The organism is Bradyrhizobium diversitatis, assembly GCF_016031635.1.
In the GTDB taxonomy this organism is placed as follows: domain Bacteria; phylum Pseudomonadota; class Alphaproteobacteria; order Rhizobiales; family Xanthobacteraceae; genus Bradyrhizobium; species Bradyrhizobium diversitatis.
This window is the reverse complement of record NZ_JACEGD010000006.1, coordinates 113,660-171,330: the sequence shown is the minus strand read 5'-3', so window position 1 is coordinate 171,330 and position 57,671 is coordinate 113,660. Positions and strand designations below refer to the sequence as shown.

At 61.5% G+C, this 57,671-nt stretch carries 47 protein-coding genes and 1 pseudogene (2 of these 48 running past the window's edge); 30 read left to right on the top strand and 18 right to left on the bottom strand.

Annotated features, from left to right (window positions below):
* Both H1B27_RS07515 and H1B27_RS07510 read right to left on the bottom strand, forming a co-directional pair.
* Window positions 1-733 (bottom strand): annotated as a pseudogene (locus tag H1B27_RS07515) (ABC transporter substrate-binding protein); it reaches 617 nt to the left of the window's first position.
* A gap of 159 nt (window positions 734-892) precedes the next feature.
* A complete protein-coding gene (locus H1B27_RS07510) occupies window positions 893-1,123 on the bottom strand; it encodes a hypothetical protein (RefSeq protein WP_197965543.1) in 231 nt (76 codons plus the stop codon).
* A 930-nt stretch (window positions 1,124-2,053) separates the two neighbouring features.
* Between H1B27_RS07510 and H1B27_RS07505 the strand changes: the two genes are divergently transcribed.
* On the top strand, window positions 2,054-2,281 hold the full coding sequence (locus tag H1B27_RS07505; protein ID WP_197965542.1) for a cold-shock protein: 228 nt from the start codon (window positions 2,054-2,056) through the stop codon (window positions 2,279-2,281).
* A gap of 39 nt (window positions 2,282-2,320) precedes the next feature.
* On the opposite strand, the gene H1B27_RS07500 is transcribed toward H1B27_RS07505, so the two are convergent.
* The 4 genes from H1B27_RS07500 to H1B27_RS07485 all read right to left on the bottom strand — a co-directional run bounded on the left by H1B27_RS07500 (window position 2,321) and on the right by H1B27_RS07485 (window position 7,196).
* Window positions 2,321-3,088 (bottom strand): hypothetical protein, encoded by a 768-nt coding sequence (locus tag H1B27_RS07500; RefSeq protein ID WP_197965541.1) that lies wholly within the window; start codon window positions 3,086-3,088, stop codon window positions 2,321-2,323.
* A gap of 391 nt (window positions 3,089-3,479) precedes the next feature.
* Window positions 3,480-4,688, bottom strand: coding sequence for a glycosyltransferase family 4 protein (locus H1B27_RS07495; RefSeq protein WP_197965540.1), 1,209 nt, complete (start codon window positions 4,686-4,688; stop codon window positions 3,480-3,482).
* 17 nt (window positions 4,689-4,705) lie between these two features.
* The gene (locus tag H1B27_RS07490; RefSeq protein WP_061882159.1) at window positions 4,706-5,839 is read right to left on the bottom strand and encodes a radical SAM protein; all 1,134 of its coding nucleotides are present in this window, start codon (window positions 5,837-5,839) and stop codon (window positions 4,706-4,708) included.
* A 1-nt stretch (window position 5,840) separates the two neighbouring features.
* A complete protein-coding gene (locus H1B27_RS07485; RefSeq protein WP_197965539.1) occupies window positions 5,841-7,196 on the bottom strand; it encodes a glycosyltransferase family 4 protein in 1,356 nt (451 codons plus the stop codon).
* A 346-nt stretch (window positions 7,197-7,542) separates the two neighbouring features.
* Between H1B27_RS07485 and H1B27_RS07480 the strand changes: the two genes are divergently transcribed.
* Window positions 7,543-9,684 (top strand): type I secretion system permease/ATPase, encoded by a 2,142-nt coding sequence (locus H1B27_RS07480; protein WP_061882157.1) that lies wholly within the window; start codon window positions 7,543-7,545, stop codon window positions 9,682-9,684.
* A gap of 69 nt (window positions 9,685-9,753) precedes the next feature.
* Window positions 9,754-11,787, top strand: a complete 2,034-nt coding sequence (locus H1B27_RS07475; protein ID WP_197965538.1) for an HlyD family type I secretion periplasmic adaptor subunit — start codon at window positions 9,754-9,756, stop codon at window positions 11,785-11,787.
* Between the two features lie 418 nt (window positions 11,788-12,205).
* Here H1B27_RS07475 and H1B27_RS07470 read toward each other — a convergent pair whose 3' ends face one another.
* The 4 genes from H1B27_RS07470 to H1B27_RS07455 form a co-directional block, all read right to left on the bottom strand.
* Window positions 12,206-13,576: a DUF4910 domain-containing protein gene (locus H1B27_RS07470; RefSeq protein ID WP_197965537.1), complete on the bottom strand. Its 1,371-nt coding sequence runs from the start codon at window positions 13,574-13,576 to the stop codon at window positions 12,206-12,208.
* A gap of 27 nt (window positions 13,577-13,603) precedes the next feature.
* Window positions 13,604-14,893: a class I SAM-dependent methyltransferase gene (locus H1B27_RS07465; protein ID WP_061882156.1), complete on the bottom strand. Its 1,290-nt coding sequence runs from the start codon at window positions 14,891-14,893 to the stop codon at window positions 13,604-13,606.
* Window positions 14,894-15,009: 116 nt separating this feature from the next.
* Window positions 15,010-15,591 carry a dTDP-4-dehydrorhamnose 3,5-epimerase gene (rfbC, locus tag H1B27_RS07460; protein WP_061882155.1) on the bottom strand — a complete coding sequence of 194 codons (582 nt, stop codon included), beginning with the start codon at window positions 15,589-15,591 and terminating at the stop codon, window positions 15,010-15,012.
* A gap of 24 nt (window positions 15,592-15,615) precedes the next feature.
* Complete coding sequence (locus H1B27_RS07455; protein ID WP_061882154.1) at window positions 15,616-15,798, bottom strand: hypothetical protein; 183 nt, start codon at window positions 15,796-15,798, stop codon at window positions 15,616-15,618.
* Window positions 15,799-16,158: 360 nt separating this feature from the next.
* Here H1B27_RS07455 and H1B27_RS07450 point away from each other — a divergent pair, with 360 nt between their 5' ends.
* On the top strand, window positions 16,159-17,568 hold the full coding sequence (locus H1B27_RS07450; protein ID WP_082822195.1) for a glutamate-1-semialdehyde 2,1-aminomutase: 1,410 nt from the start codon (window positions 16,159-16,161) through the stop codon (window positions 17,566-17,568).
* Window positions 17,569-17,811: 243 nt separating this feature from the next.
* Here the strand turns inward: H1B27_RS07450 and H1B27_RS07445 are convergent, their stop codons facing one another.
* From H1B27_RS07445 to rfbF, 4 genes are all read right to left on the bottom strand, one after another.
* Window positions 17,812-18,477 carry a Crp/Fnr family transcriptional regulator gene (locus H1B27_RS07445; RefSeq protein WP_197965536.1) on the bottom strand — a complete coding sequence of 222 codons (666 nt, stop codon included), beginning with the start codon at window positions 18,475-18,477 and terminating at the stop codon, window positions 17,812-17,814.
* A 735-nt stretch (window positions 18,478-19,212) separates the two neighbouring features.
* Window positions 19,213-19,983 (bottom strand): LuxR C-terminal-related transcriptional regulator, encoded by a 771-nt coding sequence (locus H1B27_RS07440; protein WP_197965535.1) that lies wholly within the window; start codon window positions 19,981-19,983, stop codon window positions 19,213-19,215.
* 253 nt (window positions 19,984-20,236) lie between these two features.
* On the bottom strand, window positions 20,237-21,349 hold the full coding sequence (locus H1B27_RS07435) for an NAD-dependent epimerase/dehydratase family protein (protein ID WP_246515244.1): 1,113 nt from the start codon (window positions 21,347-21,349) through the stop codon (window positions 20,237-20,239).
* A complete protein-coding gene (gene rfbF / locus H1B27_RS07430; RefSeq protein WP_197965534.1) occupies window positions 21,309-22,151 on the bottom strand; it encodes a glucose-1-phosphate cytidylyltransferase in 843 nt (280 codons plus the stop codon). The genes H1B27_RS07435 and rfbF overlap by 41 nt, the downstream gene beginning before the upstream one ends.
* Before the next feature lie 462 nt (window positions 22,152-22,613).
* Between rfbF and H1B27_RS07425 the strand changes: the two genes are divergently transcribed.
* The 4 genes from H1B27_RS07425 (at window position 22,614) to H1B27_RS07410 (ending at window position 29,040) form a co-directional block, all read left to right on the top strand.
* Window positions 22,614-22,934 carry a hypothetical protein gene (locus H1B27_RS07425; protein ID WP_197965533.1) on the top strand — a complete coding sequence of 107 codons (321 nt, stop codon included), beginning with the start codon at window positions 22,614-22,616 and terminating at the stop codon, window positions 22,932-22,934.
* 698 nt (window positions 22,935-23,632) lie between these two features.
* Window positions 23,633-26,122 carry an Ig-like domain-containing protein gene (locus H1B27_RS07420; RefSeq protein ID WP_197965532.1) on the top strand — a complete coding sequence of 830 codons (2,490 nt, stop codon included), beginning with the start codon at window positions 23,633-23,635 and terminating at the stop codon, window positions 26,120-26,122.
* A gap of 399 nt (window positions 26,123-26,521) precedes the next feature.
* Window positions 26,522-27,541 (top strand): glycosyltransferase family 2 protein, encoded by a 1,020-nt coding sequence (locus tag H1B27_RS07415; RefSeq protein WP_376708971.1) that lies wholly within the window; start codon window positions 26,522-26,524, stop codon window positions 27,539-27,541.
* Between the two features lie 212 nt (window positions 27,542-27,753).
* Window positions 27,754-29,040 (top strand): lipopolysaccharide biosynthesis protein, encoded by a 1,287-nt coding sequence (locus H1B27_RS07410; RefSeq protein ID WP_197965531.1) that lies wholly within the window; start codon window positions 27,754-27,756, stop codon window positions 29,038-29,040.
* A 45-nt stretch (window positions 29,041-29,085) separates the two neighbouring features.
* Here H1B27_RS07410 and H1B27_RS07405 read toward each other — a convergent pair whose 3' ends face one another.
* The 3 genes from H1B27_RS07405 to H1B27_RS07395 form a co-directional block, all read right to left on the bottom strand.
* Window positions 29,086-29,805, bottom strand: coding sequence for an FkbM family methyltransferase (locus H1B27_RS07405; RefSeq protein ID WP_061882145.1), 720 nt, complete (start codon window positions 29,803-29,805; stop codon window positions 29,086-29,088).
* Between the two features lie 77 nt (window positions 29,806-29,882).
* Complete coding sequence (locus H1B27_RS07400) at window positions 29,883-30,800, bottom strand: glycosyltransferase family 2 protein (protein WP_061882144.1); 918 nt, start codon at window positions 30,798-30,800, stop codon at window positions 29,883-29,885.
* Window positions 30,801-30,878: 78 nt separating this feature from the next.
* Window positions 30,879-32,507: a GumC domain-containing protein gene (locus H1B27_RS07395; protein WP_197965530.1), complete on the bottom strand. Its 1,629-nt coding sequence runs from the start codon at window positions 32,505-32,507 to the stop codon at window positions 30,879-30,881.
* Window positions 32,508-32,625: 118 nt separating this feature from the next.
* On the opposite strand from H1B27_RS07395, the gene H1B27_RS07390 reads away from it, so the two are divergent.
* From H1B27_RS07390 to H1B27_RS07375, 4 genes are all read left to right on the top strand, one after another.
* The gene (locus H1B27_RS07390; protein WP_197965529.1) at window positions 32,626-33,867 is read left to right on the top strand and encodes an O-antigen ligase family protein; all 1,242 of its coding nucleotides are present in this window, start codon (window positions 32,626-32,628) and stop codon (window positions 33,865-33,867) included.
* Window positions 33,868-34,887, top strand: coding sequence for a hypothetical protein (locus H1B27_RS07385; protein WP_156505376.1), 1,020 nt, complete (start codon window positions 33,868-33,870; stop codon window positions 34,885-34,887).
* Window positions 34,888-35,079: 192 nt separating this feature from the next.
* Window positions 35,080-35,967 (top strand): hypothetical protein, encoded by an 888-nt coding sequence (locus H1B27_RS07380; RefSeq protein ID WP_197965528.1) that lies wholly within the window; start codon window positions 35,080-35,082, stop codon window positions 35,965-35,967.
* 161 nt (window positions 35,968-36,128) lie between these two features.
* Window positions 36,129-37,568, top strand: coding sequence for an undecaprenyl-phosphate glucose phosphotransferase (locus H1B27_RS07375; RefSeq protein ID WP_197965527.1), 1,440 nt, complete (start codon window positions 36,129-36,131; stop codon window positions 37,566-37,568).
* A gap of 214 nt (window positions 37,569-37,782) precedes the next feature.
* On the opposite strand, the gene H1B27_RS07370 is transcribed toward H1B27_RS07375, so the two are convergent.
* Window positions 37,783-38,067, bottom strand: coding sequence for a hypothetical protein (locus H1B27_RS07370; protein ID WP_197965526.1), 285 nt, complete (start codon window positions 38,065-38,067; stop codon window positions 37,783-37,785).
* 47 nt (window positions 38,068-38,114) lie between these two features.
* Here H1B27_RS07370 and H1B27_RS07365 point away from each other — a divergent pair, with 47 nt between their 5' ends.
* The 18 genes from H1B27_RS07365 to H1B27_RS07280 form a co-directional block, all read left to right on the top strand.
* Window positions 38,115-39,365, top strand: a complete 1,251-nt coding sequence (locus H1B27_RS07365; protein ID WP_061882139.1) for an ABC transporter substrate-binding protein — start codon at window positions 38,115-38,117, stop codon at window positions 39,363-39,365.
* Window positions 39,366-39,489: 124 nt separating this feature from the next.
* Window positions 39,490-40,317 carry an AraC family transcriptional regulator gene (locus H1B27_RS07360; RefSeq protein WP_197965525.1) on the top strand — a complete coding sequence of 276 codons (828 nt, stop codon included), beginning with the start codon at window positions 39,490-39,492 and terminating at the stop codon, window positions 40,315-40,317.
* 457 nt (window positions 40,318-40,774) lie between these two features.
* On the top strand, window positions 40,775-41,785 hold the full coding sequence (locus H1B27_RS07355) for a branched-chain amino acid ABC transporter permease (protein WP_061882137.1): 1,011 nt from the start codon (window positions 40,775-40,777) through the stop codon (window positions 41,783-41,785).
* Between the two features lies 1 nt (window position 41,786).
* Window positions 41,787-42,869 carry a branched-chain amino acid ABC transporter permease gene (locus H1B27_RS07350; protein WP_197965524.1) on the top strand — a complete coding sequence of 361 codons (1,083 nt, stop codon included), beginning with the start codon at window positions 41,787-41,789 and terminating at the stop codon, window positions 42,867-42,869.
* The gene (locus H1B27_RS07345; RefSeq protein ID WP_061882135.1) at window positions 42,862-43,644 is read left to right on the top strand and encodes an ABC transporter ATP-binding protein; all 783 of its coding nucleotides are present in this window, start codon (window positions 42,862-42,864) and stop codon (window positions 43,642-43,644) included. Before H1B27_RS07350 ends, H1B27_RS07345 begins: the two co-directional genes overlap by 8 nt.
* The gene (locus H1B27_RS07340; protein WP_197965523.1) at window positions 43,637-45,847 is read left to right on the top strand and encodes an ABC transporter permease; all 2,211 of its coding nucleotides are present in this window, start codon (window positions 43,637-43,639) and stop codon (window positions 45,845-45,847) included. Before H1B27_RS07345 ends, H1B27_RS07340 begins: the two co-directional genes overlap by 8 nt.
* A gap of 3 nt (window positions 45,848-45,850) precedes the next feature.
* On the top strand, window positions 45,851-46,684 hold the full coding sequence (locus H1B27_RS07335) for a phosphoenolpyruvate hydrolase family protein (RefSeq protein WP_061882133.1): 834 nt from the start codon (window positions 45,851-45,853) through the stop codon (window positions 46,682-46,684).
* A 25-nt stretch (window positions 46,685-46,709) separates the two neighbouring features.
* Window positions 46,710-49,622, top strand: coding sequence for a flotillin family protein (locus H1B27_RS07330; protein ID WP_197965522.1), 2,913 nt, complete (start codon window positions 46,710-46,712; stop codon window positions 49,620-49,622).
* Window positions 49,623-49,632: 10 nt separating this feature from the next.
* A complete protein-coding gene (locus H1B27_RS07325; RefSeq protein WP_061882131.1) occupies window positions 49,633-50,070 on the top strand; it encodes an SRPBCC family protein in 438 nt (145 codons plus the stop codon).
* Between the two features lie 204 nt (window positions 50,071-50,274).
* Window positions 50,275-50,718 carry an SRPBCC family protein gene (locus H1B27_RS07320; RefSeq protein ID WP_061882130.1) on the top strand — a complete coding sequence of 148 codons (444 nt, stop codon included), beginning with the start codon at window positions 50,275-50,277 and terminating at the stop codon, window positions 50,716-50,718.
* A 1-nt stretch (window position 50,719) separates the two neighbouring features.
* Window positions 50,720-51,538 carry an FAD binding domain-containing protein gene (locus H1B27_RS07315; protein WP_197965521.1) on the top strand — a complete coding sequence of 273 codons (819 nt, stop codon included), beginning with the start codon at window positions 50,720-50,722 and terminating at the stop codon, window positions 51,536-51,538.
* 6 nt (window positions 51,539-51,544) lie between these two features.
* Window positions 51,545-52,021, top strand: coding sequence for a (2Fe-2S)-binding protein (locus H1B27_RS07310; RefSeq protein WP_197965520.1), 477 nt, complete (start codon window positions 51,545-51,547; stop codon window positions 52,019-52,021).
* A gap of 11 nt (window positions 52,022-52,032) precedes the next feature.
* Window positions 52,033-53,625, top strand: a complete 1,593-nt coding sequence (locus H1B27_RS07305) for a xanthine dehydrogenase family protein molybdopterin-binding subunit (RefSeq protein WP_197965519.1) — start codon at window positions 52,033-52,035, stop codon at window positions 53,623-53,625.
* Window positions 53,626-54,648, top strand: a complete 1,023-nt coding sequence (locus H1B27_RS07300) for a xanthine dehydrogenase family protein molybdopterin-binding subunit (RefSeq protein WP_197965518.1) — start codon at window positions 53,626-53,628, stop codon at window positions 54,646-54,648.
* Between the two features lie 11 nt (window positions 54,649-54,659).
* On the top strand, window positions 54,660-55,541 hold the full coding sequence (locus tag H1B27_RS07295; protein WP_172784497.1) for an AAA family ATPase: 882 nt from the start codon (window positions 54,660-54,662) through the stop codon (window positions 55,539-55,541).
* Window positions 55,538-56,656 carry a vWA domain-containing protein gene (locus tag H1B27_RS07290; RefSeq protein ID WP_197965517.1) on the top strand — a complete coding sequence of 373 codons (1,119 nt, stop codon included), beginning with the start codon at window positions 55,538-55,540 and terminating at the stop codon, window positions 56,654-56,656. The genes H1B27_RS07295 and H1B27_RS07290 overlap by 4 nt, the downstream gene beginning before the upstream one ends.
* Window positions 56,653-57,537, top strand: coding sequence for an amidohydrolase family protein (locus H1B27_RS07285; protein WP_197965516.1), 885 nt, complete (start codon window positions 56,653-56,655; stop codon window positions 57,535-57,537). The genes H1B27_RS07290 and H1B27_RS07285 overlap by 4 nt, the downstream gene beginning before the upstream one ends.
* Window positions 57,538-57,567: 30 nt before the next feature.
* On the top strand, window positions 57,568-57,671 hold the 5' end (the start) of the coding sequence (locus H1B27_RS07280) for an MBL fold metallo-hydrolase (protein ID WP_197965515.1). Its footprint extends 745 nt past the window's final position; only the first 104 of its 849 coding nucleotides appear in the window; it begins with the start codon at window positions 57,568-57,570; its stop codon lies beyond the right edge, outside the window.

Here is a 57,671-nt window from a genome sequence, read left to right as displayed (position 1 = left end):
TCAGGCCGGCACTTTCGAAGCAGAGCGCGGCGTCCATGATGCCGATCGCGGGCACGTCGAGGATCGCGGCCTTGCCCTTGAACTTGGGATCGATCAGATCCTTCCACTCGGTCACCTCGTGGCCGACGAGGTCGGGACGATAGCCGATGGAATCGGCGTTGTAGACTTGCGGCAGGAAGGTCGCCCACTCGGTGACGCCGTCGTGCAGATCGGTGGAATCGGGCTTGGCGATGTACATGGCCTCATAGGGCGAGATGCCCTGGCGCGGGATCTTGTGGCCGTCGATCTCGCCCTTGGTGAAGATCGGCAGGATGCTGTCGAACTCCTTGATCTTCTTGACCTGAATGCCCTGGATCACGCCGCGCTTGGCGGCGAGCTTGGCCTGCCAGCCTTCGAGGTCGGCGATGTCGACCGTATTGGGCTGGCTAATGAAGCGGTTGATGGCGGCGGAGGTATCGAGGTTCTGCATCGTCACCTTGAAGCCGAGATCCTTGGCGGCCTGGTCGCCGATCGCCTTCACCACCGAATAGGAGACGCCGACGTGGCGGAGCTCGATGTCCTTGATCTCCTGCGCCCAGATGGTCGGGAAGCCGCGGATCGCGTCCGAACCGACGGCCGCGCCTGCGACCCCGGCGGCACTCTTCAACAGCCTGCGGCGGCTCAGTTTTCTTGCTTCCGCCGGCTCCGATCCGGCCTGGCTGGCACCAACATTCCCCTTGTCCCTGTCAAGCATTGCAACCCTCGTTGGTTACGATGAGCGGCCGCAACGATCTTCAGCGATCCCTGCGGATGTGATCAATTGCGCTTGAGGCTATTGACGGGATTTCGCGAAGTAAAATTGGAAGTAAATATTCGCGACATAAGCGCGCCTAATGGCTCAACTCTCTGCATTTCATTCCGGCACGCAGCTTACGAAGGCGGCAGGCAGGTAAACCGCGTCGAGCCCGGTTCGGCTGTCATCTCGCGGACTATCCAGGTCCTTCAGCGCGCGAGTGATCGTCGCCACCACCGGATTCATCTGCTTGAACGCGAGCGCACTCGCGGCGAGCCGCGCAAGATGCGTCGATACGAATTCGTCTGCACCGTCGACGCCTGCCGCTCTCGCCCATCGTGAAGTCGACATTGCCCTCGCAGCGCCATCATCGCACGTGGAACAAGGTGGGGAGGCCATCGACGCCGGCGGTCATCCTGCAACTTGACGGTGATCAGATTCCGCACTGCCTTGTTCCGATAGCTTCCTTCGTGCAAGGCAGTCCGGGAGCATCGGGGATCGTGCGAGAGCACGTCCTGGGCAGCCGGAGCAAACAGCAAAGACGCAGCCGCGAGGAGTTGCGCAACCTAGATCTGCTGCGCTGCCCCTTCGGCAGACGCCCTCTCAACCGCCTGAAAAGGAGCGAGACAGTGTCGTCCCTGCAGACCAACAAGCAGAAGCTTGCTCCGCCATGGAGCCATCACGAGATCGAGCAGGTACGGTTGCTCATTTTGGAAGGGAAGAGCTTGCACGCTGTTTCGCGACGACTTGGACGAACGCCACAAGCCGTGAGAAAAATTGCCAGCAGGCTGAAGCTCCCGCTCCGATCCCTTCATCTCATGAGCTGATTTCTGTCTCAATGTTCGCCGCTGACTGACGTCTTCCCTCGCGCGCACGATTGCAGACCGCCGTCGCCCCGCCGGTTGCCCCGGTGAGGTGTGCTGAGAGGCCCTCCATATTCTCTTTTGAATCTACCTGACCCATTGGAACACAATCAATTTTCAATGAGTTGCATCCGAGCGAGATGCGGGATAGCCCTCTGGGTTCATCGGCCGACGCAATGTATTGAGGCGCTTGCGCCTACAGCGTAGGCAAGCCAGAGGGCGCGCTGCGCATCAACGCGGGATATTCGCACGGCAGGACTCCGCATATTGAGAATGTGAGGAAACGAGATTTCAATGCAGAGTTCCGGTTGTGCGCGGCATTTTGCAGCACCGGCTCAATCTGGATGAACGAAGCTCAGCCCCTCCCCCGACCAAGGCGTAGCAGCGGTTGACGCAAGCAGAGGTCTAGGCTCGACGTATGGCTAACGGATTCGTAGTCTGGTTCAACAAGTTCAAGGGCTACGGCTTCATAAGGCCCGACGGCGGGGGCAAGGACATATTCGTTCATATGTCCGCCGTCGAAGACGCTGGGCTGCCAACGCTCATCGAAGGGCAAAGAGTGAGCTACGAACTCGTTTCCATCGCGGACAGGGTAACTGCCAGTCGCCTGCGGGTCGGAGCCCATGAAGCCAAATCTGACGGATGAATGGAGCTTTCGTACTATCTCAAGTTCGAGCTCTTCGTGTCACTTTCGGGGCTGGATGTTCTCGATCATGTCGTTGTAACGATCAATGAGGTCTACCAGCTCGGCCCCGTGGCGCGACAAGAAACAAGCAATGCTGGAACCAACGATTCGTATGGTCGCGTCGATCTGTTCCAAGAGATCGCGCCGCGCAGCGTCGCAATACTCCGCAACGACTACGTCAGTCGACAACTCGCTTGCAATCCTCATGGTCGCCGACGCTGACGCTCCAGGTTGCGGCATGACTTCGAACCAGCGATCTGCCCGCGCGCTCCGCTCAACCGCTTGAGGCGAGCCATCAGCAACGTCCCTTTCGACGTCGATAGAAAGCAACTCTAACGTTTCGTTGTGAAGGCGATCAAGCTCGGTCCAGGAACGATCGAACATGCTGCTCAGCTGCGTGAGCTGAAGCCACGCGAGCCTCAAATGTTGATACGGCGACAACTGGTTGTGGATCCAGGGATAGTCGCCGGCAACAACGCGACAAACGATCAGATCGCCATATACGGTCCGCAGATTGAGGAGCGCTGCAAGCTCCGCTTTCAGGCGCTGATGAACGGTCAATATCCCCCCTCTCATCCGCTCGGGCACGAATTCGAACGACGGATCGGACTGGCGCATCAGCTCTTCACCGGCCAGTTCGATGATCGAAACGATCCGTTCGTCAATCTCACCGGGCGTTAGCCCATCCACCCTGTTCATTTTCACATATTCCAGCAACGCCCGGCGCTTCGACACCTGGCCAGCATCATCGGGCCTGCGAATCCCCAACGCGGAGCCTCTCAGGGTCCAACGGCTTTCGGAAGCCCCAATCTATGTCTATTATTTGGGCAATGGAAGAAATCCAGCGCGTGCCGGAGGCCGGTCGAACGATCGGATCCGGTCGCAGACCTGGTGGCTCGCCAGGATTTCGATCGCGGGCAGCGGACTTTGGACGCCGGCCCATCGATCGTGACCGGCGCTATCGCCAAAAGTTGGGGACGACAACAAAAAGCCGGGATCTCAGCAATGAGAACGAGGCCGCCCGGCCTGAAATCAGGCTCCGAGCAGCCGCCACGATCCTCGGCGCCGCCAGCCCCGCCGCGGCGTCACGTCAGCCGGATCACGCAAGGCGCGCACCAGTATGCTGCCAGACTTTGCCGGAGAGGCCGCTGGCGGGAGCTCAATTGTTGGCGGGCCTGCCGTAGACCGATTGTCGCGACCTTGCGCTGCTGCTGGCCCAGCCTGCGCGCGACAGATTGCCCTGCTGCCGCTTGCGGCCGAGCAGGTCATCGTAGATCTCCAGCGTGCGCAATGCGATATCGGACCAATCGTACCGCACGGCGCTCTCGCGGCGTACGATTTCGCGCTCGGTTGCGCTCGGACGCGTCTTCGTCAGCGCCTGCAGCTTCGCACCCAATTCCTCGCAATCACCGACATGGAAGATGTGCTCGGGATCAGCGACCACCTCCAGGTTGGGTGCGATATCACTTACCAGCACTGGCAATCCATAGCTGAGCGCTTCGAGCAGCACGATCGGCAGCCCCTCATGCGACGACGGCAGGACGAACAGCGCGGCGTGGGCGTAGAGCTGTCGCAAGCCGTCGCCGGTCTGGAATCCGGCCATGACGACGTTCTGATGGCCGGCCGCTTCTCTAGCCAGCTGATCCGCGTACTCGTTCCGGTGGTCGATCTTTCCAACTATGGCGAGCTTCCATCCGGGCAGCGCCGTCGCCAGGAATGCGCGCAACAGATCGAGTTGTCGTTTCTCGGGAACAAGCCGGCCGACCGTCAATACGTATCGTCCCGGCTCCAATCCCAGCTCGACCACCTTCTCGCTTTGCTGTGGCATGTCCGAGAACACCACGCCATTCGGCACCACCTCGCAAGGTTTGCCATATTTGGACATGACAAGCTCGCCGATGCTGCGGCTGACCGCGATGCGCTTGCTGGCGTAGCGCATTCCGAGCGCCTCGCCGGTCCTCAGCACCGTGCGCGCCGCCCAGCCCCATTTCTCTCTGTTGTAGTCCTCGCCATGATGCGTGACGACGACCCGCAGGCCGACGGCACGAAGCAATGGCGTCACGATTGCAGGACCTATGCCATGGATATGGACCAGTGCCGGGCGCCGCACCATTGCAACAATGGCGCAGACCACGGAATGGAGCAGAGTCTCGACGTACTTGTTGCTCAGAGTCCACAGCCGCAGGACCCGCACGCCCCTCCACACTTTGGGAACATCCGACGCAACATAGGGCGACCGCATGCAGACGGTAACCCGTCTGCCGAGCTCCACCACCCTTGGTGCGAGATTCTCTGCGTGTGTCTCGATACCACCCTGAATTTGAGGGAAGCCACGGAAGCCGAACATGTAGATCTCACGCCTGCTCATCTGGACTTCCTTCCAATCTAATTGTTCATAAAGGTACGCAACGGGTAATGCTCGTCCGGCGTCACGCGGCCCTTGACCAGCCGGGCCTTGACAGTCTTGTTCAGGAACGACGTTCGCTCGACGTGCGGCGACGGGCGCACGTCGGAATAATTGATGTAACTATCAAAGCATATGCTCTTGCCCATCGAGACCTTGAGCTTGTTCTTGAGGACCCACAGCAGCGGCTCGCTCTTCGGAAGCTGAGGGACCAGGTTGGATCGCATCGCGGTCCGCGCGGTGGTCACCATCCAGCAGTTCTGCTCACAGCCCGCGACCTTCTTCCGTGTCTGCTGAGCGGTCTCGCTGTTCATGATCTCGTCCCATGATTCCCGCGCAAGATTTCCCATCGGCAGATCCGAGCGGACGTTGCAGGCCCAGACGTCCGACCAGGGGTCGATAAAAGCGAAATCCTTGCCTGCGCTGCATGGGATCAGCCGGTCATGACCAAGGATCTTCTCGATCAGGCCAAGGTTCAGGTAGGCCCGAAACCAGTTCTTTGGCTTCGGACTACGCAGCATCGCCGAGATGAGCCCCTCGACCTTCCGGGCGACTGCCTTCCGGTCGTAGAAGTAATTGTCGTTCTTGTAGAACTGCCAGGCATTGTGGAGCGTCGACGTCGCCAGCTCGAATCCCTCCTTGCGAGCGAACTCGTAGACGTTGACGAGCTGATCGACGTTTTCGTCCTGAATGACCATGGCGAAGCCGAGGTCGGTGCCTCCTGCCTCGCGCAGCATACGAAGCCCGGCGATCTTGGTGTAGTAACCGTCCTTCTCGCCGCGAATTCTGTCGCTCGTCTCCTGATCACCCTCGAGCGAGAAGCGTACCTTGATGTTGGGATGTTTCTTGATGATCGGAACGAGGCGCTCGGGATGCAGCCCGTTCGACGATATCTCCGTCACTCTTGCCTTCGGATAGAGAAGATCGATGATCTCTCCGAGGTCCTTGCGAAGCGTCGGCTCTCCACCTGACACGTTCAAATTGTCGAAGCCGGACGGAAGCTTCGACAGCGTGGCCAGCGACACCTCTTCCTTCGGCTCGGTTGGATTCTGCCAGATGTAGCACATCTGACACTTGGAGTTGCAGCGGAACGTGGAAATGACGGTAAGGTCCATTTTATGATCCAACTTTCCTATGTAAGCCAGCTGTTGCAATCAGATTCTCGTACAACGAGAACAATGCCGAGCCATGATCCTCGAGCGAGTACTCGTCCTCGACGATTCTCCGTGCGTTGCGACCGAACGCTTCGCGCCGGCTGCGATCGAGGAGAAGATCTCTGACTTTTTCGGCGAGTTGAGACGCATTGCCAGGATCGAACAGCAGACCTGTCGCCCCTTCCCTGACCATCTCGGGAATTCCGCCAATGCGCGAAGCAATGATCGGCTTACCGTGCGCCATCGCCTCGAGTATCGAGAGCGGGCTGTTCTCGTGCCAGACTGAAGGCACCACGATCACCCCGGCTTCGCTGATCGTTCGTTCAAGGTCGCTGCCCGTTAGGTGCCCCCTGAACTCCACCGCCGGGTACTTCCGCCGAAACTCATCAAGGAGCGGTCCAGTGCCGGCGACCACCAGCCGCCAGGCGCCCTGAGCTGCGGCATGGGCTTTAAGGAGATCCTCGACGCCTTTCTCGGGTGACAGGCGACCAAGATACAGCGCGTATTCCTCGTCGCCGACGGACGTATCGATACCCGATGCATCTATTCCATTCGGAATATGAACCACCTTGGCCGCACCGAACCTGCGGACGATGGCTTCATACATGAACCTGCTCGGCGCAATGAATTTTTCGACGCGATGATAGCTTCCGAGCAGCGCGTGATAGCGCGCCTCCGCCCAAAGCAGAGCGCTGCGCCCAAGAGAACCGTCGGCGCAGCGGCGCGCGAGAATCGTCTCGAACGCGCCGTCCCCGCATCTCGTACACACCTGCCCGTTGCTGAGCTGCGTGTACACGGGGCACACCGGTTTGTAGTCGTGAAGTGTGAGAACGACGGGAACCCCCATATCCGCGGCCGCCGTGACGATCGAGGGGGTCAGCTGGTGATAGATGTTGTGACAGTGCAGTACGTCCGGCTTCTGATCTTGGATGAGGCGCCTGATCTGCGAGACAGCTTCGGATGAATGAATGAAGGACAGCGCCGATCTCAGCTTTTCGCGCCTGGATGATGCGCGATACGACTTCTGCGAAACGAAATACGATTGGAAGCGTGATGGAATGTTTCGATCGTCATTCATGGAGAACTCGACGACGTCGACATTCCGCCTGCGCATCAACTCCATCTCGTCGAACATCACGACTTCGGAGCCGCCGTTACGAAAGAAGAACTTGTTCGCAAACAGCACTTTCAGAGCGCGTCGATCCGATCCGGCAGGCCGCTCTCGTCTCCGAGACGGAACTTCCGTCTCCGGACCCCGCCTTGAGCGCGCCACCGAAACAGCGGCATCTTCGCTGAGATCGAACGAAGGCTCCGTCATCGCCGCGGTCCTCGTCTGGAGATCGAAACAGGCCGCGCTGCAAGGTGGACACCAACGCCTGCAGAATGGTGTTCGATCGGGCGGTGCAAGGCTGATCTCGTCGCAACTACAACCATCGGCAGCATGATAGGCGGCCGCTATGCGCCGGTATTGACGGCCGTCAACTTGGTACCGGTGCGTGGCCTAGGATGGAGATGGCCCTTTTCGAGTCGGAATGCTGCCCAATTCTGCGGATACCGGCTGCGTCTAGGACGCGCTCGAGCGTCAGAACGACATATCTTCATAATCAGCGAGAACTGCACCGTGACTGCCGGAGCGCAACTGCGCGATACAATGCGGAGCGAGGATGCCCGAGCACCTTGAGCCAACTGACGCAACCCCCGATCAGGGGTTGATCGCGTTGGTCATGATGCTCCGATTTAACGGCCATGCCGTGGATCCCGAGCGCATCCGTCATCAATTCGGGACTATTATCAGAGCCGCCGAGATTCTCCGCTGTGCGAAGGAGCTTGGGTTGAAGGCCCGCGTCGTCAGGACCAATTGGTCTAGGCTTACCCGTCTACCGATGCCCGCGCTCGCCATCCTTCGTGAGGACAGATTTCTCATCTTCGGAAAGGCTACCGACGAGCGGGTCATCGCGCTGGAGCCGGGTCGCCCACAACCGGTCATGATGTCGCGGATGGAACTCGAAGCCATCTGGGACGGCGCGGTCATTCTGATGACGCGTCGAGCTTCTCTTTCCGATCTTGCGCGGCGTTTCGACATAACGTGGTTTCTCGGCGCAATTCGAAAATACCGACGATTGCTCCTCGAAGTCCTTGCGGCATCGTTCTGCCTTCAGCTGTTTGCCCTCGTATCACCGCTCTTCTTCCAGGTGGTTATCGACAAGGTTCTCGTGCATCGCAGCATGAGCACGCTGGACGTACTCGCGATCGGCCTCTTAGCGACCGCGTTGTTCGAAACGATCCTTGGGATTCTGCGTACCTACCTTTTCTCTCATACGACCAACCGCATCGATGTCGAACTCGGCGCTCGGCTGTTCCGTCACCTGTTGGCGTTGCCGATCGGCTACTTCCAGGCGCGGCGGGTGGGTGACTCCGTCGCGCGGGTCAGGGAACTCGAAAATATCCGCAATTTCCTGACGAGCTCGGCTCTGACCTTGATCATCGACCTGTCCTTTTCGGTTGTCTTCATTGCCGTTCTGGTCTTCTACTCACCGACGCTAGCCTTAATCGTTCTCGCCTCGCTTCCGGTCTATGTCGCGATTTCTGCCGGAGCGACGCCTTTGTTTCAGCGACGGCTCGACGAAAAATTTCAGCTGGGCGCGGAAAACCAGGCGTTTCTCGTTGAGAGCGTCACCGCCATGGAAACGCTCAAGGCGATGGCCGTGGAGCCCCAGATGCAACGCCGCTGGGAGCAACAGCTGGCCGGGTACGTCGCGGCGAGCTTTCGTGTCATCAGCCTGGCGAACGTATCCAGCCAATCGGTCCAACTCGTGAACAAGCTGGTCAGCGTGGCCATCCTCTATTTCGGTGCCCGGTTCGTCATGGCCGGCGATCTTACCGTCGGCGAGCTGGTTGCTTTCAATCTGATCTCCGGTCGCATCAGCGCTCCGGTCCTTCGATTGGCCCAAACTTGGCAGGATTTTCACCAAGCCAGGCTCTCGATCGCGCGCCTCGGCGACATCCTGAATACAGAGCCGGAACCGGTTTACAGCCCCGGAAAAATGGCCCTGAGTACCATCCGAGGCGACATTGCGTTCGAACAGGTGACCTTTCGCTACCGCATCGATGGGCCGGAGATCCTTCGGGATGTGCAGCTACACATTCCGGCAAGGCAGGTCCTTGGAATAGTGGGCTCCTCGGGATCGGGAAAGAGCACCTTGGCCAAACTGGTGCAGCGCCTGTATATCCCGGAGCGAGGCCGGGTCCTGGTCGACGGGATCGACGTGACTCAGGTCGACCCCGCCTGGTTGCGCCGACAGATCGGTGTCGTTCTCCAGGACAGCGTCCTCTTCAACTGTTCGATCAGGGAAAATATCGCTTTCGCAGATCCCGGGACATCGACCGAGCGTGTAATTGAAGCCGCCACGATGGCCGGTGCACACAATTTCATTCTACAGCTACCGAACGGATACGACACCGTAGTCGGCGAACGCGGGAGCAGCCTGTCGGGCGGACAGCGTCAGCGCATCGCGATCGCACGCGCACTCGTGACCGATCCCCGGATCCTGATCTTTGACGAGGCGACCAGCGCACTCGACTATGAGAGTGAGCACATCGTTCAACAGAACATGGCAAAAATCGTACAGGGCCGCACCGTACTTATCATCGCGCATCGGCTATCGGCCTTACGAATGGCCGACCGGATCATCACGATTGAAGATGGCCGCCTCGTCGAGGATGGTCCTCATCAGCAGCTGGTCAAGAGCGGAGGACGTTATTCAAAGCTTTACCGCCTACAGTCGGGCTTCCATGACCTTACATAGTCCGCATTTCGCGAGCGCCGATACCAACAGGCGAGACGGTCGAGCTCACGTCAGCATCGACGAGGCCGCATGAAACAGACAACCGCAAGAACGTTCGACGATCCGGGGTTGTTTGTGCTCGACCTCCTGCTCCGACTGCGTGGTGTCGACAGCAGCCTCGACCATATTCGCCAGCGCTTCAATCATGCGCCTATCGATGTCCCGGAGATGCTCGCTTACGCGAGGGAGCTTGATCTTTCTGCAAGCTGTGTCCAGACCGATTGGGATGGACTGTCGGCATCGACCTTACCCGGCATCCTGCCGATTCGCGGCGGAGGCTTTCTCTTGCTCGGAAGGGTGCATGGCCACGAGGCTGTGGTGATGACATCTGGCGCCGAGAGGCCGTCCATCATTTCCAGACACGATCTCGAGGCGAATTGGGACCGGCGACTGGTCGTGGTCGCACAACGACGCGCACTCGCCGTTCGGCTCCTGCGCTTCTCGCGATACTGCCTGGAGTTCATCCGGCGTTCAAAGGAACGCTCCGTGATCGTCTGGGCACGACTGGCCGGTATGCTTTCGTCTCTTGCCGATCGCGCGCCAGCAATGTTCAAGCAGCGGCCAGCCGCGCCGGCGGAGCCTCCCCGGAACTCGAACAGCGGGAGCGCCGTCATTGTATTCGCGGATCACGCACGCAAGCTCGGGCGTGCCGTCGCGGGGCTGACGCCTTCTCGCGGGACTCATCCGAGCGAAGCACTCGCATTCCTCCCGGCAGCACTCGAAATCGTCGAGAGCCCTCCTTCGCCGGTTGGACGTACCATCGTCATCAGCATCACGGCCGGCTTCGTCGTCGCCTTGCTCTGGGCCAGCCTTGGCACCATCGACATTGTCGCTATCGCTCCCGGCAAGATCATTCCGAGCGATCGAACCAAGACCATCCAGCCATTCGAGACCGCCGTTGTGCGAGCAATCTACGTTCAGGATGGCCAAACCGTCAGAGCCGGTGAGCGCTTGATCGATCTGGATGCGACCATGACGGCCGCAGAACTGAACCGCCTCAAGAGCGACCTGACGAGTGCGCAGCTCGACGCCGCCCGTTTGACGGCGTTGCTGTCGAACAAGACCGATCCAGCTTCTGCGTTTAGCCCGCCATCGTCGACCACACCTGCCCTGACCGAGATGCATCGTCGCTTTCTCGTCAGCCAGAACACCGAGCAAGCCGCCAAGATTGCCGCGATTGACCGCCAGATCTCGCAAAGGGAAGCTGAACGAGCCACTTCGAAGGCGTCGATCGACAAGCTGAAGGCGACAATCGGCCCGCTCCAGCAGCGCGTCGAGATACGCGAGCAGCTGTACCAGAAGGAACTCGGATCCAAGCTGCAGTATTTGACGGAGTACCAGGAGCTGGTCGGCCAACGGCAGGAAATACTCGTTCAGCAAAGCCGCTTCAGCGAAGCGGATGCCGCCATCGCGGTCCTGGTGGAGACTCGCAACAAAACCATTGCCGAGTACGAACGCGCATTGTTCGAGGAGCTCGCAAAGGCGGAACAGAAGGCTGCCGGCCTGAGCCAGGACGTCATCAAGGCCGAACGGCACACCGGCCTGCAAAATTTGACGGCACCGATCGACGGCATAGTACAGCAACTCGCCGTTCACACGGTTGGGGGTGTGGTCACTCCGGCACAACCAATCATGATGATCGTTCCAACCGATAGCAATCTCGAAGTCGAGGCGATGATCTCGAATCAGGATATCGGCTTCGTCGAGGCGGGCCAGGACGCCGCCATAAAGATCGATACCTTCAATTTTACCCGGTACGGACTGCTACATGGCAAGGTCCTCAGCATCTCCCAGGATGCCATTCCGCGCAACAAGCCACCGGAGAACAGTAACTCGAAGTCTTTCGGTGCCGGGACAACAAGCAGCGAACCCATCGGACAGGAGCTTGTCTACGCGGCGCGGGTGTCGCTCGACCGCAGTTACATGAACATCGAGAACAAGCGTGTCAGCCTTTCTCCCGGCATGGCTGCCACCATCGAGATCAAGTCCGGATCGCGCAGTGTCATCAGCTATCTCTTGTCACCGATCATGCGGTACAAGCAGGAAAGCCTGCGGGAACGGTAACGTGTGAGCACTATGAAAGCGCACTCGCTGCCAACCCGGCAATGACCGCCGCCCTTTGGATCACGAGTTCTCTCGCCGGTCCGGGAATGCTCAAGTTCGACCTGCTGGCGAGCGACTTCCAGCGGACACCATCAGCTCGTCACCCCTTCAGCAGTCTCGACCTCCATCGGCGACGAAACACCACCCGCCCTGACGAAACTAAAGCGGCTTTAGGTTCAATCGATCGCCACGGGCCGTTCACCTCGCCCGCTCGCGGGAGAGGTCGGCGCGCCCGGGCGAAGCGAAGCTTCGTCCCGTGCGCCGGGAGAGAGCTTGCTCCTCTCGGGGACTGTCCATTCGGGATACACCTTCTCCCCAGCCCGCTCGCGCAAGCGGGAGAGGGAGTGCGCCGCTGTCGACGCAGCAATCAAGCATCCCGTCACGCTTTAGCTGTCAGCAGATCCGGCTCGGCTTGCTTGATGAGACCAGCCCGGCTCAGCGCGGCGGTCGCTTTCTTTATCACTTCCCAGGGCAATTTGGATCGTTCAGCGATGTCGAGGAGTGAATGATCGCCGTCCGACATGTTCAGGACCCACAGCAGCGCCATCTGGAAGTCTCCGGCCGCGAGCCCGCCCAATCCACCGTAGAGGCCATAATTGCCCAATTTGGGCTCGCAGAATGGCTTTTCATTCCGAAAGCAGGCGTTGTTCTCGATGACATCGATCGCTGCTATCGCCTTCGTCAGAGTATCGTACAGCGCGGCAGGGCGAACGAAATCCAGATTATCGGCAGAGCTGTGATACTCCGCGAACCTACCGAAGGGCGTCCGCATCACAGTCCCAACCGGCAGGTTGAAGCCAGGCGAGCAATATTGCCGCTCGTCGTAGCCGTAAGGTGAGAACTCCTGAATTTCGTACGGCTCGCCACTCTGCTCAAGCACGTAGGACCAGGCTCGATCAATCTCTGCGTTGCCGCGGCGGCTCTTTTTGTAGGTCATCGCGCCGGAATCGCCGGCGCAGGTCAGTACAAATCCGTGCTTCACCCGCCCGACATGAGCCTCGTTGAGCGCCAACCAGGTGATCGCTCCGATCGTGCCGGGGATGAAGACGAAGCGATACGTATACCTCAGCTCCATCCTCCGCAGGTACTGCGCCAGCGCGGTTGCGACTGCGATCCCGGACAGGTTGTCATTGCAGAGCGACGGATGGCAGATATGGCAGGAGATCAGCACCTCGTCCGAGGTACGGCCGAGCAATCTCAAATCCCCGTAGGTCAGATGGCCTGCGGCAAGATCCGCATCGACACAGACCTCGTATGCGCCGTCGGGCATTGCCAATAGTTGATTGTGCGGAAGACAGAAGCCCCAGGTCTTCTGGTAGTAGCTTGTCCGATAGGGGATCCAGTCCGGCTTGTCCGGGTCCGAGTAGAGGTGAGGCCTGAGCTGGTCGAGCGTCATGCGCGCCCTCACCGGGACGCTGTAGCCAAGAAGGTGCAGGTTCGACTTCTTGAAGTCGATCACGCGCTCGCCGGCGCTATTCTTGACGTATGCATCACGCACGTTCCACTCCGGTGGAACAGTCCAATCAAATACCTGCAGGCCGGACGGTACTTCGCAGGTGGTCAGCGGGATATAATTTCGGATGAGATCGATCGTTCTTCGGGTCCCCTCTCCCGTTATGCTGCGGGAGATGGGATACATATCTGCAATGAACTCGTGGAGTGCGCGTCCGGTCTTGTCCGCCGACAGGTCGACGGCCGCGTCACTCTCCCTGAGATCCGCGAGGTCTGCATGCCTTGCGATATCATCCATGCGCCCTCTCCCTCGGATCCAATGGGTTCAATCCACGATCCTGGGCTCGGGTATCGGCACCACGAACTGAGCGCCCCAACTCCGGGCGAACGACAACTGGCTGACGATCTCCCGCTTCAGGTTCCAGGGTAGAATGAGTATGTAGTCCGGCTTCGTCACGTTGATGCGTTCAGGCTCGAAGATTGGAATGTGAGATCCCGGCAGTAACGACCCCTGCTTGTGCGGGTTCCGGTCGACCGTATACTCAATGAGATCCGTGGTAATGCCGCAGTAGTTCAAGAGAGTGTTGCCCTTGGCAGGAGCGCCGTACCCGACGACGCGCTTGCCCTGTCGCTTTGCCTCTTCAAGGAACGACAGAAGCTTCTGCCTGGTTTCCAAGGCGCGCTCCTCGAACGCGTCGTAGTGATCAAGATTGGCATATCCGGCGTCGATTTCGCGACGCCTGAGGTCCAGGACCCGGTGAGAGATCGGATGCCATCCCTTGTTGGCGTGCTGAGCATAGATTCGCAACGAACCACCGTGGGTCGGCAGCTCTTCGACATCAAACAGCGTCAGGCCATGTGCCGCAAAGATCTTCTCGACGGCGATGAACGAGAAGTATGAAAAATGCTCGTGATAGATGGTGTCGATCTGACACTCGTCGAACAGGCGCATCAGATGGGGGAATTCCATCGTGATAACCCCCGCATCAGCGAGAAGAAGGCTCATGCCTTTGACGAAGTCGTTCAAGTTCGGCACGTGAGCCAGGACATTGTTTCCAATCAACAGATCAGCGCGCAGCCCCTCGCGTCGCAAGGTACGGGCTGCGCGTTCACCGAAGAATTCCACACGCGTCGGAATGCCCTTCGCGCGCGCCACGGCAGCGACGTTCTGAGCCGGCTCGATGCCCAGAACCGGCACGTCGGCCTCTACGAAGTACTGCAGCAGGTAGCCGTCGTTGCTTGCGATCTCGACGACCTTGCTGTTCGCCCCGATACCGAACCTGTCGATCACCCGAGTGACGTAGGACTTGACATGCTGCAGCCATGAATCGCTGTAGGATGAGAAGTAGGCATAGTCTCCGAAGATGTTCTCCGGCGCCTCGAACTCCTCGAGCTGGACAAGGAAGCACTCGCCGCAGACGTAGGCCCGCAATGGAAAGAAACGCTCGTCCTGCTTGGCTTTCTCGTTCCGAAGATACGAATTTGCCAACGGAGACATTCCGAGATCGATAAACACACGTTCAAGGGGCGCACTGCAGAAACGACAGCAGCTCGACTCGGTTGCATGCGCAGTCGGTGCCTTGACGTCGAGGGTGGATGTCACTTCCTTCAGCATTCTATGGCTCCTGCCGTGGCAATCCGTGATGTCACCGACACGTTAACGTTGGTCGGGCCGGGGCAATTGACGACCGTCAAGTCACGTCTGGCTTTTGCGAGCGTGGAGTCCTCACCCTACGACCTCTTGTGGACTGCGATGTTCATGCGGCCCTTCAACTCGTCCGCGATGTTGCTGTGAGGCTTCCACGCCTTGTCACGATCCGAGAGCACGCGCACCTCGGCCGGCCAGGATATCCCAAGCGACGGATCATCATGCGGCAACCCGCCCTCCGCGCCCGGCGTGTAGTAGTTGCTGATCAGGTAGATCAACTCCGTATCGTCAGTGAGCGTGATGAAGCCGTGTGCGAAACGCTCCGGTATGTAGAGCCCGCGGCCATTGTCCGCGGAGAGATTGACGATGACATGCCGCAGGTAGGTTGGCGATTCCGGCCGCAGGTCGACGATCACGTCGGCCACCGCCCCCTTGGTGCATCGGACGTACTTGTTTTCCGCCGCGGGCGGATACTGAAAATGCAGACCCCGCAGGGTACCGCGTTTTGCGTTGTAGCTGATACTTGCCTGCGCGACGGCAGGCTTGAGACCGTGCGCCAGGAACGTGTCGGCGCAAAACACCCGAGCGAAGTATCCTCGGTTATCCTGATGCCTGTCTATCTCCACGGTGTAGGCGCCCGCGAGGATTGTTTCGGAAAATATCATGCGATGAATGAGACTGCTGGGCAGCTATAGGAACACGATCCAACAAAGTTTGACGGCAAGCCACAGCAGGGCCAGGTCCCACGCAACGACGCTGACCAGCGCAACCGCGATACCGAGGACGGGCCAATCGAGAGCCCGGCTCGCCGCTTTCGTGGCCCTGAACTGGGTTGCATAGCTTGCGGTCCTGAGTTGATCGAATTCAGACATTGCCCGCTCAATCCGTGACGTGACCTCACGACACCTTAGCCAGACCGGGGCCCGAAAATCTGACGAAGCTCAATAACGGCCCGCTATGCGACGGTGGCATCCAAACGATGCTGTGGGCAGTGGGTGAGGCCCCTCCTCGGCCGGCTGCGTCCGTCCCGCCAGGCGCTCGTCAAAAGGTCGAGTATCCTTGTGCGTCGCCCGAACGCACCTGCAGCAATCGGAAAGATTGCCGGAATCCTGCTTCCGCCGATACCAGAAGTTGAGATTCCTCAAATACGGGAACCTTCTTGCCTCTCAAATGCGACGCGGGCGGCGCGTAACGGCATTCTTCATCAATCACGCGTTGAGAGGGATTTGATAATGAACATTCGGTCGCATTTTTTCTCCATAGAGAATCCGGACAACTTCGCAAGGTCAGGAGAGCTGCGGCTTCGAGCGCGGGCTGCGATCCCAGGCGGAGCGCATACCTACGCGAAGGGCGACGATCAGTACCCGCTCCTCGCGCCAGGCTTCATCTCGAGAGGCTTGGGCTGCCATGTATGGGACGTCGACGGCAACGAGTTTATCGAATACGGAATGGGACTGCGCGCGGTGTCGCTGGGCCATGGCTTTCCAGCTGTCGTGAAAGCCGCGGTTGAGCAACTGTCCCGAGGCACGAACTTTACACGGCCTTCGGCACTCGAGGTCGAATGCGCGGAGCGCCTGATCGAGCTTGTCCCGGGCGCCGACATGGCGAAGTTCACCAAGGACGGATCGACGGCCACGACGGCTGCAATCCGGCTTGCCCGAGCCTACACGGGTCGGGACATGATAGCGCTTTGCTCCGATCACCCCTTCTTCTCCTACGACGACTGGGCGATCTGCACGACACCGATGAACGCCGGCATTCCCCAGGCCGTGGCGCAGCTGACACAGGGATTTCGGTACAATGACCTGTCCTCGGCGGAGGCGCTCTTTGCGCAGCATCCGGGTCGGGTAGCAGCCCTGATCCTCGAAGCCGAAAAAGAGGTCCCGCCGGCGCCGGGATATCTCGCCGGGCTGCGTGAACTCTGTCATCGGAACGGCGCTCTCTTGATCCTGGACGAGATGATCACGGGCTTTCGATGGCCGGAGTGCTCCGCCCAACGTCACCATGGAATTGAGGCCGACCTATCGACCTTCGGCAAGGCGATGGGCAACGGCATCGCAATCTCTGCGCTGCTCGGCAGACGCGAGATCATGGAGCTCGGCGGCCTCGACCATGATCGCGATCGCGTCTTCCTGCTTTCGACGACACATGGTGCCGAGACGCACGCTTTGGCGGCAGCCCTGGCGGTCATGAACACCTATCGGGACGAGCCGGTCATCGAGACGTTACACCGCCAGGGAAGTCGCCTGAAGGCCGGCATCGAAAGCTCGGTGCAGCGCCGCGGACTAGCCCGCCATTTCAGGCTCGCCGGCCGGACGTCCAATATGGTCTATGCCTGTTGTGATCGTGACGGAGTGCCGTCACAGACCTTCCGCACATTGTTTCTGCAGGAGACAATCCGCCGTGGCGTGCTGGCGCCCTCCCTGGTCACAAGCTATTCGCACACCGACGATGATATCGACCGAACCATCGAGGCCATCGATGGCGCATTCGCCGTATATCAGAAGGCGTTGGTGGACGGGCCGGAAACCCATCTTATCGGCCGACCGGTGGCGCCGGTGTTCCGCCGGCGAGCCAATTCGACTTCGGCCGGAACGCCGAGAACGAAAGCCCGCGGTCCAAGGAAAGCGAAAGCCAGCTAGTCAATCAAAGTCCGGTACGCGCAAAATCCGGCACCCGGCGGGTTTTATCGGGGTAGCCGAACTCCGATCACGTCGGCATCCAGAGCACCCGCCGCGAACATAAGGAACGGTTCGCTGCGGGATGCTCGAGACATGAATCGGTCTAAAGCATGATCCGGAGAAGTGCGTAGCGGTTTTCCGAAAAGATCATGCCTAAACAACACCCGAAAGCGCGATGACGATTCATCCTGATCGCATCGCGCCTTAATCAACTGCTCGCCCGTTGGAAATCCTCGCGAGCCCCTCGATATCGGTGAACTTGATCGTCTTGCGATTTGGAAGGTCGATGACCTTCTTCGCCTTGAACTCGGCCAGCGTACGACAAACCGTTTCGAGCGACGTTCCAACGTGGTCTGCGATATCTGCCCGGGGCAACTGAAGTCGGAGTGCACCAGGCCGCTTGGGGTCTGCAGGCAAGTGTGGCCGGATGCGCAGCAACAGCCAGGCGATGCGCGCCACACAATTCTTCTGGCTCATGGTCATCACCAAGGTGAGGGTATCTGCCAGGACCTGGTGGGCACCACAGGGCTCATCGCTCCGGCAAACTCCAGAAGTCCTTGATCGGATGACGCGACAATCTGTCACGGCTTCCGCAGTAAACTGCTGATGGGTCGAATGGGTCGGCATGACGACGTCGCCGGGCCAGTAGAAAGCGAGGATCTGGCGATTTCCGTTCTCCAGAAGGCGGACTGCCCGTACGACGCCCTCGACGATCTCGATCTTCTGAGCTTCTTCCTCTCCCTCCCAAAAAAGAGCTCTGCAGCGAGGTACGAAGGACGTGGACGGGCGTCGGAAATCGGGAAGTTTGTTCGATCCATGAAGGTGTGAAGGGGGTTTTCCGTTCTGGAGAAAAGTGGATTCTGTAAGCATTTGAAATCACCTCAGCACGTAATCCAATACCCTGAAGTGTAGACGTCCTAAATTCGAGGGATATTCAGGCTAAAGCGTTAGGATTGTACGGGTTCCACATAGTCCGATGGGCCTAGTCCGTTTAGTCGGGAAAACTATTCGCTGCCTATGCGGCATTCAAAAGCGCAAAAAGCTCGTGCTACTTCGCGGAAGAAGTGCTCACGCGTGCGCCACCTTTGTCCAATTCAATAGCGCCCTTCCCTGGGTCGATTTTGGGAAGAGTTACACTTGAGAACGAGCCTCACGCGAGGTTTCTACAAATACCGTCGTCGCCAGCCGCCGGCGCAATGCTCTGGAGGTGGCACGGCAACGCTGGCCAGGCCTGACTATGCATCCCTGGCGAAGCGCCTTTCACCGATGTGACGTCGATCCACCGATGCAGCCAGTCGCGCCTCGACCGGACGACAAGGCTCTGATCTCGTCGTCCGCACGCGTGGGGAGCTGCATGATACTGCGGATCACCGGCGGCTCCTCGGTTGCGCTGGCGCATGGCGACCCGATCCTACTGGTGACTCTCCAGTGTCCACCACAACGCAGCCGAACCGCAACGACGAGATCTCAGGCTGTTGGAAACGGCTCTGCTGCACCGAGCTTTACGCCATCACCGAAGACGTGGCCTCCATGGGCCCATCTCCAGTAGGCCGCCGCCGAACGCAACTCTATTGCTGAGCACGCAAAGGCCAGGGAATGCGCCGATCACCCGGCTGGTCTTCGAAAAGCAAACCTGTCCGTGGACTGCGCCCATCGATCGCCAACGATGAACTCTGAGCCAGGGCCTGAGCCATTGCCCTGGTCCATCGAGAACCTCTTGCTTGTCATTCTACGAGCCAGCCTGTCCTTGGGACCGACTAACTTCGCCGCGATAAAGGCCGCTTCCGTCCGATTACGCGCACAGAGCGCGCGCAGGAGCGCCGCTGTGTGGATCTTGCTGGTGCCTTCCGCGATGCTCAGCTCGCGCGCAATCTCTTTGTTCGACATTCCCTGAGCCAGCAGCGGAAGAATTTCGCGTTGCCGGCGCGTCAATCGCAGAGCTTCCAAATCGAAGTTGACGGTCTGAGGCGGCTCTGGTCGGCTCACATCATCATCCGCCAACCATCGCGGAACATAAATGCGCCCAGACAGCAGATCGCCGACTGCCGACAGCAATTCCTCATCCGCCTGAAGCTTGGGCAGGAATCCGTGAAAGCCGGCCGAAAGACATTTCAACACATCCGTGCGGCTGCTCGAAGCCGACATCACCGCGATACGGGTTGCGGGTCTCAAGTCGACGATTTCCGAGAGGACCGCGAGCGAACGTTGGTTGAGACTACCTAGATCGATCAGGATCAAATCGATGCTTGTCTCAAGCTCGCAATTCTCGAGCTGTGACGCGTCTACGACACGGGACTTCTTAAAACGGGCCTCGATCACATCTCGGAGGCCACTGCGATAAACACTATGCTGATCAACAATCAGAATAACAGCCACTGCGCAATCTCCGAACAATCCCGTACTCTTACCCGGGACTCTCACATCGTTGGCAGTCTGAACCAATGAAACGGCAATATGACTTCGATACTCTGCTCGGCGTTCCTTCCCTTCTGCATTGCGGAAAATATTATGATTTGTTGGAAAAGAGTCAACTGATTATAAATATCCTTTACAGACGTTGCCGCGCCGATGGCCCCACATGGTTCCATCGGCGTCGGCAGATGAGTGAACCTTTTCGGCGCGGAGGACACTAAGTGCGCGCAATCGCCGGAAGGAATTCGGGAATTGGCGTCCATCGCAAGTGAGGATCCAACTGCTCGGTGTGCTGCAGGTGGCGAAGCTCTGACAGGCGCGTAAATGGCGCGGCATTGAAGGTGGCTTCGTCCAGCTGGATGCGCTGGAATACCCCCCTTAACTGTCGTGCACCACGTTGCGCATTCCACTGGCAACGGAAACTCGGCATGTGGGCCTTGATCTTCGCAAAGGAGACCCGATAGCTGCGATTGTCTGGGCCACTCGGGCCAAAGGAAAGTTCGCAGCCGGTGAAAGTGTCGTTCACGATCTCCGCGATCTCTCGCACCGTATAGTTCTGACTTTCATCGCCGACATTGAACGCCTCGGCGCAAACCGCCTCGCGCGGTGCGTTCAAAGCGCACAGGATCGCCTGGCAGATGTCCTCGATGTGGACCAACGGGCGACAGGGCGTGCCGTCGCTCATGACGCGAATCTTCCCCGTTGTGAACGCCCACCCTGCAAGGTTGTTCAGGACGAGATCGAAGCGCTGTCGGGGAGACGCTCCGAACGCGGTCGCGTTACGTAGAAACACGGGCGTGAACCGGGAGTCGGTCAGTTCGACGAGATCGCGCTCGACGAGCACTTTGCATCGCGCATAGGCCGTCTGAGGTTCGCAAGAGGACGTCTCGGATTTCATCTCGCTGCCGGCCGCGCCATAGATGCTGCATGAGGACGCATAGATGAATCGGCCGATGCCCGCCTGCTTGCACTTGCGGGCAAACTCGACGGAGCCACGATGGTTGATCTCCATCGTGATCGCAGGATCATTCTCCCCCAGCGGATCATTAGAGAGCTCCGCCAGGTGAACCACGGCGTCAAAGCCCTCCAAATCAGACGGCGACAGCTGCCGCGTGTCGCGCGACATGACCATTGGACGAGTCCTGCCGTCATCGAACAGCCAGCCGCGGCGGTAGAGACCCGTGTCGATCCCGATCGCATCGTAACCCTGATCAAGCAGTCTCGGGCCGAGCACCGCCCCGATATATCCGTCAGCTCCAGTGAAGAGAACGCGCATTTGATTCATCTCCTCAAAGGATCGCCCGATCCGGGATTGCGGCGTGTTGTACATTGGTGCTTCCGTTGGCGACGGCGTCCTTATTCCAGACGCACCAGGGTGGATCTCCGCTATCCCAGAGATCCTGCAGAATGGCCTTGTCGCGCAGGGTATCCATATTCTGCCAGTAGCCGCGGTGCCTGTAGACAGCGAGTTGGTCCTGCTCGGTTAGACGGGCAAGAGGCTCGTTTTCCCAGCTCGTGCTATCGTCGTCGATGAGATCGAGGGCCTGAGGTTCGACGACGAAGAACCCGCCGTTGATGACCTGACCGTCGCTCGCAGACTTCTCGCGGAAGCCGGCCGCGCGGGGGCGGTCAGACGAGAGATTGATCGCGCCAAAGCGGCCGGGCAACTGGACCGCGGTGACGGTCGCCAGGGCACCCTGCTGATGGTGGAATTTGATTAGCGCACGGATATCGACGTCGCCGACGCCATCGCCGTATGTCATGCAGAAGGTCGAATTCCCCAGATGCTCGCGCACTCGCTTGATGCGTCCCCCGGTCATCGTCTTCTCTCCGGTATCGACCAGCGTAACCTGCCAGGGCTCCGATCCGTTTCGATGCATTTCGACGCGGTTCCGCTGAAGGTCGATCGTGAAGTCTCCCTGATGGGACAAATAGCTCATGAAATAGTCTTTGATCACCGTACCCTTGTAGCCACAGCAAATGACGAACTCGTTCAGGCCGTGGTGGGAATACAGCTTCATGATATGCCACAGGATCGGACGACCACCGATTTCAACCAGCGGCTTCGGGACTACCGAAGTGTGCTCGCTCAATCTCGTACCGTAGCCACCGGCGAGAATAACAACCTTCATAGGGATCTCCTATCCTGGGTTCCCCACCGAACATGCGCGGATGCATCTTCGGATGGCGTAGCCCGGACCGTACTTGGCTGCGGCACGACCGAGTTGATGACCGTCAACTCGGCAAAGCGGCGCCGGTCGATACGGTCCCCCTTGTCATCACAAGCGTTCGCGCACATGACGACCTGACGTTCGTCAACTTGCCGATCCGAGTTGCCAATGTTCGAAGTTCGAGGCGAACACCTACTAACCTGGCGGGCACGCGACGACATCGATTGGAGACAAGTAGGAAGCGGCGAAGGGACGACCCGCAGGATTCGATCTCCCTGCGCGTCTCATTGGCGGTCGCCGTCATCCTCTGTCACTCAGCGACAGTCAGCTGCTGTCTGCCCGCCGAACAATCGTTCTATGATGGCGTACCAAAGCCCGTTGTCCGGCTTGTCGTCCCCGCTTTCTTCCCTCAGCGGACTCCGTATGCTGGTTCTCGCCTTCCTGTGCGGAGTGGCGCTGTTGCTCAATCGAACCCGGATCGCTTTTTCGCACCGGCTGCTTCTGCTCAGCTTTGTCGGCTTCGTTGCTTCCGTGCTCGCCTCGAACCGCAACAGAGAGGATCTGGCCGCACTCTTCGTCAGCTATCTCACGGTGTATCTCGGACTGCTCAATTTCAATGTCGGACTTGTCGCTCGGCGGCCGATTGCGCATGGCATCTACCTTACATATTTACCGTTCAAAGAGAGGCCATTCTTCTCACTTGGCTCCAACGTTTCCGATCGAGTTGACGATTCTCAATGGTGAGCAGCGCAATGGTAGCGGACGCGACAACCTCTCGTCGCACCGATTCTGGCCACCGCACTCCGATGCCCGAAGTCTCAAATGTCAGATGCGGCATGCGCCTCGCCGGGGCGGGACAATTAGACGCAACGCGCACAATGTGCGACCCCACACAGTGCGCGAAAGACAAGAACGGCCGATATTTCCACGCGATAGCAGAGCTTGCGGTCCATCGGCTCCCGCTGCCTCGAGAGGCAAAGGCGGCCATATGACGGCAACGATAGAAGAGCGCCTCACTGACACCCCATTCGGCAACAAATCAATCACATTGACGACAGATTCTGTTGCAAGCGTGAAATCGCGCAATGCGCCGGAATACATTTGCAGGTCGTCTCTCTGACGACCAGTTGCTCGAAATGAGTGCAGTCACAGAAGCTGCGAAGAGTTCGGCCGCGACATGGTCGGTTGAACTTTTTCTGGCTTGGTTCATGCTTATGGGGAAGGCTCAAAGTGATTCGGTTAGTCCGATTCGGTGGTGCAAGAGATGGCCGCAGGGCGTCCGGCCCCAGCTCTTGCAATTCTCGAGTATCAGCAGAAGCAGCAGGCGAGCGGCGTGAGGTCGAGCATGCGTTCTGGCTGTCCGCCTTCGCGGTCGGCGTCGAACGTATGCCGCACAACACAGTCATCGCACATCACAAATTCGAACGACTAGGAAAGGTGAAATGGGGATTTCGTTATCAGAGCTGATCAAACAAAACACGCTTGGGCAGAGCGAGGGTTATCCAGACGGTGTTCCGCACAGCTACAATTGGTACAAGGGTTGGAATCCTGATGGACTATTGACCCCGCCTGCCGACTTCACCGCGGTCGAAGGTTGGGCGCAAGTCTATACGGAAGAAGGGGCTCCCGCGTCCCCAAATACAAACGTCGAAGTCGCGAACGCAAAGACCTACGTCCATATCAAGGAGACCGGCCAGTGGTTGCTGGTTCAGGACCAGTCACAGCTTGGAATCGCAGGCGGACATTTCGTCACTGATTTCAGCGGTAACTCAGGTTACCCGATGCAAGTGACAACCCTGGCAAGCGGAGCGGTGAGCTTTGATGCGCCTTCGACCGGATACAACGATCATTTCTGGTACGGAGCGCGTGGGACTTATGCGGCTGGTACGGTCGACGGCGTTTACGTCCAGATGGACATGAGGCAGACCGACCCCAACGCGAATCTGGTGGGTATGGTTGGCGTGGACTGGTGGCGCAACGCGTCAGCTCCGTATCTTGACGACCACAGCAACAATCCAGGTGTCGGAGGCAGCAACTGGGTTGAGCTATCGACGCAATGGAAGACGATCGGTTACTATTCCATGAGCACTGCGGCGTTCCAGGCAAACTTGCCTCCGCCTCTGCTTGGATCCACTCAACCGCCTCCAGTAGAGGCTCCTGACATGGTAGCACCGGCATCGCCCAAGATCGTCGCAATCACGCCGGATGCGGGTACCGTCGGAGACCAGGTCACCAATGCCAAACAATTGACGCTGAGCGGAACGGCAGAAGCGGGCAGCACCATCAAGGTCTTTGAGGGCTCGACCGTAATTGGTACGGCCAAGGCCAATGCGAGTGGCACCTGGAGCCTGACCACCGCCCAGTTGGCAGATGGGAACCACACCTTCACCGCGACCGCCACAAACGCTGCAGGCAACGTCAGTCCACAATCGGCCTCTCTCGCCATGCGGGTTGACACGCTCGCGCCGGTGGCACCCAGCATCACCGCATTCACACCGGATACTGGTACCGTCGGGGACAAGGTGACCAACGTCAGCCAATTGACGCTGACGGGCACAGCGGAAGCAGGCAGCACGGTCAAGGTCCTTGAGGGAACGTCCGTCTTGGGCACAACTCAAGCTAACGCAGCCGGCGCCTGGAGCCTGACGACAGCCCAGTTGGCCGTCGGGAACCACGCATTTACTGCGATGGCCACCGATGCCGCGGGCAACGTCGGCACGAAATCTAATGCCCTGAATGTGACGGTGAGTGAGCCCCTCATCTCACCCCCGGCAAACGGAAAGAACCTGCTGGTCAACGGGTCGTTCGAGACGACGGACTCGTCGCCCCTCGGTGAGGGCCGCTGGGGAGCTTACAAGTCGATTTCGGGCTGGACCGCGATCTCCGGCGGCACCATAGAGCTCTGGAACAATCTCAACGGAGTCAGGGCGAGCGATGGCGGTAATTTTGGCGAGCTCGACTATCTCGGTGCCCGGGATGGATTCTATCAGGACGTAAAGACCGTCGCGGGACAGGTTTATCAACTGTCCTTCGATGCACGCTCGCGCCCCGGTTTCACCGGTGCAACCTGCTCGATCGAGGTGTTGTGGAATGACTCGGTCATCGCGACCGTTCCACCCGGCAGCAACTGGACCAACTATGACTTCAATGTCGTGGGCACTGGCAGCAACGATCGCCTGACCTTCCGCGAAGTGGCCAGCCAAGGTAGCGATGGTTTGGGTGCCCTCTATGACAATATCGAGCTCACCGCCGCCACAGCGGCGCCAACCACTCCGCTGCCGGAGATCGGGGATAAGAATCTCCTGACGAACGGGTCTTTCGAGTCATCATCACTGGCGCCCGGCGGCTGGGCGGGCTTCGATGCCATTCCCGGCTGGCACGCCATTAGTGGCGGAACCATCGAGCTCTGGAATAATCTGAACGGCGTGACAGCAAGTGACGGCGGCAATTACGGCGAACTGGACTATCTCGGAGCCCGTGATGGACTTTACCAGGATGTGAAAACGGTCGCCGGTCAGCAATATGCGCTTTCCTTCGACGCGCGCTCACGGCCGGGGTTCTCCGACTCGACATGTTCGGTCGAAGTCCTCTGGAATGGCTCGGTCGTTGGGGTAGTTCCGCCAGACGCCGACTGGAAGAACTATGATTTCACGGTGACCGGGACAGGCGGACAAGACCGCCTGACATTCCGCGAGGTTGCGAACCAGGGTGGTGACGGGCTCGGTGCGCTCTATGACAATGTGTCCCTGGTTGCTAAGCAGGCAAACCCTGCCTCGGCGTCCATGCTGAGCAGTGCAAGCCAGGCAGTCGCGCTGATGAACCAATACACCGCGACCGATGCGATCACGACCGGTGCGGTGACGAGTGGTCCCCTTGCAACCGATACGACCACTTTGCTCTCGCAGACGCTCTCGTTGCCGGCACAACACTAGTTCCTGGCCATAGGCTATAGTCAAATCGCGGGGCGCCGATTTACGGCCCCCGCGGTTTGCGTTGCGAACGCTCGAAGGAGCGCCTTCCAGCCAGCGACCGCCGCTCTACGATCCGCCTCGCGGAATTGATAGCCGTCAACTCGGACATGCCTGGTTCAGCTTAGATGATGCCGGGCGCGCCCAGAATATTGCCGTTCGCCGTCCATGACCCTTTTACGATATCGCACATGGAAGGAGCCGGCCATGCACTACAGCAAGTCCACTTCCGATCGGAAACCAAGGAATCCCGGGTCGAGCCTCTCATGGCGATTGCCGCGACGACAGAACTGACAATCGAAATCCATGACACATTCGGGAAATATCATGGAGTGTCCGCCCGAGAGCTCTGCTAGCAGAGCCGTGAACAGCGCGCTTTCGGCAAAGACTGACTGTCCCTACGTAACGATTGCAATTCCTACGTACAACAGGGCGGCGCTGTTGAGAGGATGCATCGCATCTGCCTTGGCGCAGACCTACCCTCATTTCGAGGTTCTCGTCTCGAACAACGCTTCGCCGGACGATACGGCACAGATCTTGGGTGAGTTTAGCGACCTGCGATTGCGCGTCATCACCCAGGAAACGAATATCGGCCTGCTCCCGAATTGGAATGCGTGTCTCGCGAATGCCCGAGGCGACTACGTCGTCTTCGTATCCGATGACGACAGGGTCATGCCGACGCTGCTCGAGCGATGCGTGACACTCATTCGCCAACACCCGCAACTTCCGATCGTCATTACCCTAAGCAATCTACACGCGGCCTCACTCGGTCAAACGCGCTCCCCGCGCGTCAGCCGGACTCTCGATACCGGCATTCGGGACGGTACTGCGATTCTGAATGCGTTCCTCACTGACCAGATCACCGTCAATATGTGCGGCGTGGTGATGCGCACCGCCCTTCTGCGCGAACGGGGCGGAATTCCGCTCGATCTGCCGCACACTGCCGACGTCGCTGCATGGGCGCCGCTGCTGCTTCTCGGCAAGGCCGGTCTCGTCAACGAGGCCTGCGCAACCTACACCTATCACGACGATTCCGAGACGGCTCGATTGGGGGTGGAACGGCTTCTGCACGACGGACGCAAGGTAGCCGATTTGATCGCGTACACTGCGGAGACTTGTGTTCAGGACACACAGCTCCGCAAGACCATCCAGCTCCAGGCCTGGCGTTGCTTCGCACGTCGCGGGCTGATCGCGCTGACGGACGTTCGCAAGAACGGAGCAAGCATGCTCGATATGTTGAGCATGGCCTGGCACTTCCGCCGCGATCTCCACGGTGTGAGCCTGCAAGCTGTCCTTCGCTTCGCTGTTGTCGCCCTTTGTCCGCCGCTTCTCGCCGCTCGCCTGCGTCGTCTGAGACGCGGCACCCCGGAACGACTCGCTTAACGGCAACGGCACGAGCTATGGTCGGTTTCCCCGCACACGATTCCGATACCAAGTGCAACACGGTCGGCCACAATTTATCGGCTTGAACCGTTATTGATAGCCCTCAAATTCGTCCGGCTCCTGCACCCATAGGCTGACCCAAGATTCACTGGTTTTCCGATCAAGCGGTCCGAACGCGATGGTGACGTTATGCCTAATTCACTGCCTGCATCATGAGCACATCAGCTCTGCCCGGCCCACCCAGCCGCCTCCTCGTCGATCTCATGGTCATGGCCATGCGGGCGAGCGTCATGGGCTGCAAATTCGGTCTCGCCCTGTTCATTGCCCGCTATCTCGACCTGTCGTCGCTGGGTCTTTATGGCCTCGCCGCCGGCGCGATCGCAGCCGTTCCGATCGTGGTCAATCTTGGCATGAACCACCTGCTGATGCGCGACGCCGTAACAGCCGCCACCAGCGAAATGATCGACAGCATGCGCCACTATTGGGGCTTCGTAGCCTTTGCGTACGCGGTCCTTCTGACGATCACGACGCTCTTCACCGTCCTCGTCGGCACTTCGCCTCTCTGGATCCTCGTCGTTGCCGTGATCATGTTCGAGCACGTTGGCAATGACATTTTCTATCTCCTTTCCAGCCTGCAGCACCACGTCTGGGCAAACGCCATCGGCTTCATCCGCGGCGCGGCCTGGATCCTGATCTATATTCCGCTCGCTATCTGGGACCCCAGCTTCAGATCGCTTTCGCATCTGTTCGGCTTCTGGTTGGTGGGAGGTGTCGCTTCGGTGGGGCTGTTCGTTGCCCTCAGCAGGTCATGGCCATGGCTGGCATCCTTCTCTCGGCCGTTCAGGCTTGGAGTGATCACCGACGCGATCCAGAAGTCCTTCCTGATGCTGCTGAGCGACCTCGGCTTTATCACGAGCCAGTATATCGACCGCTACCTGATCACACTGTTCCTCGGTTTGAAAGTCGCCGGCGTCTACTTCCTCTTCTGGACGGTCGGCAATTCTGCAACCACATTCCTGGCCCTCGTCCTACAACAAAAGCAACGACCATCGCTGATCAGCGCCTATCGGACCAGCGGCCCCTCTGCGCACCGCCTGCTGGCCTGGCGCTTCCTGCAGACGACCGCACTCGCGACTGCTGCGCTCAGCACGGTAATCGGATTTACTTTCCAGCTTCTTCTGCCATGGGTGGCTCAACCCGGGCTCGTCACCCAGTGGTCGGCATTCTGGTTGATCGTAGCTGGGCTGGCGATGCGCTATATGGCCGATTTCGGCGCCTTGGGCCTGTTCACGGCGCATCTAGACCGTCTGACGACGGTCACGAACCTGGCCTCGGTAGGCATCCTGGTGGTAGCACAATTGATGCTGCTGCCGCTCGCCGGGCTCCATGGCGCCGGAGCAGCAATCCTGTTGACATCGCTTATTATCGCACTATGGCGCTACTGGTTGCTGTTCGGCTTGCCGAGCTCGAACGCCTATTCCCGCAGAGTGGGCGCCTAGCTGCAGATCGAGAGCGCTCTCAAGAATGTTCAGCGACGACTAGTCTTAGCTAAAACCATCGGCGTAGTCAGTTCGTCTAAACAGGCAATCCACCTCGAGCAGCGAAGCGGGATCCCTGGAGTAGTAGGTCACCGGCCGCAACTGGCTCAGCGTGAAACCAGCCTCGCGCATGAATCGGACTGCTTCATCGAACTTCCAGGTATCCTCATAGAGATGGATCAGGGGCAATTCGAGTTGAACGCCAAGCAGGGTATGAAGCGCGTTGACACCACCGCGCAGGACGCTTTGCTCGAATCCCTGCGTATCGACCTTCAGGAACACACGCTCTCCGGAAAACTCCTTAAATATCGAATCGAGCGTGGCGATCTGGACCTTGTCGACTCGAACTACTTCGGATTCGTAGATGCTGTTCCGACCGATCTCGGTCTGGTTGACGATAGAACTCATGGCCGTGTTCTTGCTCACATTGATCTGGATGACCCCATTGACATCTCCCAATGCGATATTTCGGCAATCCCATTTCTGATCGGCCTCGCACCTCTTCTCGAGCCTTTTGAAGACGTCAAGCACGGGCTCGAAGGAGACGATCCGCCCCGTGTATCCCTGCGATCTTAGATCGTCCACGAACTGGCCTTCGTTCGCGCCGACGTCCAGAACAAGGCCCACGGAACGAGATTGGAGGAACTCCGCCAAATTCGGGTGATGACGGCGAATTTCGTAACCTGTTGACCTCACAAACGATTTCAGTCGCTCTTTCACCATCATCTCTCCGCTCCTATCAATTTCAGCCCGACTCGGCCGGGCCGTTGATCTTGCGCGCCGGTGGGCCAAATGGCTCACCGCTAGCCGAACTGACTTCGACGCCATCTCACGAGCGTTGACAGCATTGCTCTTCCCACCTCCGTCCGCCGCAGGCCGACCTTCACAAGGTCCAAGGCCGGCGATGGAAGTGGAGGCATCAGGTCCTCGCGCGTGAGGAACATTCCATCGCCCCGATCAACGTCACATTCGGCGGCCTCCCTCACACGATCGCGCCAGGAGGCCAGCTCATGCACGGGCATCGGGCCCTTATCTATCCAGTCAGACTGCGTACCCTTCGCGAGCGCTCGGTTCGCCTCGTGCTTGAACAATCCCGGCTGCTGTTGGCGTATTGCCAGTCGCTTGGATATCTGCGCCGGCGACCGATATGGGAAATGCTTCAAACGTATCCGCGATGGCAATGTCCGTCCGCGGTTGTGCGGCCAGATCAGTCCACCCCAACGCAGATCACTTCTATGGCGAACGAAACGCGGCTCGCTCCAATTGTTCTGATAGTATCTGAGCCGTTCGTGCACGGGACGGGCGAGCCACGCCGCCGGATTCTCCTCGTAGTTCCTCAAATCGACATCCGTAAAATAGAAGTTCATTGAGGCCGAAAAGACGAAGCCATAGCTTTGGGGCACGTTCCCAAGAAACTGTGCCGGGTCATCGATGAAGAACTCGTCGGCATCGAGCCTGCACCACCAGTCCCCCGGCGACGCTACGTACCGTCGGGCCTCGAATATTTCTCCGCGGAGTTCATCGGTGAACGTGCGATCGTCGTGGCCAACGAGCTCGATCTTGGGATAGCACTTCGCGAGGTCCTGAAGCGTTTCCCAGGTTCCATCGGTGCTTCCGTTGTCGAAAACGAAGATCCGATCACTCCATTCGAGAGCCGCTTTCAGCGTCTCGCCGACAATGTCGTTCTCGTCTCGAACACAACAAATGCTGAATATCTTCATGTCGGGATTGCCCTTGGTAGCGGCGGCGGCTACCGACGTCTCACATGACGCACGCATGACACCACTGTTCTCACCTCCTTAGCGAGGCACTCTGGATGATCGTGCATCACTCCCGACACCGCCTTCCTCGTAGTCGGCCCGCCCGGCAGCATGTAGCGACCTCACGCCATCTCCTCTTTGGGCAGCCATCAACAAGCTCTTGATAGGATCGTGCTCTTCGGCGCCGGTGACCGAGCTCGACGCCGGATGCATGGTGGTCTTGGCAAGCGCGGGACCGAAGATGGCACCTAAGCCGAGCAGAACTCCGCCAGCGGCCGCCAACGCGATCAGATGAGAGACTTGCGGAAACACCGGCGCTGTTGGCGTTATGGCCTTCTGCACCACTCTAAGGCTGGAGAGCTGGCTCTTCTTGGCGACCTCGGAGCTTATCTGCTCCTCGAGAATACGAGCTGCATACTGTGCGGCGGCAGACGATGCGGTTGTGAGAACTCGTTTCAATCTTCCGTACTCCGCTTCCTTCGCGGAAAGCGAGGCCAGCTCCGCGTTCACCTTCTCGAGCTCCATGCCGAGTTGATTCAGGAGCTCCGTCTGCCCATTGAGTTCGGCATTCAGCTTCATCAGTGTTGCCATGTTGTCCTGGTAAACCTTGATCAAGAGCAACGGCGGCTGCTCCTCGAAATGCTCAGGCGGCTTGGCGACCGGGTCAAGACTCTTACGGTTATCTTGCCCTCCGAGCGTGGTCACCATCCGACTCACGGCCTTGTTCTGGGCAACAGGCCGCAATATCGCCAACTGATCGGCGACCGACAGCTTCTGTCCTTTCTTGTCCTCGATCGCTCCTCGCGTCGTGGCAATCAGCGCAGACAGATCACTGGCGCGCTTGAGCAGCAGCTGCCGCTGGTCATCGACGGCATAGATTGAGGCTTCGACGGAGAAGCGCTTCAGATCCGCGGCTGCGATCTCGGCCTCCTCCTCCAGCCGCTTCGTTTGTTGCTGGAAGAACTCCTGTGCACCTGGCATTTGCACGTCCAGGCTTTGCACCGTGACCAACGCGCTCGCGAGCTCGTTCAGATAGCTCGCGGCGACCACCGGATTTTTGTGACGGAACGTTATCCTCAATAGATCGGAGCGCCCCTCCTGTTTCGCATTCACGCGGTCTCGCAAGCTGAGAATCCCCGCCTGGTTACGCTCGATATCTTCTTCGGTCTCGTCGACGGGCTTCGCCCGCTCCTTCGGTTCTGCGGATTCCCTAGCGAACACGTCCCGAAGATCGATCTCCTTACCCCAGGCCATGAACCTGGCCAGAAGCGTTGGATTTGCGTCCGACGATAGCCTCTCGTAGCCGACGTTCTTCGCCGCCTCCAAGATGACAAGATCGATCTTGGCGATGCGCGACAGGGATTCCATTCGACTTTGGAGGTCAACGCCTTCCCCGAATGGCGAGGCTGCGTTGCTCGAAGATCGTTCCTTGATCCCCTGCCCCGCCCGGAGCAAGACGTATGCCTCGTAACGGTCTCCAACGGCTGCGTAGTAGAGAAAGGCCGCGCCGGACGTCAGCAATAGGCACAGATATATGACCCATTGCCGCCGCCATAGCAGACCGAATGCTCTGGCGAATACACTGCTCGCGTTACGTTCCACCGCCGGCTCCACTTCTTTTGACGGCTTAGGGTCTACCGAAGCGTCCGGGCGGGTATTGACGACCATCAACTCAGCCTTGGCAATTCCCGACAACTTGGGCCGACCGATCGGTCCCCGGCAGGTCGCTCCCGTCCGGAGTGGCGCCGCGGAACCGAAACCTTCAGAAGCGCGGAGTACGCCTGCCGTGAACGATCTGGCTCTGGGAAGAGAGGATACACCGCACCTCGCTTCCGGTTCGCTGACCATGCACGGTCGCTTCTTCGTAGTGACCTGCTTTGGCCTCGTGTTCCTGAACTTCCTGACCTTTCTCTATCACTTCACCGGATCGACCATATTCAACGTCCTGAGCAATTCGACGAGCCTGCTTCTGATCCTGTGGTCTGCGCGCCACGTGCTGATCGCCAGCGAGAGAAGCTATTTCTACAATCTTCTCTTGGCGCTCGCCTGCATCTTCACAGGTGCCAGCTACCTGGTGAACTTTGGCTCCTTTGAGCTGTCCGATGGGTTGAAGCTCGTCTCAATCTACTCGTTCTACGTCGCCGGCCGCGGCATGGCCGAGCAGATACGGCCAGCCGAGAAGCGTTGCATCTACGTGCTTGCGGCACTGCCGCTCCTGTTCAAGGCGATCGGCCAGACTCAAGTCTACACCGGCATCGAATATCCCGACGTGTTCTCCTACTTTCCGAACACAAATACGGCAGCGCTCTACTTCTCGGCCCTACTGTTTGCCCTTTCCCCCTGGTTCGGAAATAAGGTCTTGATCGCCCAGTTCGTAAATGCCGCGATCATGAACCGTGTCGGGCCCGCCCTGGCGACCATCATCTCGATCGGCCTCTGGTCCTTTTTTCCGTTGCGACCACAAGTCTTCGTCGTGATCATCCTGTTGGCGTGCGCCAGCGTCGCCGCCTACGCCGTGGGCGCACTCGATCGACTGATGACAGGCTTGAACGCAATCTCAGTCATCTGGAGCCTCGACCCCAGCACCGTCGCCAGAATGACGACGAAGCAATTGATCGATTTGACCGGAACGACGGACATGTCCGCGTTCTTCCGCATCAGCCATTGGACGAACATCTGGCAGATATACTCGTCGCTGGGGCTCGGCGGAATATTGTTCGGATATGGTGCGAGTCAGACCGGCATCCTTACCGTCTTGCCGCTACCGCCGCACAATGACTATTTGCGCGTCTTGGCAGAGTATGGACTTCTGAATTGCATTGTTTTCGTCATCTTCGTCTTCAGCATTGTGTTTTCACTGAAGGATCGGGCTGCCAAGACGATGTACACAGTGCTTCTCATCTACTTTCTATCCGAAAACCTCATCGACAATTTCACTTCGATGGCGCTGTTCTTTTCTTACGCGGGCCGGTTTACGTCTCCGAAATGGCTGGAACGCAACTCGTCCGGCGCGAGCAAGAGAGCATAATTGATGGAGTTCTCACTCTCCGAACTCATCAAGCAAAACACTCCCGGAAACAGCGAAGGCTTTCCGGCAGGAGTACCGTCAAGCTACAATTGGTATCACGGATGGAATGACGGCGGACTGTGGTCGCCACCCGAAGATTTCACCGCGGTTGAGGGCTGGGGACAAGTCTATCCGAAGGTGGGAGCACCGTCGTATTCAAATCCGAGCGCGACGGTCGAGGTCGCCAACGCCAAGACCTACGTTCGCATGAAGCAAGCCGGCGAATGGACGTTAGTCCAAGACCAGTCGGGAACGCAGTTGACCGGGGGACATTTCGTTCCGGATTTCGCTGGCAATGTCGCCATTCCCATGAAGGCTACCCCTCTGGCCGGCGCGACGATCGCCTTCGATGTGCCTCCGGCTGGCTACAACAACCATTTTTGGTACAAGGCGCGCGGAACTTACGCGGCCGACACTGTGGACGCCGTCTACGTTCAGATGGAGATGAGGGTTACCGATCCGAACCTAAGTCTCGTCGCCATGGTCGGCGCCGACTGGTGGCGCGACGCGCGAGCGCCCTATCTCGAGGATCACAGCAATAATCCGGGCGTGGGCGGCAGTAACTGGATCGAGCTATCGACCCAGTGGAAGACGATCGGGTTCTATTCCATGAGCGCTGAGGACTTTCGCGCGAACCCGGCTCCGCCGCTGCGCGACTTGGTGAGGGAGACACCGCCCGCACGCCCTTCCACACCAACGCGGAGCGGCGAGAACTTCATCCCGAATGAACCGGGTGGACCTGCCTCCACCTCGAGAGAGCAGAAACACGCCACCGCAAACGGGACCGCCAAATCTCCACTCACGGAAGAGATCTGGCTTCAGTCGATCAACTCCGGTTCACGCGCCATGCTTTCCTATCCAATCACAGCAGTCCAAGCCTTGTCGAACGACTGCCTTTTGGCTTTCGCCCTGACCATGGGAGCACTGGCCAAGGTCCGCTGGAGCAACCTGCAGAGTCGCAAACGTATAGACCGGGCGTGACGAGCACTACGGGCCCAGGCGTGCACCGATCTATCGGCCTCCCAAATCGCATGCCCATTCTTGACGTTCGTCAACTCTGACGCGCGTCCAATGCCTACGATATGAAAAGACTCTTAACTGGTTATGGGTCGGTCTATGTCTGGTACCTCCCATTTGATCCCGTCCTGCTCGCCGCCCGCTGCTATTGCGCGTATGATTTACGCCCTCGAGCGATCCGTCTCGGGCTGGCTCCTGCCACTCGGTCTCATTGGAATTCTGGCCGTCTCTCCGAAGAATGCCGATGCGGCCAGTGGGAGACCGGACGCCGTCACCTCCGTCGGTCTCGCCTCTAGTGTCATCGAGCAAAACACTATTGGTTACAGCCAGGCATATCCAGCAGGCGTCCCCAAGACTTCTTCCTGGTGCAACGGTGCCTCAAAGCCCGAGAACGGCGAACCTCCCGCCGACTTCACTGCCGTTACAGGAATGGCATCAATATTTCCAAAGTTTGGGGCGCCCACACCGAACAAGGACGGCAAGATCCTCGTCGCCAACGGAAAGACCTATGTGCGCCTTCGCAGCACGAAGGAATGGATACTGGTACAAGATCAGGCAGAGAACGAGATCGTCGGGGCCCATTTTGACGTAATGGCTCCCAAGAATGCTGCTGTCGAGATGAAGATCGAAGTTCGGACGGATGGAACTACCCTTGTTGACAGTCCCCCTCCCGGCCGCAACGACCTGATGTGGCTCGTGAGACGCGGCGGCTTCGCCGCCGGAGCTGTCGATTCTGTCTACGTCCAGATAGAGATGAAGACGACCGACCCCGAAATGAAAGTGGTTGCCAACGTTGGAGCCGACTGGTGGCGTTCTTCGGACTCGCCGCATAACGGCGCTAACAATCGAGCAGCCGGCAGCAGCAACTGGGTCGAGCTCTCCCCAGATTGGTCAACACTCTACTTCTTTTCGGGCAGCACAGCGCAGTTCGTCGCAGACCCACCCCCACCCCTGGCTGAGTCTCCGCTCCCTGTTACAGCCACCAGCACGCGGCGCACTGCGGCCGGACCCTCGCCGTGTCTGCGGACCTTGGCGCCGCGATAGGTACACTAGGCAAAGTTGATATTTGCGATTGCCGTCTTCGAAATGTCGCGAGGAGCTACACCGATATCATCGGACCTGTAACCTCTCGATCCAGGCTTTTGAACGCACCCTTGCTTTAGCCAATGCATTGCCACGTGACGTCTTTTGGAATGAGGCATTTCATGTCATTGACCACATACGGTTCGAAGTCCTCATCTTCGATGTTGGTACGACGCGGTGTCTCACTACAGAGACCGGTTCAATTTGCCATTATGGCAGGCGACTTCCTGCTCATTTTGCTCAGCTATGTCGCCGCAAACCTGGTTCACCGCAAGTTCATGACGACACTGGCCGAGCGAGAACTTTCCGTCGGCGTCGCGTTGCTTGTGGCGACCGCATTCGTGGCGATCGCCTTTTTCAGGGGATGCTACGATAACCACAACCTGGCCAATACGAACTGGCAGTTGCGGAAGGCCTCATCCGTCTGGCTTCTCTCGCTTGCGATTCTTGTATTCTCTGCTTTCCTACTGAGATCGACCGCCGAGCTGTCCCGTATCACCATCGTTCTGTTCGCAGTGATCGGCCTTGCTGGTCTCGGCGCGCATCGCGTGATCTGGCGATTCGCTCTGGTCTCATCTTTCGCGCGAAGACACTCCGTCAAACGAAGGGTCGTGTTGATCAGCGGAGAGCCGCTCGACTTTACCTCAGTCCGCTTCAAGGATTTGCGTAGGAACGGTTTTCAGGTGGTACGCCACTTCGTTCTGGACGCTACGTTGAAGTCCGACGACGCAGCAATGGAGCGCGAGTTGGCCACCATCATTCGAAACTCGCGCGGAGCTGGCGTCGACGAATTCCTTCTGGCCTTCAATTGGCGCGATCTGGCGCTGTTTCAGCGCCTCAGCCAATCTCTGCGCCAGGTACCAAATCCGGTTCGCCTCCTGCCAGATCTTGAGATCGCCGACCTTGTGTCGCGGCCGTTCACGCCCGTAGGCGACTCGGTGGTGATCGAAGTCCAGAGAGCGCCTCTCTCGGTCGGCGAACGAGCCTTGAAGCGCAGCGTCGATATCTGTCTTGCCTCGCTCGGCCTTCTATGCCTCGCACCTCTACTCGTCATGACGGCACTCCTGGTCAGGCTCGATTCGCCAGGCAGCATCATTTTCCGTCAGACACGCCGGGGCTTCAACGGCGAGTTATTTGACATCTGGAAGTTCCGCAGCATGACGGTGTCGGAGAATGGCTCCGAGATCAAGCAGGCCAGCAAACAGGATGCGCGGGTTACGCGGGTCGGGCGGATCCTGCGCAAGACCAGCATCGACGAATTGCCTCAGCTGTGGAACGTGCTGCGCGGAGAAATGTCGCTGGTGGGTCCGCGACCGCACGCTCTTGCGCATGACAACTACTACGATCAGATGATTGGCAACTATGCCTGTCGTCGCCACGTCAAACCGGGCCTTACGGGCTGGGCTCAGGTAAACGGTCTCCGCGGCGAGACACCGACCATCGAGCTGATGAAGAAACGCGTTGAGTACGACGTCTGGTATGTCACCAATTGGAGCATTTGGTTGGACATTCGCATCATGATCCGGACCGTAGTAACGCTCTCCGGTCAGGACGTTTATTGAGCCACTGGTGATCGTAGGCTCGCCTACGCCAGCTCGATGTTTGCCCCGCTCGAATGCTGGGAACCGAGGCGCACCGCATACACTAGTCAGCGCCGGCTACCCGTTCTCGCCTTTGTTTTTCATCTTCAGGGCGGTCACGGCGTCGTTCGTTCTCCTGGAGATGACCAGGCGCAGGTCCTTCCCGCCATTTTGGCGTAGGGTTGCCAACGTACCGTCACGCGACACGCGGTGGTGAGGGGTCGATCGGGTTGGTTCGCGACGCGTTGCGCTCGGCAGTCCCGTCGCGGATCTGCATCACGATCATCGGCGGATGCGATTGTTCAGGTCGGCTGCGACAGGATTTTTGCGGCGCGAGCGCCTGCTGCACCGCGAAACGACTTGCGCCGCAACATTCAAAAATGAGACTGCCAGTCAAACCGAACGAGACACCGATGCGTGCACCGCATTCGACTTCGGCTAGCTTCCCTCTAAAGCCGCGGCCTTCGAGAGCCACGAGCATCGCGCAGGTCGGCGCGGCAACAAAACGACGACACAGGGGAGGAGCACATGTCGAAATGCAGCATGGGACTGCTCGCGTTGAGCAGCCTGTTTCTTTCAGGCGCAGCAATCGCCCAGGAAAAGATCAAGGTGGGCGTGACCGCAACCCTCGAAGGCACTTACACCGTGCTCGGCGAGGATGGGATGCGCGGCCATCAGACGGCACTCAATGTGCTGGGCAAGAAGATCGGCGATAAGGAACTCGAATTCATCGTCGCCTCCACCGACGCAACGCCGGACTCGGCCGTGCGCGCTGTGCGCAAGCTGATCGAGCAGGACAAGGTCCAGATCCTGCTGTCGCCGCTCTCTGGCGACGAGGGCATCGCGGTGAAGAACTTTGCCAAGACCCATCCCGAGCTGACCTTCATCAATGCGGCCTCCGGCGCGCAGGAAACGACCTATGTCGACCCTGCCCCGAACTTCTTCCGCTACAATATGGACGGCGCCCAGTGGCAGGTCGGCCTCGGCAAATACGCCTATGAGGACAAGAAGTACCGCAAGATCGCAACCGTCGGCGAAGACTATTCCTTCATCTACACCCAGGTGTTCGGGCTGGTGCTCGAGTTCTGCGGAATGGGCGGGCAAGTCACCAACCGACAATGGGTGCCGCTGGGAACGAAGGACTTCGCCTCCGTCATCGCCGCCCTGCCCGACGACGTCGACGCCATCTATCTCGGGCTCGGCGGCGCGGATGCCGTCAACTTCCTCAACCAGTATCAGCAGGCCGGCGGCAAGGCGCATCTGATGGGTGGTTCCATCATGATCGACCAGACCATCCTGTCGTCCAAGGGCAACGCCAAGAACGCCCTCATCGGCACCATTGCGGCGAGCGGCCAGGCAGACACCTGGGAGGATCCGGGCTGGCAGAAGTTCGTGAAGGCCTATCAGGACGCCTTCCCGCCCAACAAGCGCTTCCCGAGCCCCTCGCTGCTGGCGACCAACTATTATGATTCAACCATGGCGCTGATCCTCGCGCTGCGTCAGGTCAACGGTGATCTCTCCAACAACCAGGCTAAATTCAAGGAAGCGCTGGCGAAGATCGAGCTCGATGCGCCGAACGGCAAGATCAAGCTCGACTCCAACCGCCAGGCGATTGGCACCAACTTCGTCACCGAGGTCGTCGACGACGGCAAGGGCGCGCTGTTCAGCAAGGTCGTGAAGGTGATTCCGAACGTGAACCAGACACTCGGCTACGATCCGGCCGTCTTCTCCAAGATCGGGCTGCCGAGCCGCACCGTTCCGGAATGTAAGAAATACTGACGCATCACGCCTGCACAGTGCAAGCGGAGAGCGACTTGCTGACGCGGTCGCTCTCGGCTCTTGCAATCTCGGCGGCGTTGTTGAACGCTGGCTGAAAAGACAAGAACATCCGGGAGGGGAAGGCATGAGCCGTGCGCTCGCCGTCTTCCACGGCCGCTTCGGCCGGGCGACGGTTTATCAGTTGAACCGCCCTTTCAATATCCACGCCCATCGTGAAGGTCATCTGATCTTCCATGTCGGCGGCATGCCGGCCTGCATCGATGTCTCCAACGGGCACTATGATCTCACCGAATCGTCCGTCGTCGCCGTCAATCCCTGGGAGCCGCACAACTTCCTGCCGGCCGATCTCGATGGCGGCGCCATCTTTTTCGTACTCTACGTCAACGCCGAATGGTTTGCGCCCGATGCCTCGGGCAGCGACCGTCTGCGCTTCGGCCGCACCCAGTTCAGGCGCACGCCTGCACTCGACAAGCATATCAGGCGGACCGCCGCGCTCGTGTGCGGCGCACCATCGCTCTCCAGCCTCGATGCCGAGCTGAGGAGGCTGATCGACATCTGCTACGACGAAAGCTGGCAGCAGGCCGTGGTCGCGCGCGATCCGCGCGCAAGCGGCTCCGTCACCGATTTTCGCGTGCGCAAGTGCATCAAGATGATGTCGGAAAGTCCCGGCGCCGAGATCGAGCTCGACACCATCGCGCGCGAATCCGGCCTGTCGCGGCCGCATTTCTACCGGCTGTTCCGCGTGCAGACCGGTGTCACCCCGAACCTCTATCTCAATACGCTGATCATGGAACAGGCGCTCGAAGCGCTGGTGGCGAGCGAGGCACCGATCGCCGATATCGGCTTCGACCTCGGCTTCTCCTCGCAAAGCGGTTTCACCCGCTTCTTCGCCGCCAATGTCGGGATGGCCCCGACCGATTATCGTCGCGCAGCCAAGGTTTTGCGCGCCTGACCGCGGGCCACGAAAAGATACTCACGATCAAACGCCGCCCTCGCCGCCTGGCTAGGATGCCGGCAACGCGATCCCGGAAAGAGGATCGCTGAGTCCAGGGAGGACGTTCGTCCATGGCAGGGCCAGCAGCCGGCAACGGCTTGCATGCCCCCTCGCCCCACTTGCAGGGAGAGGGTTGGGGTGAACCGGCGCCTCCGGCGCGACCTCTCTGCGCACGCGCGAACGCCATCACACACGATTGCCTGGAACGACCTGAGCAAGCGCCTCGTCCTTCGAGACGACCGCTCCGCTGTCTCCTCAGGATGAGGCTCATCGGCATCGGCCTCGTTGAAACTGCTGCCGCATACTCCGCCCTCATCCTGAGGAGCCCACCAAAGCGGGCGTCTCGAAGGATGGGCTGCGGAGAATCCGCATTTTACGTGCGATTGCCCTGCAGCAAGCGAAGCGAGGCGACAGCATGAGCCGCTTTGTCGAACGCCATCCCGCCTGGGCGCTGATCTCGATCATTGCCGTTGCCGTCATGCTCTGGCTGATCTTCGCGGTCTGGCCGCCGGGCCTCGAACAGGCGATCGGCCGCAAACGCGTCTTTCTCAACGCCCTGTTCAACGGCATCACGCTCGGCGGCCTCTATTTCCTCGTCGCCAGCGGCTTCACGCTGATCTTCGGCCTGATGCGCAACGTCAACCTCGCGCACGGCTCGCTCTATCTGTTCGGCGGCTATGTCGGCTACGCCATCAGTTCCTCGACGGGGTCATGGATCCTCAGCTTCATCGTCGCCTTCATCCTGACTGCCCTCGTCGGCGTGCTGCTCCAGGTCATCGTCTTCCGCCGCATGGAGGGCCAGGATCTCAGGCAGACCATGGTGACGATCGGGCTGTCGATCGTGTTCGCCGACCTCATGCTCTGGGCGTGCGGCGGCGATTTTTACCAGATCCAGACCCCGAACTGGCTGATCGGTCCCGTCGAGCTGCCGCTGGTCACGGCGATCAAATCCTCAGGCGAGCCGGTCTATCTCAGATATCCCTCGGTGCGGCTCGTGATCTTCGCCGCGTCCGTGGTCATCGGCGTCGCGATGTGGCTCGCGCTCAATCGCACCCGGATCGGCATGATCGTCCGCGCCGGCGTCGACGACCGCGATATCCTCGCCGCGACCGGCGTGCGCATCCAGCTCGTCTTCGTCGCCGTCTTCGCCTTCGGCGCAGGACTTGCGGGCATTGCCGGCGTGGTCGGCGGCACCTTCCAGTCGTTGTCACCAGGCGAGGACATCCGCTTCCTGCTGGCCTCTCTCGTCGTCGTGATCGTCGGCGGCATGGGCTCGATCCCAGGCGCTGCACTCGGCGCGTTGATCATCGGGCTCGCCGAGCAGCTCGGCTCGGTCTACATCCCGACCTACGCCATCGTCGTGACCTTCCTGATCATGGTGCTGGTGCTGGCGATCCGGCCGCAAGGCCTGTTGGCGAGGCGCTGAGATGTCGCTCGCCCACGATGCTCAGATTGCCGTTCGACCCGCTGCCGTGTCGCAACGCCCGACGCGGACATGGCCGGAAGTCAACAATCCCGCCGCCTGGATCGTCGCGGCCATTCTCCTGATCATGCCGCTGATCGCCAACGGCTTCTTCCTGATCGAGATCTTCGCCTCCACCTTGATCCTCGGCACCATCGCGCTGAGCCTGATGTTCCTCGCCGGGTACGGCGGCATGGTCAGCCTGATGCAGCTCACCATCGCGGGCTTCTCGGCCTATATGGTCGCGGTGTTCGGCGTCAGCGGCAACGCCAATATCAGCCTGGGCTGGCCCTGGTGGCTCGCGGTGCCGATGGCGCTGGCGCTGGCGACCGCCTTCGGCACCCTCGGCGGCGCGCTCGCGGTGCGCACCGAAGGCATCTACACCATCATGATCACGCTCGCGATCGGCGCGGCCTTCTACTATTTCACCAACCAGAACTGGGCGATCTTCAACGGCCATACCGGCATCAATACCGTGGCCACGCCGCACTTCTGGGGCGTGAACTGGCGCGCCGACATCCCCTTCTATTACATCGTGCTCGCGGTCGCCGCGCTCTGCTATTTCGCCGTCGAATACCTCTCGCGCGCGCCCTTCGGCTTGGCCCTCCAGGGGGTGCGCGACAATCCGAGGCGCATGGCCGCGCTCGGCTTCAACGTCAACGCCCACCGCGTCGCAGCCTATGCGTTTGCCTCCTTCGTGGCCGCACTCGCTGGTGTGCTCCAGGTCTGGAACTACCGCCAGATCTCGCCGGGTTCGGTCAGTGTCGGCGCCTGCATCGACGTGCTGATCATCGCGGTCGTCGGCGGCATCACGCGCCCGATCGGCCCTTTTATCGGCGCGCTGATCTTCGTGCTGCTGCGCACCTTCGCACTCGACTTCCTGGTCCGGCTCGGCCTCGACGGCAACCGCTTCCGCCTCCTGATCGGGCTCGGCTTCCTCGCCATCGTGTTCTGGTCCTCGGACGGCGTGATCGGCCTGTGGCAGCGCTGGCGCCAGCGACAGCGTCGCGGCGCCGACTCAACCGGTGGAGGGCGCAGCCATGGATAGCGTTGCCCGGCGCCTCTCCGCCGTCGGCGCCGGCGCAGCGCTGGAGCTGCGCGGCGTGACGCGCATGTTCGGCGCGCTGGCGGCGCTGACTGACGTCACCATCACCGTACGACCCGGCGAGCGGCGCGCCGTGCTCGGCTCCAACGGTGCCGGCAAGACCACGCTGTTCAACTGCATCACCGGCGACTTCCCGCCCTCCTCCGGCACCATCCGCTTCTTCGGCGAGGACGTCACGCATTTCCCACCCTATGAGCGCATCCGGCGCGGGCTGCGCCGCACCTACCAGATCTCCGCGCTGTTCCCCGGCCTCACCGTGCAGGATAACGTCTATCTCGCCTGCCGCGGTGTCTCGCGCGGGCGCTTCTCGTTCCTGCGACCGGGACAGAACGATGCGCTGATGCATGCGGCCGATAATCTGGTCCAGGCCGTGCATCTATCCGCCGTGAAGGACCAGCGCGTGGCCGAGCTCGCCCACGGCCAGCAGCGCCAGCTCGAGATCGCGCTCGCGCTCGCCGGCGCGCCGCGCTTCGTCCTGTTCGATGAGCCTGCGGCGGGCCTGTCGCCGACCGAACGCGCCGAGCTGATCGAGATCCTGACCTCGCTGCCGGCGCATATCGGCTACATAATCATCGAGCACGACATGGACGTGGCGCTGCGCGTCGTCGAGAGCGTCACGATGATGCACAACGGCCGCGTCTTCAAGGAGGGCCTGCCGCAGGAGATCCAGTCCGATCCTGAAGTGCAGGAGCTCTATCTCGGAGGCGGCCATGAATGAGGCCCGCCGCTCGAGCGCCGCGCTCGAGGTCCGCGGCCTCGACGTCTATTATGGCCACTCCCACGCGCTGCAAGGCGTCGACCTCACGCTGGAGAGCGGCGTGTTCTCCGTCGTCGGCCGCAACGGCATGGGCAAGACCACGCTGTGCAAGGCGATCATGGGCCTCGTCGGCGTGAGCGGCGGCTCGATCCGCGTCCGCGGCGAGGATGTCACCCGGCGGCTGCCGGCCCAGATCGCGCGGCTCGGCGTCGGCTACGTGCCGCAGGGCCGTCGGCTCTGGCGATCGCTCAGCGTCGACGAGCATTTGCGACTCTCCGGCGGTCTGCGGCCGGGCGTCTGGACCGTCGAGCGCATCTACGACACATTCCCGCGCCTCGCCGAGCGCAAGGGCCATGGCGGCGGCCAGCTCTCCGGCGGCGAGCAGCAGATGCTGGCGATATCGCGCGCGCTGCTCACCAATCCGCATCTGCTCATCATGGACGAGCCGACCGAAGGCCTCGCGCCCGTCATCGTCGCGCAAGTCGAGGAGATGTTGCTGCGGCTCGGTGACGACGGCGACATGGCCGTGCTCGTGATCGAGCAGAACATCGGCGTCGCCACCGCGATCTCGCGCAACGTCGCGATCATGGTCAACGGCCGCATCAACCGCATCATCGACTCCGCGCGCCTTGCCGCCGACCGCGAGCTGCAGCAGCGGCTGCTCGGCGTCGGGCTTCACGCCGAGCTCGAGCCCGATATCGACATCCCCGCGTCCGGCCCCGAGGCGAAGCCCGCGCCGGCACCACGCCGCGACGGGCCGGTCCGCATCTACGTTTCCAACCCGACGCTGCCGACGCGATGGTCGCAACCGGTGCCGATCGCTCGCATCGAGGCAGCGGCGCGGACACTCTCCACCCAGGTCGCACGGCTCGACGAGACGGCGCGGCGCAAGCGCGAGCCGGCGGCGGCGCAAGCCTCGGGCCCACCGGTGGTGCTGGTCGTCGGCACGCTCGACACCAAGGGCCAGGAGCTGCGCTTCATCCGCGACATCATCGCCGAAAGCGGCCTGCGCACGCGGCTGGTCGACGTCTCGACCAGTGGCAGGCATTCATCCTGCGATGTCTCCGCGCAGGAGATCGCCCTGAACCACGGTCGCGGCGGCTCCGCCGTGTTCGGCACGGACCGTGGTGCCGCCGTCACCGCGATGGCGGATGCATTTACCAATTGGATGCGACGCCAGGGCAATGTCGCCGGCGTGATCTCGGCCGGCGGCTCGGGCGCGGCCTCGCTGGTCGCCCCGGGCATGCGCGCGCTGCCCATCGGCGTGCCCAAGCTGATCATCTCCTCCGTCGCATCAGGCGATGTCGGGCGCTATGTCGGCCCCGCCGATATCACCATGATGTACTCGGTCACCGACGTGCAGGGGCTGAACTCGATCTCGCGCGCGGTGCTCGCCAACGGGGCCCATGCGCTCGCCGGCATGGTTAAGGCGCGGCTCGACACGCGTGCCGCAACGGCGCGCGAGGCCGGCGGGCTGCCCGCAATCGGCATCACCATGTTCGGCGTGACGACGCCGGCCGTGCAGAAGATCACCGCCGACCTACGCGACGACTTCGAATGCCTGGTGTTCCACGCCACCGGCGTCGGCGGACGCTCGATGGAGAAGCTCGTCGAGTCCGGCCAGCTCGCCGGCGTGATCGACCTCACCACGACCGAGATCTGCGACCTCTTGATGGGCGGCGTGTTTCCGGCGATCGATGACCGCTTCGGGGCGATCATCCGCAGCCGCCTGCCCTATGTGGGCTCGGTCGGCGCACTCGACATGGTCAATTTCGGTGCGCCGGACACCATTCCCGAACGCTATCGTGGCCGCAAGTTCCACGTCCACAATCCGCAAGTGACGCTGATGCGGACGACCGCCGAGGAGAACGAGCGCATGGGCCGCTGGATCGCCGATCGGCTCAACCAGATGGACGGCCCTGTGCGTTTCTTCCTCCCCGAGGGTGGCGTCTCAGCCCTCGACGCGCGCGGCCAGCCGTTCTGGGATCCGGATGCCGACGCCGCACTGTTTCGCACGCTGGAGCGGACCGTGCGGCAGACCGGCAACCGCCAGCTCGTTCGCACGCCCAAGAACATCAACGATCCCGATTTCGCCGCCGCCATCGTCAGTGCGTTCCGAACCCTGTTCGGCCGCACCGGCGCGCGGCGGAGGCTAGCGAGGTGAGCGATGGCCAGATTTGAACGCGCAGCCCTCCTGAAGAAGTTTCGCGACATGGCGAGGCGCGGCGTGCCGATCGTTGGTGGAGGTGCTGGCACCGGGCTGTCGGCCAAATGCGAGGAAGCTGGCGGCGTCGATCTCATCGTCATCTACAATTCCGGCCGCTATCGCATGGCCGGCCGCGGCTCGCTCGCTGGCCTGATGGCCTACGGCGACGCCAATGCCATCGTGCTGGAGATGGCCTGCGAAGTGCTCCCTGTGGTCGACCAGACCCCCGTGCTGGCGGGCGTCAACGGCACCGATCCCTTCCGCGACATGGATGTCTTCCTCGACCAGCTGAAGGCGCTTGGTTTCGCAGGCGTCCAGAACTTTCCGACCGTCGGGCTGATCGACGGCACCTTCCGCGCCAATCTCGAGGAGACCGGCATGTCCTATGCGCTCGAGATCGACATGATCGCAAAGGCGCACGACAAGGACATGCTGACCACGCCCTACGTGTTCAGCGAGAAGGAAGCCGCCGCGATGGCGATCGCCGGCGCCGACATCATCGTCTGCCACATGGGCCTGACGACCGGCGGCACGATCGGTGCGCACACCGCGCCAAAGCTCGGGGACTGCCCCGCGCGTATCGACACCTGGGCTTCCGCAGCGCTCAGTGTCAATCCAGACATCCTGGTACTCGCGCATGGCGGTCCGATCGCGGATCCCGCCGACGCCGATTTCATTATGAAGAACACCCGCCACTGCCATGGCTTCTACGGCGCCTCCTCGATGGAGCGACTGCCGGTTGAGCGGGCGCTGACGGAGCAGGTACGTCAATTCAAGGCGATCGGCGCGCGGTAACGCCGAAAGGACGAGGGAGGGAAGGATGTCGGGCAATCTGGTCGGTGAATTGATCCTCTGGCTGATCGTCGCGATCATCGTGATCGTGGTTGGCGTCTACATCGTGAACTGGCTCTATCATCGCTCCTCCAAGGAGACGTCGTTCGTCCGGACGGGTTTCCTCGGCGAACGCGTGGTGATCAATGGCGGCGCCTTCGTGCTGCCATTCATCCACGATTACACGCCGGTCAACATGAACGTGTTGCCGATGGGGGTCGTCCGCTCCAGACAGGATGCCGTGATCACCCGCGACCGCATGCGGGTCGACATCGAGGCCGACTTCTACGTCCGGGTGCAGCCGACCCGCGAAGCGGTCTCGATCGCCGCGGCGACGCTCGGCCGCCGCACCATGGCGCCGGAGCAACTTCATGCGCTGCTCGCCGGCAAGTTCATCTCTGCGATTCGCTCGGTCGCCTCCGAAATGACCATGGAGGAGATGCACGAGCGGCGCGGCGACTATGTCGCGCGCGTCAAGACCGAAGCGGCGGAAGCCCTTGCCCAGAACGGCCTCGAACTGGAATCGGTCGCCATCACCGATCTCGACCAGACCGATCTCGAATTCTTCAATCCCTCGAACCGGTTCGACGCCGAAGGTCTGACCCAGTTAATGCAGGACATCGAGGCCAAGCGGAAGCTGCGCAACGACATCGAGCAGGACTCGATGATCAAGATCCGCGCCCGCAATCTGGAGGCCGAGCGGCAGGCGCTGGAGATCGAGCGCGAGAGCGAGACCGCGCGCCTGGAGCAGGAACGCGACATCGAGATGCGCCGCGCGCTCCAGCGCACCGAGGTTGCCCGCGAACGGGCGCTGCGCGAAACCGAGGCCGAACAGGCGCAGATTTCCGCTCGCGAGGCGATCGAGCGCGCCCGCATCGCCAATGACCAGGCGATTGCGGAAGCCCGCATCGCCTCCGAGCGCGAGACCCGCCAGAGGGAGATCGAGCGGACCCGCACCATCGAGGAAAAGGAGCTGCTGGCGCGCGAGGAGATCGAGAAGACGAGGATCGCCAACCAGCGCTCGATCGACACCACCCGCATTGCCTCCGAGCGCGAGGTGCGCCAGCGCGAGATCGAGCGCATGCGCACGGTGGAGGAAGCCGAGATCGCGGCCCGCGAAGCGATCGAAAAAGCGCGCATCCAGCAGGACCGCGTCGTCACCGACGCCCGCATCGCCAACGAAGAAGAGACGCGCCGCCGCGAGATCGAGCGTACCCGCGCCGTGGACGAGGCCGAGATCGCCGCCCGCGAGGCCACTGAAAAGGCCCGCATCGCGCAGACGCTGATCGTCAATGTCGAGCGCATCTCCTCCGACGAGCGCACCCGCGCCCTGGAGATCCAGCAAGTGCGGACCATCCAGGAGGCCGAGATCGAGGCCCAGCGCGCGGTCGAGGCCGCCCGCATCGCCCGCGAGCGGACGCTCGCCGCCGAACGCATCGCCGCCGAGCAGAACACGCGGCAGCTGGAGATCGAGCGCAACCAGGCGCTCGACGTCGCCGGCATTGCCGCGCGCGAGACCACGGAAGCCTCGCGTATCGCGCAGGAGGAGCGCGTGCGCTCGCTGGAGATCGCCCGCAACCGCGCCGTCGAGGAAGCCGACATCGCCTCGCGCGAGGCGATCGAGGCGGCCCGCATCGCCCAGGAAAAGGCGGTTGCGGCCGAGCGGATCCAGGCCGAACGGGAGACGCGCGCGCTCGAGATCGAGCGCACCGGAGCGCTGGAGGCGGCCGAGCTGAAGCAGCGCGACGCCGTCGAGCGCCAGCGCATCACGGTCGATCTGGCGCTCGAAGCCGAGCGCATCAACTCCTCCAAGAAGCGCGAGGTGCTCAACATCGAGCAGAAGAAGGCGATCGAGATCGCCGACGAGGACCGCGTCATCGCCCTCTCCACCAAGCGCTCCGAACGCATCGACGCCGATCGCCAGGTCAAGCAGGCCGAGATCGTCGCGCGCAAGGAGGTCGAGACCACCGACGTCTCGCGCGAGCAGGCGCTGGAAGCGGCCCGCATCGAGCGGCGCCGCGCCATCGAGCAGCTCGAAGTCGCCCGCGTCCAGTCGCTCCAGGAAGCCGAGATCGCCTCGCGCGAGGAGGTCGAGCGTGCCCGCATCGCCTCCGACCGCGGTCTCGACGAAGCCCGCATCGGGCGCGAGCGCGAGCTGCGCAAGCTCGAGGTCAATCGCGAGAAGGAGGTCGAGACCGTCCTGATGGAGAAGGCGATCGCCATCCACACGAAATCCCTGGAAGAGTCCGCAGCCAAGGCGTCTGCCGAGGAAGCGCGGATGCGCGCGACGGAAGCTACCGAGCGCGTCGTCACGGCCCGGGAGAGCGAGATCGCCAAGCGGCGCAAGACCGTCGAAATCCTGCTTGCCGAGAAGCAGGCCGAGGAGACGCGCATCGCGGCCGAAGCCGAGCGCGTGCGCGCGGCGGTCGAGGCCGAGGCGCAGCGGCTGCTCAACGAGGCCGAGAACGTGCTGACCGACCAGGCGCGCTACTCGCTGTTCCGCAGAAAGCTGCTCGACCGCATCGAGGGCATCGTGCGCGAGAGCGTCAAGCCGATGGAGAAGATCGAGGGCATCCGCATTCTCCAGGTCGACGGCCTCAACGGCAACGGTCACGGAAATGGCAATGGCGGCCGCAGCGCCACCGACGAGGTGATCGACTCGGCGCTGCGCTATCGCGTCCAGGCCCCGCTGATCGATTCCATCCTGTCGGACATCGGCGTCGAAGGCGGCAGTCTCGCCAAGATGCCGGGGCTGATCCGCGAAGCTCGCGACATGCAGGGCATCAAGGAGGCCGCGCGCAAGGGCGGCGGAGGTGCTGGCGGTGGCGAGAAGCCGGCGGCCTCCCCGCCCGCGACCGAGGGCGGCGAGCATTCCGAGCGCGGCCCGCGGAAGAAGAGCTGAGGTTTGAGCGATGGCCCGCGTCTACGTCTCCACCGTCGTCAACGCCCGCAACGACCGCGTCTGGGCACGGGTTCGCGATTTCAACGGCCTGCCGAACTGGCATCCGGCCATCGCCGAAAGCCGCATCGAAGGCGGCGAGCCCTCCGACAAGATCGGCTGTGTCAGGGATTTCCGCCTGCGCAACGGCGACCGCATCCGCGAGAAGCTGCTCGGCCTCTCCGATTACGACATGTTCTGCACCTATTCGATCCTGGAATCGCCGATGGGCGTCGAGAACTACGTCGCCACCCTGCGGCTGACGCCCGTCACGGACGGCGACCAGACCTTCGTGGAATGGACCGCTGAGTTCGACTGCGCGCCGGAGCGGGAGACCGAGCTCGTCAGCAACATCGGCGGCGGCGTGTTCCAGGGCGGCTTCGACGCCTTGAAGCGCGTGTTCGGGGGCTGACGTGATCCGACCTGTTTCGATCAAGGCACACTGCGCCCCCTCGCCCCGCTTGCGGGGTCGCTCGCGCTGTGAGGGTTGGGGGGAGGGGGAGCCTCTCCGGGGACGGAGGCAGTTGGACTCGCGGAGACTCCCCCTCACCCGGCGCTTCGCGCCGACCTCTCCCCGCAAGCGGGGCGATGTGAAGAGAACAACAGAGGGCTGACCGTGCCGCATATCGTCAAGAGCACGATCCTGGACGCACCGACCGACGCGGTGTGGGACGTGCTGCGCGATTTCAATGGGCACGACCGCTGGCATCCGGCGGTCGCGACCTCTTCCATCGAGCGTGCGCAATCCTCCGACAAGATCGGCTGCGTCAGGCGTTTCAAGCTCAAGGACGGTTCGGAGCTGCGCGAGCAGCTGCTGGCGCTGTCCGACCTCGAGCAGGCGTTCAGCTACTGCCTGCTCGATACGCCGGTCCCGATGTTCAACTATGTCGCTCACGTCCGGCTGCTGCCGGTCACCGATGGCGACCGCACCTTCTGGCACTGGGAATCGCGATTCACGACGAAGCCGGAAGACAAGGACCGCATCACCCACATGGTCGCCGAAGACATCTATCAGGCAGGGTTCGAGGCGATCCGCCGACATCTGAAGGAGGCCGCATAGCATGGCCGTGACGGTAAAGACTTTTGCGAATGCGAGCGAGGCGGCTGGCGCGCTGTCGTCGGACCGGAGCGCGCGTTATCTCGGCGGCGGCACGCTGGTGATGCGGGCGCTGAACGAAGGCGACGTGTCGATCTCGACGATCGTCCGCGCGCAGGACCAGGCGCTGACCCGGATCGAGGCCTCAGGCCCGCGCATCACGCTCGGTGCCGGCGTCACCTTCGCGCGCGTGCTGGCCGAGCGCGACCTCGCCTTCCTGCATGCCCCCGCCCGCTCGATCGGCGGTCCCGCTGTACGCAACATGGGCACGGTCGGCGGCAATCTGTTCGCGCCGAGCCCTTACGGCGATTTCACCGTGGCGCTGCTGGCGCTCGACGCCACGATTGCGGTGCAAGGCGGCTTCGGCTCGCGCGATATTCCGATCGAGGAGTTCCTGCAGGGGCGCGAGCGACAGGCCGGAACTTTGGTGCTGTCGGTGTCCTGTACGCGGCCGGCCAGCAGCGAGGCGTTCCGATATCGCAAGATCGCGCGCATCAAGCCGAAGGGCGGCTCGGTGATCACGCTTGCCGCGCATCTGCCGGTCAGCGGCGGACGGATCGCGGGTGCGCGGATTGCGCTGGGCTCGATGGCGCCGACGCAAATCCGTGCTCGCGCCGCCGAGCGCGCATTGGAGGGCCGCTCGTTGGATACTGCGACCATCGCAGCTGCCGCTTCGGCAGCAACGGAAGGAACATCGCCATCCGACAACGCGCTCGGGAGCGCCTGGTATCGCCGCGAGATCGTCGGCGTGCATTTGCGGCGCCTGCTGTCGGGACAGGAATAGCTCGCCATGACAAAAATCCCCCTTCAGTTTCGCCACAACGGCCGCGACGTCGCGATCTTCGTCGACGGCGGCACCAACCTGCTCGTCGCCTTGCGCGAGTTGATCGGCGACATCACGCCGAAGTTCGGTTGCGGCCAAGGCGGCTGCGGCACTTGCAGCGTGCTGATCGACGGTGAACTTCACCTCTCCTGCCTGACACTCGCCGAGACAGTCTCGGGTCGCTCGATCGAGACCCTCGATGGCATGAAACAGGGCCCGAACCTGCATCCGCTCCAGCGCGCCTTCGCCGACAATTTCGCCGCCCAATGCGGCTATTGCACACCGGGCATGCTGATGGCGGCAAAAGCCCTGCTCGACCGCAACCCTTCGCCGAGCCGCGCCGAGGTCGTCGAGGCGATCTCCGGCAATATATGCCGCTGCACCGGCTACGAGCCGATCATCAACGCCATCCTCGCCGCCGCCGGCGGCCGGGTCAGCGCCTAGAGGACGCGACCATGCTGGAACTGCGCAAAGACATCTTCGCCGACGAGCGCGACGACAACCTGAATGAAATCGGCAAGGGCACCCAGCGCCAGGACATGCTCGGCCACATCACGGGCACGTCCAGCTATTTCAACGACCACAAGCTGCAGGGCATGCTGCACCTGAAGGTCGTGCGTTCGGCTCAAGCGCATGCAAGGCTGCGCCGCATCGATACCACCGAGGCCGAGCGCTCGGCCGGCGTCCGCCGGATCATTCGCGGCGCCGACGTGCCACGCAACCTCAACACGCTGCTCAGCCTGATCAACTTCGGCAAGGACGACGAGCCGTCGCTGGCGGTCGACAAGGTCCGCTACAAGGGCGAGCCGATCCTCGCCGTCGTCGCCGACAGCGAGCGCGAGGCGTTCGAGGCGATCGCAAAGGTCAAGATCGACTACGAGCCGCTGCCCACCGTGTTCGACGTCGAGGATGCGCTCAAAACCGGTGCGCCTGTCGTCAACGAGACCTATCCGAAGAACGCCTTCATCTATCACGACGTCTACGATCACCAGCGCCTGCGCTTTGGCGACGTTGATGCGGCGCTTGCGACCGCCGACCACGTGCTGGAACAGCGCTACCAGATGTCGCCGATCGAGCACGCGCCGACCGAGACCAATGGCGCGATTGCCGCGCCCGACACCAACGGCCGCTACGTCGTTTACACTTCGACCCAGGCGCTGTTCTTCTCCGTCGACACCTGCGCCAAGATCCTGGACGTGCCCTCCAACACCTTCCACTTCATCGGCGGCACCGTCGGGGGCGGCTTTGGCGGCAAGGTGGATACGCTGACCGAGCCGCTCGCGATCCTCGGCGCGATGCTGACCGGACGTCCCGTCCGCTACGTATTCGGGCGCGAGGAGGAGATGCAATACGGTCCGCCGCGCGGCGCCGAGCGCATCTACATCAAGGACGGCGTCATGCGCGACGGCCGCATCGTCGCTCGCAAAATCCGCGCTTATTTCGACAGCGGCGCCTATACGCGGCTGTCGAGCTATGCCGCCGTGAAATGCGCCGCGCATCTGCCGGGGCCCTACACCATCCCGAACGTCTATGGCGACGTCTATTGCGTCTTCACCAACCGGACGCCGGCCACCGCCATGCGCGGCTTCGGCGTCACCGCAATGGACTTTGCCATCGAATGCCAGATGGACAAGCTGGCAAACCTCGTCGGCATGGACCCGATGGAGTTCCGCATCCTCAACGCCTATCGCGACGGCGACATGAAGGCGCATCGGCGCGAGGCCAAGAACACCGCGCTGATCGAGTGCGTCCAGGTTGCGGCGGAAAAAGCCAAATGGCCGATCCGCGACGAGTTCAGGCGCGCCTCCTCGCGCAAGGACGGCGGCGGCAGCCGCGCCGCGATCCCGCCGACGCCGGGGGATGCGCGTCCGAGACCGACGACTCCGGCACAGCAGCGCACCAGCTACGATCGGCTCCCGCCCACCGTCACCCGCGAACCGCCGCGCGAGCCACCGCCGCCGGCGCCGCCACCTCCCCCGCCGCGGCCAGCCGCGCCTTCACACGGCGCGACTCGCTTCTCCTCCGTGTTCGGCACCAGGAGGCGCTAGATGACCAGGCATCGCGGACGCGGCATGGCGTCGATCAATTATCCCATCGGCATGAATCTCGGCGGCGATCCGAGCCAGGCGCTGGTGCATTCCAACCCGAGCGGCAAGTTCACCGTGGCGCTGTCGTCGATCGACCTCGGCCAGGGCATGAAGTCGGTGACGCGGCAGATCTGCGCGGAGACGCTGGGCGTGCCGGTCGAGGACGTCTATGTCGACACCGCCGATTCCGACACCGGCCCGCACTGCATGGGCTCGTTCGCCTCGCGCGGCACCCATCGCGTCGGCAACGCCGTGATGGCGGCCGCCCGGGAGGCGCGCGGCGTGATGATGGAGGCCGCCGCCGAGGAGCTCGAGGTTAACGCCGCCGATCTCGAAACCGACGGCCGCGGCAATATCCACGTCAAGGGCGCGCCGCACCGTTCGATCTCGACAAAGGACGTCGCCATTGCCGCGCAGTTCAAGCAGGGCAAGACCATCTCCGGACGCGGCATCTTTCTTGTGCCGCTGTCGGACGTCGATCCCGAAACCGGCGAGATGTCGCCAGCAACCTGCTATGCCCATGCCTGCCTCGTCGCCGAGGTCGAGGTCGATGACGAGACCGGCGAGATCGCGATGGTCCGGATGGACTCCGCCTACGAGCTCGGCCGCGCGCTCAATCCGCGGCTGGTCGAGCAGCAGCTCGTCGGGGGCGCCTGGATGGGCGTCGGTCACGCGCTCTACGAGACGCCGGAGCCATACTATCCCGATCCCGTCCACGGCCCCCGCGACTTCGTCGAATATCTGATGCCAGGTCCCGGCGACATCTGCCCGCACGATATTGCCGTGCTGGAGCGTCCGGCGCCTGACGGTCCTTTCGGGGGAAAAGGGCCTGGCGAGATGTGCGCCAATCCCGTGCTGCCGGCGGTGGCGAATGCGATCTTCAACGCCGTGGGCGTTCGCATCGACGACCTGCCGATCACGCCGGAGAAGGTGCTGCGCGCAATCAAGGCGCAAGGCGGCGCACGGCCGCAGGCACGGCGCTAGGGGGATCGGCCGTGGCGGTTCGCAGCAACATCGTCGGCATCGACAGTCCGGAGGCGCTGGAGAAGGCGTTGCGGGCAGCCTATTACCTCGCCGACGAGGGCCTTGCGACCGCCGCCTATCTCGGGCTTGCGCTGGGCAAGCCGCTGCTGCTGGAAGGCGCGCCCGGCGTCGGCAAGACGGAAGCCGCCAAAGCCATCGCCGCCGTGCTCGGCCGCCGCCTGATCCGCCTGCAATGCTACGAGGGCATCGACGCCTCTGCCGCGCTTTACGAGTGGAACTATCCGCGCCAGATGCTGGCGATCCGCCAGGCCGGCGATGAGAGCATCGACATCTATGGCGAGACCTTCCTGATCGAGCGGCCGATGCTGGCCGCGCTGCGCGCGCCCGATTCAACCGTGCTCCTGATCGACGAAATCGACCGGGCCGACCAGGAATTCGAGGCCTTCCTGCTCGAATTCCTCTCCGACTTCCAGATCTCCATTCCCGAGCGCGGCACAGTGCGCGCGGCCGAGCGGCCGGTCGTCGTGCTCACCTCCAACCGGACGCGCGATCTGCACGAGGCATTGCGCCGCCGCTGCGTCTATCACTGGATCGACTATCCCAGCGCCGAGCGGGAGGCGCGGATCATCATGATGCGCGCATCCAGCGTCGCCGAGGCCACGGCCCGCGCCGTCGTCGCTGCCGTCGAGAGATTGCGGCGCGAACCGCTGAGCAAGGCGCCCGGCATCGCCGAAGCCGTCGACTGGGCCGAGGCCGCGACCCTCCTCAACAAGGGCGGCGCGCGCTGGCCTGATGCCTTCAAACGTTCGATCGGCGTCGCGCTGAAGGACGAAGAGGACCTGCACTTCATTGCGCCGCGGCTCGATGCCATGCTCGCGGAGGCGACCGCATGAGCCCCGAGCTGCAGCTTCCACGCGCTGCCCGCACCTTTGTTTCCTTCGTCGCGCTGCTGCGCGCCAACGGCTTCGCCGTGGCGCCGGAGCAGACTACCGCGTTCCTCGCCGCGATCGCGCTGCTGGGACCGCGCAACCTCGACGACATCAAGCAATCTGCGCTCGCCACCCTCGCTCCGCCGCCCGAGCGCCGCGCCACCTTCGACCGGCTGTTCGACCTCCATTTCCGTGGCGGCGAGGCGATCGAGCATGCCGAAGACGGCGAGGACGATGAGACCGTTCGCCTGCAGGAGGAAGGTCGCGGCGACGAGGAGCCACTGCTCTCCGACGACGCCAACGAGTCCGGCCTCACTGCGACGCGCACCGAGGCTCTGGTCGAGCGCCGCTTCGCGCAATTCTCCACGACCGATGTCCTCCGGCGCCTGGCACGCGAGGCCCCGCGGCGCCTGCCGCGGCGGCGTGGGCACCGCCGCATGCGGGCGCGCCGCGGCCCGTTCGCCGACCTCCGCCGCACCTTGCGCGACAGCGTCCGCAGCGACGGCGAGATCCTGCGTCTCGGCCACATGAAGCGGCGCCAGCGCCCGCGCAAGATCCTGCTGCTGATCGACGTCTCCGGCTCGATGAAGAGCCGCACCGAAGAGAATATGAAGCTTGCACACGCGCTGGTGCAGGCCGCGCCGAGCGTCGAGGTCTTCACCTTCGGCACGCGGCTGACCCGTGTCACCCGCGCACTGCGGCTGAAACGCCGCGAGCAGGCGCTGAATGCGGCAGCGCATCTCGTCAGCGACTGGGACGGCGGCACCCGCATCGGCGACGCGCTGCAGGCCTTTCTCGCGGTCCCGCGGTTCGGCGGTTACGCCCGCGGCGCTGCCGTGGTCATCTTGTCGGACGGACTCGAGCGCGGCGAACCGGACGCCCTTCGCGACGCCGTCGCGAAACTGTCGCGGCGGGCCTGGCGCCTGAGCTGGCTGACGCCCCTTGCGACAGGCCCCGGCTTCCGTCCGCAGACCGAAGCATTGGTCGCGATCGAACGCTTCGTCGACGATCTCGTGGACGGCGGATCGAGCGCATCGATCGTCGCCCACGTCCTGGCACTGGGAAGGAGAGCTGCGTGAACGGTATTGTCGACGGCCATCATCACATCTGGCGGCAGGCCGACCTGCCCTGGCTGACCGGTCCCATGCAGCCCCGCATCTTCGGTCCCTACGAGCCGATCCGGCGCGACTATCCGATCCAGGAATATCTCGACGACCTCAAGGGCAGCGACGTCACCCGCTCCGTCTACGTCCAGACCAACTGGGCCAATGACCGTTTCGAGGACGAGGCTGCCTGGGTGCAGCAGACGGCTGATGAGCACGGCTGGCCGCACGCCATCGTCGCCTACGCCAATTTCGCGGTCGACGACGTGCGTCCGCAGCTCGACCGCCTCAAACGCTATCCGCTGCTGCGCGGGGTGCGCATGCAGCTGCATTGGCACGAGAACCCGCTCTACCGCTTTGCGGCCCGCTCGGATCTTTGCGCCGACCCCATGATCCGCCGCAACGTCGCGCGTTTGGCCGATTACGGCTGGAGCTTCGACCTGCAGGTGTTCACGCCACAGATGCCGGAGGCCGCGGAGCTGGCCGACGCTTGTCCAAAGGTGACCTTCATCCTCCAGCATGCCGGCATGCTGGAGGACCTCTCACCGTCTGGCCGCAACGCCTGGCGCGCCGGCATGGCGCGACTTGCGGCCTGTCCGAACGTTGTTTCGAAGCTCTCGGGTCTCGGCACCTTCATCCATCGCAACGATCCCGCGCATATCGCCGCCGTGCTCGCCGACACCGTCGCGATCTTCGGCGCCGAGCGCTGCCTGTTTGGCTCCAATTTTCCGATCGAGAAGTTGTGGACCAGCTACCGCGAGCTCGTCGGAGCCTTTCGCGCCGCAGCCGCCCCGTTCAATGCGGAGCAGCAGGATGCGGTCTTCAGGACGACGGCGACGCGCGTCTATCGGCTTTGACAGACAAGAAACGAGACAGGAGGGAAACGAATGGCGCTGGAGATCAAGATCCTGGACTACGGCGATATCGAGCTGGAATCGAGCTTCCTGGTGCTCGGCCGCGACTGCGGCCGCACCCGCCGCGTCCTCACCCT

Bases quoted from the DNA above. Each gene is read 5' to 3' on its own strand.
- H1B27_RS07375 (WP_197965527.1), top strand. From the start codon at position 36,129: ATGTCATTGACCACATACGGTTCGAAGTCCTCATCTTCGATGTTGGTA.
- H1B27_RS07450 (WP_082822195.1), top strand. From the start codon at position 16,159: ATGAACATTCGGTCGCATTTTTTCTCCATAGAGAATCCGGACAACTTC.
- H1B27_RS07495 (WP_197965540.1), bottom strand. From the start codon at position 4,688: ATGAGCAGGCGTGAGATCTACATGTTCGGCTTCCGTGGCTTCCCTCAA.
- H1B27_RS07410 (WP_197965531.1), top strand. From the start codon at position 27,754: ATGAGCACATCAGCTCTGCCCGGCCCACCCAGCCGCCTCCTCGTCGAT.
- H1B27_RS07465 (WP_061882156.1), bottom strand. From the start codon at position 14,893: ATGCTGAAGGAAGTGACATCCACCCTCGACGTCAAGGCACCGACTGCG.
- H1B27_RS07340 (WP_197965523.1), top strand. From the start codon at position 43,637: ATGAATGAGGCCCGCCGCTCGAGCGCCGCGCTCGAGGTCCGCGGCCTC.
- H1B27_RS07365 (WP_061882139.1), top strand. From the start codon at position 38,115: ATGTCGAAATGCAGCATGGGACTGCTCGCGTTGAGCAGCCTGTTTCTT.
- H1B27_RS07290 (WP_197965517.1), top strand. From the start codon at position 55,538: ATGAGCCCCGAGCTGCAGCTTCCACGCGCTGCCCGCACCTTTGTTTCC.
- H1B27_RS07510 (WP_197965543.1), bottom strand. From the start codon at position 1,123: ATGTCGACTTCACGATGGGCGAGAGCGGCAGGCGTCGACGGTGCAGAC.
- H1B27_RS07455 (WP_061882154.1), bottom strand. From the start codon at position 15,798: ATGTCTGAATTCGATCAACTCAGGACCGCAAGCTATGCAACCCAGTTC.
- H1B27_RS07330 (WP_197965522.1), top strand. From the start codon at position 46,710: ATGTCGGGCAATCTGGTCGGTGAATTGATCCTCTGGCTGATCGTCGCG.
- H1B27_RS07425 (WP_197965533.1), top strand. From the start codon at position 22,614: ATGCTGGTTCTCGCCTTCCTGTGCGGAGTGGCGCTGTTGCTCAATCGA.
- H1B27_RS07395 (WP_197965530.1), bottom strand. From the start codon at position 32,507: ATGGTCGTCAATACCCGCCCGGACGCTTCGGTAGACCCTAAGCCGTCA.
- H1B27_RS07305 (WP_197965519.1), top strand. From the start codon at position 52,033: ATGCTGGAACTGCGCAAAGACATCTTCGCCGACGAGCGCGACGACAAC.
- H1B27_RS07380 (WP_197965528.1), top strand. From the start codon at position 35,080: ATGATTTACGCCCTCGAGCGATCCGTCTCGGGCTGGCTCCTGCCACTC.
- H1B27_RS07310 (WP_197965520.1), top strand. From the start codon at position 51,545: ATGACAAAAATCCCCCTTCAGTTTCGCCACAACGGCCGCGACGTCGCG.
- H1B27_RS07470 (WP_197965537.1), bottom strand. From the start codon at position 13,576: ATGGATGATATCGCAAGGCATGCAGACCTCGCGGATCTCAGGGAGAGT.
- H1B27_RS07505 (WP_197965542.1), top strand. From the start codon at position 2,054: ATGGCTAACGGATTCGTAGTCTGGTTCAACAAGTTCAAGGGCTACGGC.
- H1B27_RS07300 (WP_197965518.1), top strand. From the start codon at position 53,626: ATGACCAGGCATCGCGGACGCGGCATGGCGTCGATCAATTATCCCATC.
- rfbC (WP_061882155.1), bottom strand. From the start codon at position 15,591: ATGATATTTTCCGAAACAATCCTCGCGGGCGCCTACACCGTGGAGATA.
- H1B27_RS07325 (WP_061882131.1), top strand. From the start codon at position 49,633: ATGGCCCGCGTCTACGTCTCCACCGTCGTCAACGCCCGCAACGACCGC.
- H1B27_RS07355 (WP_061882137.1), top strand. From the start codon at position 40,775: ATGAGCCGCTTTGTCGAACGCCATCCCGCCTGGGCGCTGATCTCGATC.
- H1B27_RS07485 (WP_197965539.1), bottom strand. From the start codon at position 7,196: ATGACGGAGCCTTCGTTCGATCTCAGCGAAGATGCCGCTGTTTCGGTG.
- H1B27_RS07420 (WP_197965532.1), top strand. From the start codon at position 23,633: ATGGGGATTTCGTTATCAGAGCTGATCAAACAAAACACGCTTGGGCAG.
- H1B27_RS07350 (WP_197965524.1), top strand. From the start codon at position 41,787: ATGTCGCTCGCCCACGATGCTCAGATTGCCGTTCGACCCGCTGCCGTG.
- H1B27_RS07370 (WP_197965526.1), bottom strand. From the start codon at position 38,067: ATGCTCGTGGCTCTCGAAGGCCGCGGCTTTAGAGGGAAGCTAGCCGAA.
- H1B27_RS07475 (WP_197965538.1), top strand. From the start codon at position 9,754: ATGAAACAGACAACCGCAAGAACGTTCGACGATCCGGGGTTGTTTGTG.
- H1B27_RS07315 (WP_197965521.1), top strand. From the start codon at position 50,720: ATGGCCGTGACGGTAAAGACTTTTGCGAATGCGAGCGAGGCGGCTGGC.
- H1B27_RS07480 (WP_061882157.1), top strand. From the start codon at position 7,543: ATGCCCGAGCACCTTGAGCCAACTGACGCAACCCCCGATCAGGGGTTG.
- H1B27_RS07405 (WP_061882145.1), bottom strand. From the start codon at position 29,805: ATGATGGTGAAAGAGCGACTGAAATCGTTTGTGAGGTCAACAGGTTAC.
- H1B27_RS07490 (WP_061882159.1), bottom strand. From the start codon at position 5,839: ATGGACCTTACCGTCATTTCCACGTTCCGCTGCAACTCCAAGTGTCAG.
- H1B27_RS07335 (WP_061882133.1), top strand. From the start codon at position 45,851: ATGGCCAGATTTGAACGCGCAGCCCTCCTGAAGAAGTTTCGCGACATG.
- rfbF (WP_197965534.1), bottom strand. From the start codon at position 22,151: ATGAAGGTTGTTATTCTCGCCGGTGGCTACGGTACGAGATTGAGCGAG.
- H1B27_RS07345 (WP_061882135.1), top strand. From the start codon at position 42,862: ATGGATAGCGTTGCCCGGCGCCTCTCCGCCGTCGGCGCCGGCGCAGCG.
- H1B27_RS07445 (WP_197965536.1), bottom strand. From the start codon at position 18,477: ATGCTTACAGAATCCACTTTTCTCCAGAACGGAAAACCCCCTTCACAC.
- H1B27_RS07400 (WP_061882144.1), bottom strand. From the start codon at position 30,800: ATGAAGATATTCAGCATTTGTTGTGTTCGAGACGAGAACGACATTGTC.
- H1B27_RS07360 (WP_197965525.1), top strand. From the start codon at position 39,490: ATGAGCCGTGCGCTCGCCGTCTTCCACGGCCGCTTCGGCCGGGCGACG.
- H1B27_RS07435 (WP_246515244.1), bottom strand. From the start codon at position 21,349: ATGTACAACACGCCGCAATCCCGGATCGGGCGATCCTTTGAGGAGATG.